This is a genomic window from Streptomyces sp. NBC_00259 (assembly GCF_036181745.1).
Classification (GTDB): domain Bacteria; phylum Actinomycetota; class Actinomycetes; order Streptomycetales; family Streptomycetaceae; genus Streptomyces; species Streptomyces pratisoli.
On record NZ_CP108080.1, the window covers coordinates 969461 to 1025590 of the forward strand.

Annotated in this window: 58 protein-coding genes and 1 riboswitch (2 of these 59 only partly in view); of the genes, 36 read left to right on the forward strand and 22 right to left on the reverse strand. The window is 71.2% G+C overall.

What is annotated here, in order from left to right:
• From OG766_RS04250 to OG766_RS04270, 5 genes are all read left to right on the forward strand, one after another.
• Positions 1-584: the end of a Mur ligase family protein gene (locus OG766_RS04250; protein WP_266376210.1), read on the forward strand. The gene continues 664 nt to the left of window position 1, outside the view; 584 of the gene's 1248 nt are visible here — the last part of the coding sequence; the start codon falls outside the window, past its left edge; its stop codon occupies positions 582-584.
• A gap of 27 nt (positions 585-611) precedes the next feature.
• Entirely contained in the window at positions 612-1340 is a 729-nt protein-coding gene (locus tag OG766_RS04255) for a type 1 glutamine amidotransferase (protein ID WP_266376208.1), read from the forward strand.
• Positions 1341-1508: 168 nt separating this feature from the next.
• Positions 1509-2534: a 6-phosphofructokinase gene (locus OG766_RS04260; RefSeq protein ID WP_266376206.1), complete on the forward strand. Its 1026-nt coding sequence runs from the start codon at positions 1509-1511 to the stop codon at positions 2532-2534.
• A gap of 117 nt (positions 2535-2651) precedes the next feature.
• Positions 2652-3611, forward strand: a complete 960-nt coding sequence (locus OG766_RS04265; RefSeq protein WP_328724600.1) for a cytochrome c oxidase assembly protein — start codon at positions 2652-2654, stop codon at positions 3609-3611.
• Between the two features lie 134 nt (positions 3612-3745).
• The gene (locus OG766_RS04270; protein WP_266376202.1) at positions 3746-3904 is read left to right on the forward strand and encodes a hypothetical protein; all 159 of its coding nucleotides are present in this window, start codon (positions 3746-3748) and stop codon (positions 3902-3904) included.
• A gap of 24 nt (positions 3905-3928) precedes the next feature.
• On the opposite strand, the gene OG766_RS04275 is transcribed toward OG766_RS04270, so the two are convergent.
• Positions 3929-4861 (reverse strand): 2-dehydropantoate 2-reductase, encoded by a 933-nt coding sequence (locus OG766_RS04275; protein WP_328724601.1) that lies wholly within the window; start codon positions 4859-4861, stop codon positions 3929-3931.
• Positions 4862-5097: 236 nt separating this feature from the next.
• On the opposite strand from OG766_RS04275, the gene OG766_RS04280 reads away from it, so the two are divergent.
• Entirely contained in the window at positions 5098-5814 is a 717-nt protein-coding gene (locus tag OG766_RS04280; RefSeq protein WP_266376200.1) for a lysophospholipid acyltransferase family protein, read from the forward strand.
• Positions 5815-5872: 58 nt separating this feature from the next.
• On the opposite strand, the gene OG766_RS04285 is transcribed toward OG766_RS04280, so the two are convergent.
• The 8 genes from OG766_RS04285 to OG766_RS04320 form a co-directional block, all read right to left on the reverse strand.
• A complete protein-coding gene (locus tag OG766_RS04285) occupies positions 5873-7450 on the reverse strand; it encodes an alpha/beta hydrolase (protein WP_328724602.1) in 1578 nt (525 codons plus the stop codon).
• Positions 7451-7728: 278 nt separating this feature from the next.
• Positions 7729-8469, reverse strand: a complete 741-nt coding sequence (locus tag OG766_RS04290) for an urease accessory protein UreD (RefSeq protein WP_328724603.1) — start codon at positions 8467-8469, stop codon at positions 7729-7731.
• Between the two features lie 7 nt (positions 8470-8476).
• Entirely contained in the window at positions 8477-9163 is a 687-nt protein-coding gene (ureG, locus tag OG766_RS04295) for an urease accessory protein UreG (RefSeq protein WP_328724604.1), read from the reverse strand.
• 22 nt (positions 9164-9185) lie between these two features.
• A complete protein-coding gene (locus OG766_RS04300) occupies positions 9186-10031 on the reverse strand; it encodes an urease accessory protein UreF (RefSeq protein WP_443045442.1) in 846 nt (281 codons plus the stop codon).
• A gap of 2 nt (positions 10032-10033) precedes the next feature.
• Positions 10034-11755 carry an urease subunit alpha gene (locus OG766_RS04305; RefSeq protein ID WP_266376196.1) on the reverse strand — a complete coding sequence of 574 codons (1722 nt, stop codon included), beginning with the start codon at positions 11753-11755 and terminating at the stop codon, positions 10034-10036.
• Positions 11748-12059 carry an urease subunit beta gene (locus OG766_RS04310; protein ID WP_266376194.1) on the reverse strand — a complete coding sequence of 104 codons (312 nt, stop codon included), beginning with the start codon at positions 12057-12059 and terminating at the stop codon, positions 11748-11750. Before OG766_RS04310 ends, OG766_RS04305 begins: the two co-directional genes overlap by 8 nt.
• A gap of 16 nt (positions 12060-12075) precedes the next feature.
• Positions 12076-12378 (reverse strand): urease subunit gamma, encoded by a 303-nt coding sequence (locus OG766_RS04315; protein ID WP_266376193.1) that lies wholly within the window; start codon positions 12376-12378, stop codon positions 12076-12078.
• A 259-nt stretch (positions 12379-12637) separates the two neighbouring features.
• Positions 12638-12931 (reverse strand): type II toxin-antitoxin system Phd/YefM family antitoxin, encoded by a 294-nt coding sequence (locus OG766_RS04320; RefSeq protein WP_328724605.1) that lies wholly within the window; start codon positions 12929-12931, stop codon positions 12638-12640.
• A gap of 114 nt (positions 12932-13045) precedes the next feature.
• Here OG766_RS04320 and OG766_RS04325 point away from each other — a divergent pair, with 114 nt between their 5' ends.
• The 3 genes from OG766_RS04325 (at position 13046) to OG766_RS04335 (ending at position 14992) form a co-directional block, all read left to right on the forward strand.
• Complete coding sequence (locus OG766_RS04325) at positions 13046-13681, forward strand: ATP-dependent Clp protease proteolytic subunit (protein ID WP_328724606.1); 636 nt, start codon at positions 13046-13048, stop codon at positions 13679-13681.
• A gap of 7 nt (positions 13682-13688) precedes the next feature.
• Positions 13689-13994: a hypothetical protein gene (locus tag OG766_RS04330; RefSeq protein WP_266376188.1), complete on the forward strand. Its 306-nt coding sequence runs from the start codon at positions 13689-13691 to the stop codon at positions 13992-13994.
• Positions 13995-14339: 345 nt separating this feature from the next.
• Positions 14340-14512: riboswitch (cyclic di-AMP (ydaO/yuaA leader) on the forward strand.
• Between the two features lie 3 nt (positions 14513-14515).
• Complete coding sequence (locus tag OG766_RS04335; protein WP_328724607.1) at positions 14516-14992, forward strand: C40 family peptidase; 477 nt, start codon at positions 14516-14518, stop codon at positions 14990-14992.
• A 129-nt stretch (positions 14993-15121) separates the two neighbouring features.
• Here the strand turns inward: OG766_RS04335 and OG766_RS04340 are convergent, their stop codons facing one another.
• The gene (locus OG766_RS04340; RefSeq protein WP_266376184.1) at positions 15122-15625 is read right to left on the reverse strand and encodes an ATP-binding protein; all 504 of its coding nucleotides are present in this window, start codon (positions 15623-15625) and stop codon (positions 15122-15124) included.
• 293 nt (positions 15626-15918) lie between these two features.
• On the opposite strand from OG766_RS04340, the gene OG766_RS04345 reads away from it, so the two are divergent.
• Together OG766_RS04345 and OG766_RS04350 are read left to right on the forward strand one after the other, a co-directional pair.
• Positions 15919-16776: a helix-turn-helix domain-containing protein gene (locus OG766_RS04345; RefSeq protein ID WP_266376183.1), complete on the forward strand. Its 858-nt coding sequence runs from the start codon at positions 15919-15921 to the stop codon at positions 16774-16776.
• Positions 16777-16791: 15 nt separating this feature from the next.
• Positions 16792-17010, forward strand: coding sequence for a DUF397 domain-containing protein (locus OG766_RS04350; protein WP_266376181.1), 219 nt, complete (start codon positions 16792-16794; stop codon positions 17008-17010).
• A 12-nt stretch (positions 17011-17022) separates the two neighbouring features.
• Here OG766_RS04350 and OG766_RS04355 read toward each other — a convergent pair whose 3' ends face one another.
• Entirely contained in the window at positions 17023-18168 is a 1146-nt protein-coding gene (locus OG766_RS04355) for an 8-amino-7-oxononanoate synthase (protein ID WP_328727426.1), read from the reverse strand.
• A gap of 151 nt (positions 18169-18319) precedes the next feature.
• On the opposite strand from OG766_RS04355, the gene bioB reads away from it, so the two are divergent.
• The 5 genes from bioB (at position 18320) to OG766_RS04380 (ending at position 22830) form a co-directional block, all read left to right on the forward strand.
• Complete coding sequence (bioB, locus tag OG766_RS04360) at positions 18320-19528, forward strand: biotin synthase BioB (RefSeq protein WP_328724608.1); 1209 nt, start codon at positions 18320-18322, stop codon at positions 19526-19528.
• The gene (locus OG766_RS04365) at positions 19521-20822 is read left to right on the forward strand and encodes an adenosylmethionine--8-amino-7-oxononanoate transaminase (RefSeq protein WP_328724609.1); all 1302 of its coding nucleotides are present in this window, start codon (positions 19521-19523) and stop codon (positions 20820-20822) included. Before bioB ends, OG766_RS04365 begins: the two co-directional genes overlap by 8 nt.
• Before the next feature lie 58 nt (positions 20823-20880).
• A complete protein-coding gene (gene bioD / locus OG766_RS04370; RefSeq protein WP_328727427.1) occupies positions 20881-21597 on the forward strand; it encodes a dethiobiotin synthase in 717 nt (238 codons plus the stop codon).
• 5 nt (positions 21598-21602) lie between these two features.
• Positions 21603-21947 carry a VOC family protein gene (locus tag OG766_RS04375; protein ID WP_328724610.1) on the forward strand — a complete coding sequence of 115 codons (345 nt, stop codon included), beginning with the start codon at positions 21603-21605 and terminating at the stop codon, positions 21945-21947.
• A gap of 202 nt (positions 21948-22149) precedes the next feature.
• The gene (locus OG766_RS04380) at positions 22150-22830 is read left to right on the forward strand and encodes a class I SAM-dependent methyltransferase (protein WP_266376173.1); all 681 of its coding nucleotides are present in this window, start codon (positions 22150-22152) and stop codon (positions 22828-22830) included.
• Here OG766_RS04380 and OG766_RS04385 read toward each other — a convergent pair.
• Positions 22824-23195 (reverse strand): fic family toxin-antitoxin system, toxin component, encoded by a 372-nt coding sequence (locus OG766_RS04385; protein ID WP_266376171.1) that lies wholly within the window; start codon positions 23193-23195, stop codon positions 22824-22826. The two genes, OG766_RS04380 and OG766_RS04385, sit on opposite strands and share 7 nt — an antisense overlap.
• Complete coding sequence (locus OG766_RS04390) at positions 23192-23485, reverse strand: toxin-antitoxin system HicB family antitoxin (protein WP_266376169.1); 294 nt, start codon at positions 23483-23485, stop codon at positions 23192-23194. The genes OG766_RS04385 and OG766_RS04390 overlap by 4 nt, the downstream gene beginning before the upstream one ends.
• 182 nt (positions 23486-23667) lie before the next feature.
• On the opposite strand from OG766_RS04390, the gene OG766_RS04395 reads away from it, so the two are divergent.
• The 9 genes from OG766_RS04395 to OG766_RS04435 all read left to right on the forward strand — a co-directional run bounded on the left by OG766_RS04395 (position 23668) and on the right by OG766_RS04435 (position 33680).
• A complete protein-coding gene (locus OG766_RS04395; RefSeq protein WP_266378264.1) occupies positions 23668-24546 on the forward strand; it encodes an LLM class F420-dependent oxidoreductase in 879 nt (292 codons plus the stop codon).
• A gap of 62 nt (positions 24547-24608) precedes the next feature.
• The gene (locus OG766_RS04400; protein ID WP_266378262.1) at positions 24609-25034 is read left to right on the forward strand and encodes a GNAT family N-acetyltransferase; all 426 of its coding nucleotides are present in this window, start codon (positions 24609-24611) and stop codon (positions 25032-25034) included.
• A gap of 210 nt (positions 25035-25244) precedes the next feature.
• Positions 25245-26645, forward strand: coding sequence for a hemolysin family protein (locus tag OG766_RS04405; RefSeq protein ID WP_328724611.1), 1401 nt, complete (start codon positions 25245-25247; stop codon positions 26643-26645).
• Positions 26642-27664, forward strand: a complete 1023-nt coding sequence (locus OG766_RS04410) for a hemolysin family protein (protein WP_266376165.1) — start codon at positions 26642-26644, stop codon at positions 27662-27664. The genes OG766_RS04405 and OG766_RS04410 overlap by 4 nt, the downstream gene beginning before the upstream one ends.
• A 91-nt stretch (positions 27665-27755) precedes the next feature.
• Entirely contained in the window at positions 27756-28571 is an 816-nt protein-coding gene (locus OG766_RS04415) for an SGNH/GDSL hydrolase family protein (RefSeq protein WP_328724612.1), read from the forward strand.
• Positions 28572-28847: 276 nt separating this feature from the next.
• On the forward strand, positions 28848-29483 hold the full coding sequence (locus tag OG766_RS04420; RefSeq protein WP_266376161.1) for an ATP-binding cassette domain-containing protein: 636 nt from the start codon (positions 28848-28850) through the stop codon (positions 29481-29483).
• Positions 29480-30346 (forward strand): metal ABC transporter permease, encoded by an 867-nt coding sequence (locus OG766_RS04425; RefSeq protein ID WP_266376160.1) that lies wholly within the window; start codon positions 29480-29482, stop codon positions 30344-30346. Before OG766_RS04420 ends, OG766_RS04425 begins: the two co-directional genes overlap by 4 nt.
• Positions 30304-31116, forward strand: a complete 813-nt coding sequence (locus tag OG766_RS04430; protein ID WP_328724613.1) for a metal ABC transporter solute-binding protein, Zn/Mn family — start codon at positions 30304-30306, stop codon at positions 31114-31116. Before OG766_RS04425 ends, OG766_RS04430 begins: the two co-directional genes overlap by 43 nt.
• Positions 31117-32183: 1067 nt before the next feature.
• Entirely contained in the window at positions 32184-33680 is a 1497-nt protein-coding gene (locus OG766_RS04435; protein ID WP_328724614.1) for a PepSY-associated TM helix domain-containing protein, read from the forward strand.
• 51 nt (positions 33681-33731) lie between these two features.
• Here OG766_RS04435 and OG766_RS04440 read toward each other — a convergent pair whose 3' ends face one another.
• Both OG766_RS04440 and OG766_RS04445 read right to left on the reverse strand, forming a co-directional pair.
• Positions 33732-35474, reverse strand: a complete 1743-nt coding sequence (locus OG766_RS04440) for a class I adenylate-forming enzyme family protein (RefSeq protein WP_328724615.1) — start codon at positions 35472-35474, stop codon at positions 33732-33734.
• Positions 35471-37258 carry a CoA transferase gene (locus OG766_RS04445; protein WP_328724616.1) on the reverse strand — a complete coding sequence of 596 codons (1788 nt, stop codon included), beginning with the start codon at positions 37256-37258 and terminating at the stop codon, positions 35471-35473. The genes OG766_RS04440 and OG766_RS04445 overlap by 4 nt, the downstream gene beginning before the upstream one ends.
• 142 nt (positions 37259-37400) lie before the next feature.
• Between OG766_RS04445 and OG766_RS04450 the strand changes: the two genes are divergently transcribed.
• A complete protein-coding gene (locus OG766_RS04450) occupies positions 37401-38591 on the forward strand; it encodes an acyl-CoA dehydrogenase family protein (protein WP_328724617.1) in 1191 nt (396 codons plus the stop codon).
• Between the two features lie 16 nt (positions 38592-38607).
• Here the strand turns inward: OG766_RS04450 and OG766_RS04455 are convergent, their stop codons facing one another.
• Both OG766_RS04455 and OG766_RS04460 read right to left on the reverse strand, forming a co-directional pair.
• Complete coding sequence (locus OG766_RS04455; protein ID WP_328724618.1) at positions 38608-39696, reverse strand: sugar ABC transporter permease; 1089 nt, start codon at positions 39694-39696, stop codon at positions 38608-38610.
• Positions 39693-40895, reverse strand: coding sequence for an MFS transporter (locus OG766_RS04460; RefSeq protein ID WP_266376147.1), 1203 nt, complete (start codon positions 40893-40895; stop codon positions 39693-39695). Before OG766_RS04460 ends, OG766_RS04455 begins: the two co-directional genes overlap by 4 nt.
• A gap of 219 nt (positions 40896-41114) precedes the next feature.
• Here OG766_RS04460 and OG766_RS04465 point away from each other — a divergent pair, with 219 nt between their 5' ends.
• The 4 genes from OG766_RS04465 (at position 41115) to mug (ending at position 45233) form a co-directional block, all read left to right on the forward strand.
• Entirely contained in the window at positions 41115-41885 is a 771-nt protein-coding gene (locus tag OG766_RS04465) for a hypothetical protein (protein WP_266376145.1), read from the forward strand.
• A gap of 132 nt (positions 41886-42017) precedes the next feature.
• The gene (locus OG766_RS04470) at positions 42018-42710 is read left to right on the forward strand and encodes a sigma-70 family RNA polymerase sigma factor (protein ID WP_328724619.1); all 693 of its coding nucleotides are present in this window, start codon (positions 42018-42020) and stop codon (positions 42708-42710) included.
• A gap of 520 nt (positions 42711-43230) precedes the next feature.
• Entirely contained in the window at positions 43231-44664 is a 1434-nt protein-coding gene (purB, locus tag OG766_RS04475) for an adenylosuccinate lyase (protein WP_266376141.1), read from the forward strand.
• A gap of 14 nt (positions 44665-44678) precedes the next feature.
• Positions 44679-45233 (forward strand): G/U mismatch-specific DNA glycosylase, encoded by a 555-nt coding sequence (gene mug, locus OG766_RS04480; protein WP_266376139.1) that lies wholly within the window; start codon positions 44679-44681, stop codon positions 45231-45233.
• Here the strand turns inward: mug and OG766_RS04485 are convergent.
• Genes OG766_RS04485 through OG766_RS04495 form a run of 3 tightly spaced genes read right to left on the reverse strand, consistent with a single transcriptional unit; the run spans position 45230 to position 47382 of the window.
• Entirely contained in the window at positions 45230-45667 is a 438-nt protein-coding gene (locus OG766_RS04485; RefSeq protein WP_266376138.1) for a hypothetical protein, read from the reverse strand. The two genes, mug and OG766_RS04485, sit on opposite strands and share 4 nt — an antisense overlap.
• A 40-nt stretch (positions 45668-45707) precedes the next feature.
• Positions 45708-46445, reverse strand: coding sequence for an ABC transporter permease (locus OG766_RS04490; protein ID WP_266376136.1), 738 nt, complete (start codon positions 46443-46445; stop codon positions 45708-45710).
• Between the two features lies 1 nt (position 46446).
• Positions 46447-47382 carry an ATP-binding cassette domain-containing protein gene (locus OG766_RS04495; RefSeq protein ID WP_266376134.1) on the reverse strand — a complete coding sequence of 312 codons (936 nt, stop codon included), beginning with the start codon at positions 47380-47382 and terminating at the stop codon, positions 46447-46449.
• A 107-nt stretch (positions 47383-47489) separates the two neighbouring features.
• Here OG766_RS04495 and OG766_RS04500 point away from each other — a divergent pair, with 107 nt between their 5' ends.
• The 3 genes from OG766_RS04500 (at position 47490) to OG766_RS04510 (ending at position 50570) form a co-directional block, all read left to right on the forward strand.
• Positions 47490-48668: a sensor histidine kinase gene (locus OG766_RS04500; RefSeq protein ID WP_266376132.1), complete on the forward strand. Its 1179-nt coding sequence runs from the start codon at positions 47490-47492 to the stop codon at positions 48666-48668.
• 4 nt (positions 48669-48672) lie between these two features.
• Complete coding sequence (locus OG766_RS04505) at positions 48673-49323, forward strand: response regulator transcription factor (protein WP_266376130.1); 651 nt, start codon at positions 48673-48675, stop codon at positions 49321-49323.
• Positions 49324-49412: 89 nt separating this feature from the next.
• The gene (locus OG766_RS04510; protein WP_266376128.1) at positions 49413-50570 is read left to right on the forward strand and encodes an ROK family transcriptional regulator; all 1158 of its coding nucleotides are present in this window, start codon (positions 49413-49415) and stop codon (positions 50568-50570) included.
• 39 nt (positions 50571-50609) lie between these two features.
• Here the strand turns inward: OG766_RS04510 and OG766_RS04515 are convergent, their stop codons facing one another.
• Positions 50610-51374, reverse strand: a complete 765-nt coding sequence (locus OG766_RS04515) for a GntR family transcriptional regulator (protein WP_266376126.1) — start codon at positions 51372-51374, stop codon at positions 50610-50612.
• Between the two features lie 251 nt (positions 51375-51625).
• Entirely contained in the window at positions 51626-52507 is an 882-nt protein-coding gene (locus OG766_RS04520) for an RNA polymerase sigma-70 factor (protein ID WP_266378259.1), read from the reverse strand.
• A gap of 202 nt (positions 52508-52709) precedes the next feature.
• On the opposite strand from OG766_RS04520, the gene OG766_RS04525 reads away from it, so the two are divergent.
• From OG766_RS04525 to OG766_RS04535, 3 genes are all read left to right on the forward strand, one after another.
• Positions 52710-53540: an alpha/beta fold hydrolase gene (locus OG766_RS04525; RefSeq protein ID WP_266376124.1), complete on the forward strand. Its 831-nt coding sequence runs from the start codon at positions 52710-52712 to the stop codon at positions 53538-53540.
• A gap of 283 nt (positions 53541-53823) precedes the next feature.
• Positions 53824-55383, forward strand: a complete 1560-nt coding sequence (locus OG766_RS04530; protein ID WP_266376122.1) for an alkaline phosphatase D family protein — start codon at positions 53824-53826, stop codon at positions 55381-55383.
• 203 nt (positions 55384-55586) lie between these two features.
• Positions 55587-56130, forward strand: the start of a protein-coding gene (locus OG766_RS04535; protein WP_266376120.1) for a GNAT family N-acetyltransferase. It continues 962 nt past the right edge of the window; 544 of the gene's 1506 nt are visible here — the first part of the coding sequence; its start codon is at positions 55587-55589; its stop codon lies beyond the right edge, outside the window.

A 56130-nucleotide genomic window follows, 5' to 3' on the forward strand; every position in this document is an offset into this window, starting at 1 on the left:
AGTGCGGATTCCGCCGCCCCGCGGTGAGCTGGGCGCTCAGCGGCGACTACGTCCTCGACCCGCACGGCTCCGCGTGGCCGATCCACCTTCAGCTCCCGGGCCGCGCCAACAAGGCCAACGCCGCCACCTCCGCCGCGGTGGCCGCGGTCTTCGGCGTACCGCCGCAGGTCGCGCTCGAGCGCATGTACCAGGTGCAGGCGGTCGCCGGCCGGTACGACGTCGTGTCGTTCCTCGGCCGCGATCTGCGGCTGCTGCTGGCGAAGAACCCGGCCGGCTGGCTGGAGACGTTCTCGCTGATCGACCCGCCGCCGACCCCGGTGATCCTGTCCGTCAACGCCCGTGGCGCCGACGGCACCGACACCTCCTGGCTCTGGGACGTCGACTACACCCGGCTCGCCGGTCACCCGATCCTCGTGATCGGCGACCGCAGGCTGGACCTGGCCGTGCGGCTGGAGGTCGCCGGGCTGGACTTCCGGGTCTGCGACAGCGTCGACGAGGCGGTCCAGTACGCCCCGCCCGGGCGGATCGAGCTGATCGCCAACTACACCGCCTTCCAGGACGTACGCCGCCGCGTCGGCAACTGACCGCACGGACCGCAGAGGATTACGAGCATGAGCGACAGCAGCCTGCGTCTGGTGTGGGTCTACCCGGACCTGCTCAGCACGTACGGAGACCAGGGCAACGCCCTGGTCGTGGAGCGCCGCGCCCGGCAGCGCGGACTGGGCGTCACGCGCGTGGACGTCCGCAGCGACCAGCCGGTGCCGACGTCCGGCGACATCTATCTGATCGGCGGCGGCGAGGACCGGCCTCAGCGGCTCGCGTCCGAGCGGCTGCGCCGCGACGGCGGCCTCTCCAGGGCCGCGTCCAACGGCGCGATCATCTTCTCGGTGTGCGCCGGCTACCAGATCCTCGGCCATGAGTTCATCAACGACCTGGGTGAGCGCGAGCCTGGCCTCGGCCTGCTCGACGTGATCTCCACCCGGGGCGAGGGCGAGCGGTGCGTCGGTGACGTACTGGCCGACATCGACCCGCGGCTGGGCCTGCCGCAGCTGACGGGTTTCGAGAACCACCAGGGCATCACCCACCTCGGACCGACGGCCCGCCCGTTCGCCCGCACCGTCCTCGGCAAGGGCAACGGCACCGGCGACGGTACCGAGGGCGCGTACAACGACACCGTCTTCGGCACCTACATGCACGGCCCGGTGATGGCGCGCAATCCGCAGATCGCGGACCTGCTGCTGAAGCTGGCGCTCGACGTGAACGCGCTGCCGCCCACCGACGACCGCTGGTACGAGGCGCTGCGCGCCGAGCGCATCACGGCGGCGACACAGCCCGCCTGACCGCGGCCCGACAGGCCGCTCGTACGACCACCCGACTCGTACGAACATACGGTGTCCACTGTGCGGACGTCCGGTTCGGTTCCCGCCACCTGGCGCCGGTAGGGTGGCGGGGATCCAACCGGACGACGTGGTCCGGGAGTCGGCCCACGTTGCAAAGGTATTCGGGCTATGCGCATTGGTGTCCTCACCTCCGGCGGCGACTGCCCCGGTCTCAACGCGGTCATCCGCTCAGTCGTGCACCGCGCCGTCGTCGACCACGGCGACGAGGTCATCGGTTTCCACGACGGCTGGAAGGGCCTGCTGGAGTGCGACTACCGCAAGCTCGACCTGGACGCGGTGGCCGGCATCCTCGCCCGAGGTGGCACCATCCTCGGCTCCTCGCGGGTGCAGCCCGCGCATCTCGTCGACGGTGTGGAGCGGGCCAAGGGACACGTCGCCGAGCTGGGGCTCGACGCGATCATCCCGATCGGCGGCGAGGGCACGCTGAAGGCGGCGAACCTCCTCTCGCGGGCCGGCCTGCCGATCGTCGGCGTACCGAAGACCATCGACAACGACATCGCGTCGACCGACGTCACCTTCGGCTTCGACACCGCGGTCGGCGTCGCGACGGAGGCGCTGGACCGGCTCAAGACCACCGCCGAATCGCACCAGCGGGTGCTGATCGTCGAGGTCATGGGCCGGCACACCGGCTGGATCGCGCTGCACTCCGGCATGGCGGCCGGTGCGCACGCCATCGTCGTACCCGAGCGCCCCTTCGACATCGGCGAGCTGACCCGGCGGGTCGGCGCGCGCTTCGAGGCGGGCAAGCGGTTCGCGATCGTCGTGGTGGCCGAGGGCGCCAAGCCGCGTGAGGGCTCGATGGACTTCGACGAGGGCGGCAAGGACGTCTACGGCCACGAGCGGTTCGCCGGTGTCGCCCGGCAGCTCTCCATCGAGCTGGAGGAGCGGCTCGGCAAGGAGGCCCGTCCGGTGATCCTCGGTCATGTCCAGCGCGGCGGTACGCCGACCGCGTACGACCGCGTCCTCGCCACCCGCTTCGGCTGGCACGCGGTGGAGGCCGCCCACCGGGGCGAGTTCGGCATGATGACGGCCCTGCGCGGCACGGACATCACGATGGTCCCGCTGGCGCAGGCCGTGGAGACGCTGAAGACGGTCCCGGCGGAGCGGTACGACGAGGCCGAGACCGTCCTCTGACCTCGGCCGAGGTGGTTGCACACGTGACGAATCGCCCCCGGCGGCAGCGGCCGCCGGGGGCGGTTCTAGTCTTGTCCGGGCAACAAGCGCGAATCAGGACGCTCCGGGAGTACACAGATGGATCACAGCGGGCACGGCGAGCACGGTATGCCGATGGACCTGCCGCCGTTCACGCTCGGCAGGGGGCTGGAGTTCTCCGCGGATCCGTTCTTCCTGATCAGCTGTGTCCTGGGCCTCGGGCTCTACGCCTGGGGCGTGGTGCGGCTGCGCAGGCGCGGTGACGCCTGGCCGGTGGGCCGGACGGCCTTCTTCACCGTGGGCGTGCTGAGCATCGCGCTGGTGATGTGCACCGGGCTCAACGACTACGGCATGGTCATGTTCAGCGTGCACATGGTGCAGCACATGGTGATCAGCATGCTGTCGCCGATCCTGCTGCTGCTCGGCGCCCCGGTGACGCTCGCGCTCCGCGCGCTGCCGCCGGCCGGCCGTGGCCGCAAGGGACCTCGCGAGCTGCTCCTCGCCCTGCTCCACAGCCGCTACATGAAGATCGTCACGCATCCCGCGTTCACGATCCCGATGTTCATCGCGAGCCTCTACGGGCTCTACTTCACGCCGCTCTTCGACTTCCTCATGGGGTCCAAGGCCGGGCATGTCGGGATGATGGTGCACTTCCTCGCCGTCGGTCTGATCTTCTTCTGGCCGATCATGGGCGTGGACCCCGGTCCGCACCGCCCCGGCTATGTGATGCGGATGCTGGAGCTCTTCGCCGGCATGCCGTTCCACGCGTTCTTCGGCATCGCGCTGATGATGGCGTCCGAGCCGATGGTGAAGGCGTACGCGGATCCGTCGGCGTCCCTCGGGATCACCGCGCTGTCGGACCAGAACGCGGCGGGCGGCATCGCCTGGGCGTTCAGCGAGATCCCGTCGGTACTGGTACTGATCGCACTGGTGTTCCAGTGGTATCGCTCCGAGCAGCGCCAGGCCGTCCGTAAGGACCGTGCCGCCGACCGGGACGGTGACAAGGAGCTGGAGGCCTACAACGCCTATCTGGCCTCGCTCCAGGCACGGAGCCGGTAGCGGGGCCGACCACTCGGCAGCCGGGGCCCGCAGGGGGCGCACGGGAGTAGCGGTGGACCCGCCTCAGGGGTGACGATGGCTTCACGGCCCCTGGCCATGGATCCGTCCGCGGCCCGGCCTGGAGGAGGGCGCGCATGTCCAGTTCCGCGAAGACGATGGGTGTGCTCACCGTCGGGACCCTGGTGGTCGTGACGGCCTACACGGTGGCGCTCGGCAGCAACGGCTGGCTGTGGTTCGGCTGGGTCGTGCTCGGGCTGGCCACGCTCGGGATGCTGGCGTCCAAGCCCACCTGAACCGGAAGGCCGGGGCGCGCGCCGTCAGCCGGTGGTCCCGGTGGCGCGCGACTCGCGCAGGCTCAGCACCTCGTAGAGGAAGCTGTTGACAGGGGTCGGCGTCCCGCTCCGCTCGCCGAGCCGTACCACCGCGCCGGTCCATGCCTCGAGTTCGGACGGCCTGCCGGACGCGATGTCACGGTGCATCGAAGAGGTGCCTACGGCGGGCTGCTGGTCGACGAAGGCCAGCGTGGACGGCACGATGCCGTCCGGCAGCCGGATGCCGTGCGCCTGTGCGACGTGCTGGATCTCCGTCATGGCTTCCACCAGCAGCCGCCGCGTACCCGGCCGGGAGCGGAACTCGCCGATGGTCGCGTCGGTGACGGCGCCGAGGCCGCCCAGGGGCACGACGAACAGGAACTTCGCCCAGAGCTCGGTCCAGATGTCGTCGGGCACGACCGCCGTCACCGCCGAGGCGTCGAGGGCGGCCCGCAGCCGCTCCACCCGCGGCGTGACGCTGTTGTCCCATTCCCCGAAGGTCAGCGAGCCCTGGCCACCCACATGACGCACCCGGCCGGGGCCGTCCAGAAAGGCGATGATCTTCGCGATTCCGGGCAGCACCGCGCCGCGGCCCACCGCGTCGGCGACCTCGACGGGGGCCTCGACCCCGTTCTGCAGCGGCAGCACAGCCGTGTCCGGGCCCATCAGCGGAGTCAGCGTCTTGACGACGTCCGGCAGTTGGCGGGTCTTGACGCAGAGGAACACGTAGTCGACCTCGCCGATGTCCCGGGTGTCGTCGGTCACCCGCACCGGCGCGACGGAGAAGTCACCGGCCGGGCTCGCCACGGTCAGGCCCTCGTGGCGGAGCGCGTCGAGCTGCGCGCCTCGCGCGACGAAGTGGACCTCGTGCCCGGCGTCCGCCAGACGGCCGCCGAAGTAGCCGCCGACGCCGCCCGCCCCGATCACCGCTGCCTTCACCGAACCTCCTTCGCCCCGGAGGAACTTCCTCGGACCGGCTCCCCCACGCATGATCACCGTACGGAACGGCCTCCGCGTTTTCCAGACCTGCGGCGTTTTCCGGACCGGCGCCCCGGCGGCGACCGGAGGTGGTTACGGGCGAGGGGACATGCACATACACTGACCGTCTCCGAAACACCCTTTGACCTGGCAGAACGCGACGCCGGAGCCGATCCGGGACGTGGGGAGCGAAGCCTGTGTTCTATTACGTGCTCAAATACGTCATTTTGGGCCCGCTGCTACGTCTGCTGTTCCGGCCCAGGATCGAGGGACTCGAGCACATTCCGGCGGACGGCGCGGCGATCGTCGCCGGCAATCACCTGTCGTTCTCCGACCACTTCCTGATGCCGGCCATCCTCAAACGGCGCATCACCTTCCTCGCCAAGGCCGAGTACTTCACGGGCCCCGGTATCAAGGGCCGACTCACCGCCGCCTTCTTCCGCAGCGCCGGGCAGATCCCGGTGGACCGGTCGGGCAAGGACGCGGGACAGGCCGCGATCCGCGAGGGGCTCGGGGTGCTGAGCAAGGATGAGTTGCTCGGCATCTATCCGGAAGGCACGCGCTCGCACGACGGGCGGCTGTACAAGGGCAAGGTCGGCGTCGCGGTCATGGCGCTGACCGCGCAGGTGCCGGTCGTGCCCTGCGCGATGGTCGGGACGTTCGAGATCCAGCCGCCGGGCCAGGTCCTGCCGAAGATCAAGCGGGTGACGATCCGCTTCGGCGAGCCCCTGGACTTCTCGCGTTACGCGGGGATGGAGAACGAGAAGGCGGCGCTGCGGGCCGTGACCGACGAGATCATGTACGAGATCCTCGCCCTGTCCGGGCAGGAGTACGTGGACGAGTACGCCGTCAAGGCGAAGGCGGCCCAGACCGCTCAAGCGCCGGGCAGGAAGTTCCCGCGGCTGCGGCGGTGACGGGACATCGGGAGGGCGGTCCGCATGCGGACCGCCCCTCCCGTGCTTCCGGCGTGCGTCAGGGCGTCGGTGGGGCGTGCGGCGCGCACACCGTGTCGTGACCGTCGAGCGCGCCGCGGAGCAGATACGCCTCGACCTTTCCGTTGACGCAGGGGTTCACCAGCGTCGTGATGCCGTGCGAGCCGGCGTTCTCCTCGGTGACGAGGCGCGAGCCCTTGAGCCGCTTGCGGAGTTCGAGAGCGCCCTGGTACGGGGTGGCCGCGTCACGCTCGGCCTGCACCAGCAGCACCGGGGGCAGGCCCTTGCCGGTCCTGATCTCCAGCGGCTGCTGGCGCTTCGCCGGCCAGGTGGCGCACGGCAGGTTCAGCCAGGCGTTCGACCACGTGAAGAAGGGGTGCTCCGCGTGCAGCAGGGTGTTGTCCCGGTCCCAGGTCTCCCAGTCCGTCGGCCAGGGGGCGTCCGCGCACTCGACCGCCGTGTAGACGGCGGTGCTGTTCTCGGCCGCGGCGTTGCCTGCGGTGTCCTCGGGGTGCGGGCCGGCGGCGTCGATCAGCGGCTGGGGGTCACCGGCGAGGTAGCTGCTCCAGACCCGGGCGACGGGCGCCCACTGGGTGTCGTAGTACGGGGCGCTCTGGAAGTGGTCGACCAGCTCGGCGGGACCGACGAGCCCGCCGATCGGGCTGCGCTTCGCCTCGGCACGCAGCTTCTCCCACTGCCGGCGGACCTCCGCCTCGGTGTCGCCGATGCCGAAGACGTCGTCGTGGGCGGCGATCCAGGTCATCCAGTCCGTCAGCCGTCTCTCGAAGGCCCCGTTCTGGTCGAGGTTGACTCCGTACCAGATCTTGTCGGTCCTCGGGTTGACGACGGAGTCCATGACCATGCGGCGGACGTGTGCGGGGAAGAGGGTGGCGTACACCGCGCCGAGGTAGGTGCCGTAGGAGACACCGAGGAAGTTGAGCCGCCGCTCGCCGAGCGCGGCACGGATGACGTCCAGGTCGCGAGCCGTGTTGAGCGTGGTCAGATGCGGCAGGAGGTCGCCGCCGCGCTCCGCGCAGCCCGCCGCGTACTCGGCCGCGAGCTTGCGCCCGGCGCGCTTGTCGGCCTCGGAGCCGGGGACCGGATCGGGCTTGGGCGCCGTTCTCGGCGCCTGCGGGTCGACGCAGGACAGGGGCGACGAACGCCCGACGCCGCGCGGATCGAAGCCCACGAAGTCGTACGCCTTGGCGACCCCGGCCCAGAGGGCGTTGCCGGTGACGACCCGGCGCGGGAAGCGCAGGCCGGAGGCGCCGGGGCCGCCCGGGTTGTAGACGAGGGCGCCCTGGCGCTCCTCGGCGGTGCCGGTGTTGCCGATGCGGTCGACGGCGATACGTATCTGCTTGCCGTCGGGCCGGGCGTAGTCGAGCGGGACGCTGACCCAGCCGCACTGGATCGGCTTCTCCAGTCCCCAGTCGGCCGGGCAGTCGGCCCAGTCGATGCCCTGCTTCGCCGCCCGTTGAGCGGCGGTCTTCACTCCGTACGTCTCGGCGCTCCGCCGGTACGGGCCGTCCGCGGTCGCCTGTGGTGCGGCGATCGCGCCTGCGACGAGTGTGCTCGCGAGCAACGTGCCGGCCGAGCCGAGCACTGCGCTGCGTCTCACGTGGGTGCCTCCCCCTGATGATGCGCCGCTCCCCACGGCAGCGCGGGTCATGGTCAGTACGGGGGATCCTTCCGTCCGCGCGACGCCGGGCGAAAGGGCGAACCGGTGTTTCTTTGCCGAAGCAATAGCCGGTGCGCACAGCCCACTTGGGGCGTCGTATCAGCCGTGGCGCCGCGTCGGCCCTGCTGCCGCGTCGGCCCTGCTGCCGCGTCGGCCCTGCTGCCGCGTCGGCCCTGCTGCCGCGTCGGCCCTGGTGCCGTCGCCGCCGTCGCGCCGGGTCAGCCGTCGAGCAGCTCGCACCGGGCCGCGTCGAGCAGCCTGCGCAGCCGCAGCGCGTCCGGGGCGACCGCGGTGACCAGTGCCGCGGGGCCGGCGAGCGGGGTGAGGACCGCGCTCTCGCCGAGCTGTCGCGACTCGACGGGGTTCTTCTCGAAGTCGGGCTCCACGACAAGGAGTTGGCCGACCGCCCGATGTCCGGCGAGTACCGCCCCGCCGTCCCAGCCGCCCGGCGCGCCGGGTCCGAAGGAGAGTTCCTGGTCCAGCAGGGGACGGCCCGCACGGTGCACGGTCAGGCGCGTGGTGAGCGTGCCGGGTTCCTCGCCGTGGCGGCCGAGGATCTGCTCCTCACGCAGCACCAGCCGTGCCGTGGCGGCGAGTTCGACACGGGTACGCATCCGCAGGTCGCTGCCGCGCGCCGAGATCAGCTGCTCGGGCAGCCAGCGCAGTTCCGCGTCCTGGGCCACCGTGAGCGCGACGTCGTACGTGGCGGGTGCCGGGGAGCGGCCGGGCAGGGCCACGGTCGCCGCGGCGGAGTCCAGGTGCAGCTTGGCGCCTTCGTGGACGTCCGCCTCGACAGCCAGCCGGTCACCGCCGAGCGGTGCGCTCATGGCGCCGACGACGGTGACCCGGGTGTACGGTCCGGCGGCCCGGGTGCGGCGCAGCGCGAGCGGCCCCGCGCTCTCCAGCACCGGCAGTCCGTCGCGGGTGGCGACGACGCGGGCGGTGGCCTCGACGCTCATACGGCGCTCACGCGGCGGACCAGGCGCTGAGCCGGGCGCGTACCCAGTCGGCGACCGGCCGGACGCCGTCCTCGCCGGTGAGCGAGGTGAAGGCCACCGGGAGTTCACCGCGCTGCTCCTTGGCGTCGCGGGCCATGCGCTGCAGATCGGAGCCCACGTACGGGGCGAGGTCGGTCTTGTTGACGACGAGGAGGTCCGCCGTGGTGACGCCCGGGCCGCCCTTGCGCGGGATGTCGTCGCCGCCGGCCACGTCGATGACGAAGATCTGCGCGTCGACGAGGCCCTTGGAGAAGGTGGCGGTGAGGTTGTCGCCGCCGGACTCGACGAGGATCAGGTCGAGTGGTCCGACGGTGTCCTCCAGGTCCTCGACGGCTTCGAGGTTCGCGGAGATGTCGTCGCGGATCGCGGTGTGCGGGCAGGCACCGGTCTCGACGGCCTGGATGCGCTCGGGCGGCAGCACGGCGTGCCGCAGCAGGAACTCGGCGTCCTCGCGGGTGTAGATGTCATTGGTGACGACGGCGATGGACAGCTGGTCGCGCAGTTCCCGGCAGAGTGCGGCGACCGTCGCGGTCTTCCCGGAGCCGACGGGGCCGCCGAGGCCGATGCGCAGGGCACGGCGGGTTCCATCGGGGCGGACCGCGTCGGCGCTGACGGCGGCCGGGCCCGGGTGCTCGTGCGTGGGGTCGAGGTGCATGCTGCGGCTCCTTGGGGTGGTGCTACGAGGCGAAGAGTCGTACGGGCCAGGCGGCGTGCTGTTCCGCCGTGATGTCGAGCAGCGGGGCGGAGGCCGCGGGCAGGGCGTCCGTGCCCAGCTCGGCCGCCCGGTGTGCCGCGGTCACGGCGCGGCGGGCGACGTCGTCCATGTCGGGGGCGAGCCGGGCGAGGACGGCGGTGGCCTCGAAGGGGTCCAGGCTCAGCAGCCGTACCGCGGCGGTGGCCGGTCCGCCGATCGTCTCGTACGCGGCACAGTGCGCGGCGTCCTCGGGCCCGAGGCCGGCGGCGCGCGCGAGGAGCCCCAGCACGACGGGCTGGTGCGCCCCTCTGGGGAACGCCCGGGCCAGCGCGTCGAGTCCGGGCGACGGCCAGGTGGCCCGGGCGGCCCGCATGAGCTGTCTGCCGAGTTTCCGCCCCGAGGCGCGCAGGGCGGGCGAGGGGGTCCGGGCGTCGGCGGCCGCGTCCAGTTCGAGCGGGTCGAGCCCGAGCGCGGCGGCGGCTGCGAGCGCCGCCGCGGTCAGCCCCGTGGTGTGCAGCCTGCCCCGGCAGAAGTGCTCCAGCCCGTGGGCGTCCCGGATCCGCCCGGACTTGACCGCCGCCTCGGCGCCGCCGGAGTGCGCGTGCCCGCCGGCGGGGAAGCGTCCGTCGGCGAGAACGAGCAGCGCGGCTCGCGCCGGGGCACCGGACCGTGGTCCGGCCTCCTCCGCCCGGCGCGACCCCGCTGCCGCCCGCCTCGCCTCAGGGATCTCATCGGCCCCGGCGCCCGGAGCCGGGGCGGTGACCGCCGCCGGGCCGTGGGCGGGACCACCACCGGGGGCGGGTGGGCGCGTGTGGATGATGTCGCTCATGGTCAGAACAGGAAGTACCGCTGGGCCATGGGCAGTTCCTCCGCCGGTGCCGGCTCGACCGCCTCGCCGTCGATGGTCACGGTGAAGGTGTCGGCGTCGACCTCGACGCGGGGCAGGGCGTCGTTCTCCCGCATGTCGGCCTTGGTGACGCCCCTGGTGCTGCGGATCGGGACGAAACGCTTCCCGAGCCCGAGGCGTTCGGGCAGACCGTCCTCGATCGCCGCCCCGGCGACGAAATTGAACGAGCCCGCAGCCGGAGCCCTGCCGAGCGCGCCGAACATCCGCCGCGGGAGCACCGGTTGCGGCGTGGGGATGGAGGCGTTGGCGTCGCCCATCTGCGCGTACGCGATCTGGCCCCCCTTGATGACCAGTTGCGGCTTGACGCCGAAGAACGCCGGTTCCCACAGCACCAGATCGGCGAGCTTGCCCGGTTCGACCGAGCCGATCTCGTGGTCGAGGCCCTGGGCGACGGCGGGGTTGATCGTGTATTTGGCGACATAGCGACGAACTCGCAGATTGTCCGCGCGGCCGTCGCCGGGGAGGGTGCCCCTGCGCAGCTTCATGACGTGCGCGGTCTGCCAGGTCCGCAGGACGACCTCGCCCACGCGCCCCATCGCCTGGGAGTCGGACGAGATGATCGAGATGGCGCCGATGTCGTGCAGCACGTCCTCGGCCGCGATCGTGGACGGCCGGATCCTCGACTCGGCGAAGGCGAGATCCTCGGGCACGGCCGGATTGAGGTGGTGGCAGACCATCAGCATGTCGAGGTGTTCCTCGATGGTGTTGATGGTGTGCGGCCGGGTCGGATTCGTGGAACTGGGCAGGACGTAGGGCTCCGAGACCACGGTGATGATGTCCGGTGCGTGCCCGCCGCCCGCGCCCTCCGTGTGGTACGCGTGGATGGTGCGACCCGCGATCGCGGCGAGGGTGTCGCCGACGAACCCGGCCTCGTTCAGCGTGTCCGTGTGCACGGCGAGCTGCGCGCCGGTCTCCTCGCACACGCCCAGGCAGGCGTCGATGACGGCCGGCGTCGCGCCCCAGTCCTCATGGATCTTGAAGCCGAGCGCGCCGCCGCGCAGCTGCGAGTACATGGCCTCGCGGGACGTCGTGTTGCCCTTGCCGAGCAGCCCGATGTTGACGGGGAACGCTTCGAGCGCCTCGAACATCCGGGCGAGGTGCCAGGGGCCGGGAGTGATCGTGGTCGCCTTCGTGCCCTCGGCCGGTCCGGTGCCGCCGCCGACGAGCGTGGTGATGCCCGAGGTCAGCGCCTGGTCGACGATGGTCGGCGAGATGAAGTGGACATGGGCGTCGATCGCCCCGGCGGTGACGATCTTCCCGTTGCCCGCGATCACCTCGGTCTCCGGACCGATGACCAGATCCGGGTGGACGCCGTCCATCGTGTCCGGGTTGCCGGCCTTCCCGATGCCGGTGATGCGGCCGTCACGGATGCCGATGTCGGCCTTGACGACACCCCAGTGGTCGATGATCACCGCGCCGGTGACGACGGTGTCGGGGGCGCCCTCCGCTCGCGTCGTACGCGACTGGCCCATCGACTCGCGGATCACCTTGCCGCCGCCGAACACCGCCTCGTCACCCGCGCGACCGGGCCCGCCCGAGCGGTCCTCCTCGATCTCGACGAGCAGTTCGGTGTCGGCGAGCCGGATCCGGTCACCCGTGGTGGGCCCGAACAGGTCCGCGTACACGGCACGGCTGAGCTCAGCCATCGAGCGCACCTCCGGTCTCCCCGCGCAGGCCCGCGACGACACGGAGGCCGCCGATCGGTACGAGTTCGACGTCGACCGGGATGCCGGGCTCGAACCGGACGGCGGTGCCGGCCGCGATGTTCAGCCGCAACCCGCGCGCGGCGGCACGGTCGAGGTCCAGCCCGGGGTTGGCCTCGGCGAAGTGGTAGTGGGAGCCGACCTGGACGGGCCGGTCGGCGGTGTTCAGCACGGTCAGCCGGGTGGTCTCGCGGCCCTCGTTCAGCCGGACCGGCTCGTCCGCGTACAGGATCTCTCCGGGAATCATGGGCGCCGCTCCCCCGTCAGACGATCGGTTCGTGGACGGTGACGAGCTTGGTGCCGTCGGGGAAGGTCGCCTCGACCTGGACGTCGTGGATCATCTCGGGGATGCCCGCCATGACGTCGTCGCGGGTGAGCACTTTCCGCCCGGAGGCCATGAGTTCGGCGACGGTGCGCCCGTCGCGGGCACCTTCCAGGATGTGCGTGGTGATGAGCGCGACGGCCTCGGGGTGGTTGAGCTTCACCCCGCGGGCTCTGCGCCTCTCCGCGACATCGGCAGCAACATGGATGAGCAGCCGTTCCTGCTCATGCGGCGTCAGTTGCACGATTCCACCTCACGATCGTCCCGCCCGGACGGATCCGGATGCAGCGGACGCTATTTGACGTCAACGATCTGTTGACGTTCTGCAGACGTTCCACTGCCAAGGCTTGAACGTTAGGGCGGAAGTTTTTCCGGCGCGTTAACTGATCTTTGGTACCTGCATGGACATCGGCGCGCGCGCAGCCCGTCCCGGGCCTGCCGGACGATCGGTCCCGCCGCCCTCCCGCTGGAGCGGACGGGGGCGGGCGGTCCTGTCGTACCGCTCAGACGCCCCGGCCGCCCGGGCCCGGAGGGCGATGCTCCGCCGCGATGCCGAAGCGGCCGCGTTCGCCCGGAGCGGACGGCGCGGAGGTGCGCAGCGTCGAGACCGAGGGGAGCACGGCCTCGTCGGCCGGGTGCTCCGCGGCCTCCAGTCGCTCCAGGTCAGCGGCCGAGACGAGCGCCACGAGCGGCTTTCCGTGGCGGGTGACGACCACGCGCTCGCCGCCGTACACGACACGGTTGATCAGCTCGGCGAGCTCTGCCCGTGCTTGCGTCACCGGAATCTCATAGGCCATGCTCCCCATCATAACGGCCTGTACGTCCTGTACATTTTTTACAGACACGCAAGCCGCCAGACGCTGCCCACAGACGCCGCCGCACCGTCGCGGCCGCATGAGGAGTGGTACGCCATGAACCACCCGTCCGCCCGCCATGTCCTGCCGGAGTTCACGGAGCGCACCAGCGCAGGGCTCCGCACCCTCGATCCGTACGCGAAGCTCCTCGCCGAGCGGATCGTGTTCCTCGGCGCACCGGTCGACGACACCTCGGCCAACGACGTCATCGCGCAGCTCCTGCACCTCGAGTACGCCGCCCCGGACCAGGACATCGCGCTCTACATCAACTCCCCCGGCGGTTCCCTCAGCGCGATGACCGCCATTTACGACACGATGCAGGTGGTGACCTGCGACATCGCCACGACCTGTCTGGGCCGGGCCGCCTCGACGGCCGCGGTGCTGCTGGCGGCAGGCGCCCCCGGCAAGCGGATCGCCCTGCCCGGTGCCCGGATCGTCGTCCAGCAGCCTTCCCTGGCGGAGCCGGTGCAGGGACAGCCGACCGATCTCGATCTCCAGGCTCAGGAGTTGCTGCGGCTGCGGGAGCTGATGGCCGCCGTGCTCGTACGCCACACCGGTCGGAGCGCCGAGCGCATCGCCGAGGACATCGAGCGTGACAAGGTCTTCGACGCCCCGGGCGCCAAGGAATACGGGCTGATCGATCACATCGTCAAGAACCGGAAGACGTCCGCGACTTCCCTCCACGGCCGGTGAACCGGCCGTGGTGCCCGAACTGCCGCCGCTCCCCGCACTGACGCGTGCCGAAAGTGAGTTCATCGACAGCTATCTCGAAGTCGTCGATCAGCTGGGAAGGATCAACCCGGCGCGTGGCACGCACACCTACGGCGCGCTTCGTGCCGCCCAGGCGCTCGTCGTACGGGCCACGGCGCTCCGGGACGCGCTGACGGTCATGCACATGCGCGGTGAGAGCGAGCTGCACGCACCGACATTGGCCCGTGCGCTGCGGGTGTTGGACGGGGAGCGCAGGGCGTCGAGAATCACCGTACCTCCGGAGTCGCCGAGTTGACGGTCCGCCGCCCGACGGCCACCGCGCACCTCGCGGCACGCCGGAGGCGTACGAGTGGGTGTCGCCCATCCGGACCAGTCGCGGCTGCACGATATGCACCGGGCAAGTTGCGCCGTGGGCTGAGCCGACTGGCGCAACGGCCCGTTCCGACGCTGGTACAGCGCTCGTCACCGGGCGACGCACTGTCCGCCAAACGGCTCTGTCCACTCGAATAGGTCATTGGTGAGGAGCCTCACAAAACGCCGTTTCTAAGAGGAAATCCGGCAGTTCGTGGGTCAAGATCCCTGGGACGACAAGCCCCCGCCACCGCGGCGGGGCGGTCCGGGCGGACGCCGAGTCCTGCCGCCGCACCGGATGCCTGGTCGACATGAGGGCTTCGGCAGGAGTGGAGGACCCGAGCAGTACGGGCCGGCCGCACATCATGGCCGGTCCTTGGGGTGAAGCCGCGTACGCGGCCGGGCGTCTTCGCCGGTCCGAACCCGACAGGTCATCCTTCACAGGCGGCTGACGAAGGGTTGCGCATGTCTGCGCAGACACATCTCCCGTCCCTGTTGTCCCGGACGGGTGCCGTCTCGGCACTCACGATCGCGGCCGTCGGCGGCTCGCTGGTCCTGCCGGGCGGCGCGCCCGAGGCCCATGCCACCGCGGCACACGCGACGAAGGCACTCAACGTGGCCGCGTCGAAGAAGGGCTCTCCGTACCGCTACGGGGCCACGGGGCCGCATCGCTTCGACTGTTCGGGACTGACGCTCTACGCGTACAAGAAGGCCGGCAAGAAGCTGCCGCGCACGGCCCAGCAGCAGTACAACCGGACCCGTCATATCCGCGCTTCCCAACGGCAGCGCGGTGACCTGGTCTTCTTCCAGGCCCGCGGATACGTGTACCACGTCGGCATCTACGCGGGAGGCGGCAGGATCTGGCACTCGCCGAAGACCGGTTCCGTGGTGAAGCTGAGCAAGATCTGGTCCAAGAGCGTGCGCTACGGGCGCGTGCGCTGAGTTGTCCGGGCCCCGGCACCGTCCGGGGCCCCGAGGGACGAGAGGAGCGGTCACGGCCCTCCACGGCGCGGCCGGTACGCGTCCGCAGGCGTCCGTACGCGTACGCAACGGCGGGATGCCGTGGAGGGCTCAGGGCCGGTGCCCCTGTGGAGCGGGGTCGCCGGGGAGCCCGCCCGACGGGACCGCCCCGCGCTCGGTGCGGACGACGGCCGGCGCGGGGCTCCAGGGCATGGCGATCCAGACGGTCTTGCCGCCTTCCGGGGTAGGGCTGACGTGCAGCCTGCCCCCGCACTCGGCGGCGAGCCAGCGGATGATCACCATGCCGCGGCCGTTGTCCTGCTGCACCGCCGCGGGCAGCCGCTGCGGCCAGCGCGGATGGCTGTCGGTCACACCGACGCACAGCTGTTCGTCGCGCTCGAGACGGACGTCGACCGTGAAGGTGGGTGACTGTCCGAAGGTGTGCTGAACGGCGTTGGTGGCCAGTTCGGAGACGATGAGACGGACCGTGTCGGCCGCGTCGTCCTCCCTCGGCAGCCCCCACTCGGTGAGGACCTCGGAGACGTATCTCCGCGCGGCGGGGACCGAGGCGGGATCGCTCGGCAGGGTGATGGAGGCTTCCTGATGGTCGGCCATGGCGAGCTGTCCCTTTCCCACCGGGGCTGCGGGAGCGCGGCACGCAGCGGATGCGGTGCCGGAACAGCCTCGGACTGCGCTGTGCGCCAGAGTGTGCGCTAGCCGTCAGAGTGCCACTGTGCCGCCCCTGTTGGTGCCGATCCACCTTGATATGCATATATCTGTCGCTCAAAGCGGTGAACTCTGCGACGCGAGAACGTATTTGGGCGCAGACTTGCGCTGCGCCGGCCGCTCACGCGCCGGTCGTACGCCGGTCACTCGACGACCGAAGGAGGAACGGAGGAGGGGACGGAATGCGGCACGGTCCCGCGGTGCGCCGCCGCAAGCTCGGTGAGGAACTGCGCGGCCTGCGGCTGGACGCGGGCCTCACCAGCCGGGAGGCGGCACGCCTGGCGGGTTGGCACCAGTCGAAGGTGAGCCGCATCGAGACCGGTGCGAGCGGGGTGAAGCCCGCCGATGTGGCCCGGTTGCTCGACGCCTACGGGGTGGCCGATCCGCGGCTGCGGGAGCTGCTGGGGACGCTGGCGGGCACGGCGGACGGCGGGGGCACGGGCTGGTGGCACGCCTACCGCGGGGTGATCCCTCCCCAGTACCGGGACTTCATCAGCCTGGAGTCCCAGGCGAGTACGGCGCGGACGCTGGAGACCTCGGTGGTGCCCGGACTGCTGCAGACCGCCGACTACGCACGGGCGGTGACCCTTTCCGCGCTCGAAGGAGCGCCGACGGCCACGGTGGACTCGCTGGTGGAGGTGCGCATCGCCCGTCAGCAAGTGCTCCGTGCGGAGCGGCCGCTGAGCTTCAGCGCGGTGCTGGACGAGGCGGTGCTGCGGCGGCAGGTGGGCGGCCGCCGGGTGATGCGCGGGCAGTTGCGCCGAGTGATGGAGATGGCCCAACTCCCGCATGTGCGCCTGCAGGTGCTCCCCTTCTCGACCGGTGGTTATGTGGGACTGACCGGACCTTTCGTTATCTTCTCATTCCCGAACACTTCTGATCTGGACGTGGTTGTTCTTGACCATCTGACGAGTAGTCTCTACCTCGAACGGAAGGAAGACCTCGAGGCGTACGGCGCCGCTTTCCGCACCATGCAGGCGCATGCGCTCTCGCTCCAGGACTCGTTGGATCTCATCGCCGGAATCGACGACAGCGCGTAGGGAAGGCACCCCCCAATGTCTGCTCACGACGCACATGTACGCCCTCGGCTGCGCACTCCGTGGCAGCGCAGCAGCCGCAGTGTCGGAATGAACAACTGCGTGGAGACCGCACGGTGCGCCGACGGCGCCCTGGCCGTGCGCGACTCGAAGAACACCCACCTCCGCTTCCTCGTGTTCTCGCCCGCCGCCTGGACCGGCTTCGTGCGCGGGCTGCGCGAGGGCGCGGGCGGCTGACCCGAGGGACGGTCAGCCCGCGGGCGCCGTCGCCAGGATCGTGGAGAGCGCCGTCCCGATCTGCCGATCGGTGAGATCGGCGCGCGCGGTGAGCCTGATCCGCGAGATCCCGTCCGGAACCGACGGCGGCCGGAAGCAGCCGACGGCCAGTCCCGCCGCCCGGCAGTCCGCCGCCCAGCGCACGGCCGACTCCGGTGACGGCGCCTGGACGGACACGACGGCCGCGTCCGGGCGTACGGCGGTCTGCCCGGCGCCGGCCAGCCGCTCGTACAGCGTGGTGGCCACGGCCCGGGCCCGGTCCGCGAGCCCGGGCTCGCGGCGCAGCAGCCGCAGGCTCGCGAGGGCCGCGCCCGCCGCGGCCGGCGCGAGGCCGGTGTCGAAGATGAACGTACGCGCGGCGTTGACGAGATGGTCGATGACCCGTGCCGGACCGAGCACCGCTCCGCCCTGGCTGCCCAGGGACTTGGACAGGGTGAGCGTGGCGACGACGCCCGTGTCGCCCGCGAGGCCCGCCGCGTTCAGGGCTCCCCTGCCCCCCTCGCCCAGGACTCCGAGACCGTGTGCGTCGTCGACGACCAGGGCCGCGCCGTGCGAACGGCACACCTCGGCGAACTCGCGCAGCGGGGCGGCGTCGCCGTCGACCGAGAAGACCGAGTCGGACACGACCAGGGCGCGCCGCCCCGGGTGGGCGTCGAGGGTCTTGCGTACGGCCTCCGGATCGGCGTGTGCCACGACGGCGGTCTCGGCGCGGGACAGCCGGCAGCCGTCGACGATCGAGGCGTGGTTGCCGGCGTCCGACACGATCAGCGACCCGTGCGCGCCGAGCGCCGTCAGCGCCGCAAGGTTCGCCGCGTACCCCGAGGAGAACACGAGCGCCGCCTCGAACCCGCAGAACTCGGCCAGCTCACGTTCCAGTTCCGCGTGCAGCTCGGTGCTGCCGGTCACGAGCCGGGAGCCGGTCGCGCCGGCGCCCCACCGCCGTGCGGCCTCGGCGGCCGCCTGGGTGATCTCCGGCCGCCGGGTCAGGCCGAGGTAGTCGTTGCTCGCCAGATCGAGCAGCGCGGAGGTGGCGGGACGCGGCCGGAGTGTACGGACGAGACCGGCGTCCGCGCGGTGGCGCGCCGCGTCGTCGGTCCAGTCGAAAGGATCCTGAGGCACCTGGGGCATGTTCCGGTCCTTTTGTAGGCAGCGCACAGACCCTAGCCGGGGACGGTAGAGGTCAGAGTGTGGCCATACACACACCTCAATCGGCGGGTGTTGTCGAGTTCCTCCTTGGCCGCGGGGTGTCCGGTAGGCGAGGATCTGCGCCATGGACCTCCTGAACACGCTGGTGGACAAGGGCCTGCGGCGTGAGCTGCCGACCCGCGAAGAAGCGCTCGCCGTACTGGCGACCTCCGACGACGATCTGCTCGAAGTGGTGGCCGCGGCCGGAAGGGTGCGCCGTCAGTGGTTCGGGCGGCGGGTGAAGCTGAACTATCTGGTCAACCTCAAGTCCGGTCTGTGTCCCGAGGACTGTTCGTACTGTTCCCAGCGGCTCGGTTCCAAGGCGGAGATCCTCAAGTACACCTGGCTGAAGCCGGACGAGGCGTCGAAGGCGGCGGCCGCGGGGGTCGCGGGCGGCGCCAAGCGGGTCTGTCTGGTCGCCAGCGGCCGCGGGCCGACCGACCGTGACGTGGCCCGGGTCTCGCAGACCATCGAGGCCATCAAGGAGCAGAACGAGGGCGTCGAGGTGTGTGCCTGTCTCGGTCTGCTCTCCGACGGCCAGGCGGAGCGGCTGCGGGACGCGGGCGCCGACGCGTACAACCACAACCTCAACACGTCCGAGGGGACGTACGGGGACATCACGACCACCCACACGTACGCGGACCGCGTGGACACCGTCCAGAAGGCGCACGCCGCCGGTCTGTCGGCCTGTTCGGGTCTGATCGCGGGCATGGGCGAGCGCGACGAGGACCTGGTCGACGTGGTGTTCTCGCTGCGTGAGCTGGACCCGGACTCGGTGCCGGTGAACTTCCTGATCCCGTTCGAGGGCACGCCGCTCGCCAAGGAGTGGAATCTGACGCCGCAGCGGGCGCTGCGGATCCTCGCCATGGTCCGGTTCGTCTGCCCGGACGTGGAGGTACGGCTCGCGGGTGGCCGTGAGGTCCATCTGCGGACGCTGCAGCCGCTGGCGCTGCACCTCGCCAACTCGATCTTCCTCGGTGACTATCTGACCAGCGAGGGCCAGGCGGGCAAGGCGGACCTCGACATGATCGCGGACGCGGGCTTCGAGGTGGAGGGCACGGACACGACGACGCTGCCCGAGCACCGTGCGGACGCCGTCGCGGGCGGCTGCGGTTCGGGAGGCGGCGGTGGCTGCGCGCCCTGCGGCGACACCGGGACCGAGACCGGGACCGACACCGGCACCGGCACTGCTGTGAAGACCGCTCCCGAGACCGAGAGCGTCTCCGCTGCGCGCCCCGACCTGGTGGCCGTGCGGCGCCGCGGCGCCGGAACGGACATCGCGCCCAATGCGTAGCTCCGCCGCGCGCGAGCTCGTCGCCCTGGACCGGGCTCATGTCTGGCACCCGTACGGCCCGATGCCGGGCCGCACGGACCCGCTGGTCGTGGAGTCCGCGTCCGGCGTACGGCTCCGGCTCGCCGAACCGGCACACGGGCGCTCCGAGTTGGTGGACGGCATGTCCTCGTGGTGGTCGGCGATCCACGGCTACAACCACCCCGTGCTCAACGAGGCCGCGCGCGGGCAGCTGGACCGTATGAGCCATGTGATGTTCGGCGGCCTCACCCACGAGCCCGCCGTCCGCCTCGCGACACGGCTCGTGGAGATCACCCCGGAACCGCTCCGGCACGTCTTCCTCTGCGACTCGGGCTCGGTGTCCGTCGAGGTCGCGGTGAAGATGTGCCTGCAGTACTGGCGTTCTGTGGGCCGGCCGGGCAAGCAGCGGCTGCTGACCTGGCGCGGCGGGTACCACGGGGACACCTGGCAGCCGATGTCGGTGTGCGACCCCGAGGGCGGGATGCACGACCTGTGGTCGGGTGTCCTGCCACGTCAGATCTTCGCGGACGCCCCGCCGGCCGGGTACGAACGACCGTACGACGCCGCGTACGCGGAGCATCTGCGTGAGCAGATCGGGCGCCACGCGGACGAGCTGGCCGCGGTGATCGTGGAGCCGGTGGTGCAGGGGGCCGGAGGGATGCGGTTCCACTCCCCCGACTGGCTGCGGGTGCTGCGGGAGGCCTGCGACGAGCACGATGTGCTGCTCGTCTTCGACGAGATCGCGACCGGATTCGGGCGCACGGGCAGGCTCTTCGCGGCGGAACACGCGGGTGTCTCGCCCGATGTGATGTGTCTCGGCAAGGCGCTGACCGGCGGATATCTGACCATGGCGGCGACGCTGTGCACGGGCAGGGTGGCGGACGGGATCTCCCAGGGCGACGTCCCCGTGCTGGCCCACGGTCCGACCTTCATGGGCAATCCGCTGGCGGCGGCGGTCGCGTGCGCGTCGATCGATCTGCTCCTGGCTCAGGATTGGGAGCAGGAGGTCAAGCGTCTGGAGGCAGGACTCCGCGAGGGACTGGCGGACGCCGCCGCGCTCGAGGGGGTCCTGGACGTCCGCGTCCTGGGCGGGATCGGCGTCGTCCAGCTCGACCACCCGGTGGACATGGCGGCGGCGACGGAGTCGGCCGTGCGCGAGGGCGTGTGGCTGCGTCCGTTCCGCGATCTGATCTACACGATGCCGCCGTATGTGACCGGCAACGAGGATCTCTCGCGCATCACACGAGCGGTGTGCGCGGCCGCGGCCGCGGGTTGATCCGGGGTCTCGTCCCCGGACCTCCGGCATGAGCAGGGTGCAGCAGCAAGGGAGCAGCATGGGCGTCATCGTCGTCAGCGGGACCGGGACCGAGATCGGGAAGACCGTGGTCACCGCGGCCCTCGCCGCTGCCGCCGCCGCACAGGGACGGACCGTGGCGGTGCTGAAGCCCGCACAGACCGGGCTCGCGCACGGCGATTCCGGTGACGCCCAGGAGGCCGCACGGCTCGCGGGTTCCGGGGTGACGGGGGTCGAACTCGCCCGGTTCCCCGAGCCGCTGGCCCCGGCGACGGCCGCGCGGCGGGCGGGAATGGCCCCGATCGGCCCGCGCGACGTCGCCGACGCCGCGGCGAAACTGGCCACCGAGCACGATCTGGTGCTGGTCGAAGGCGCGGGCGGACTGCTCGTACGGTTCGACGACCGGGGCGGCACCCTCGCCGACGCGGCCCGGCTGCTCGGCGCGCCGGTGCTGGTCGTGGCACACGCCGGACTCGGCACGCTCAACGCGACGGCACTCACCACCGAGGCCCTGCGCGCCCGCTCGCTGGAACCGCTGGGCGTCGTCGTGGGCAGCTGGCCCGAGGTGCCGGACCTCGCGGCACGCTGCAATGTGGCCGACCTCCCGGACTCGGCGGGAGCGGCGCTGCTCGGGGCCGTGCCCGAGGGGTCCGGCTCACTGCCGCCCGAGGCGTTCCGCGCCAGGGCCGCGCGCTGGCTGGCTCCTGCGCTGGGCGGTGTGTGGGACGTGGACGCCTTCGCCGCAGCCGTACGCTGAGCGCCATGCGAGCACGGGTTCAGGAGATCGTTTTCGACTGCGCGGAGCCGGCGGCACTCGCCCGGTTCTGGTCCGCGCTGCTCGGCGGCGAGGCGGTGGAGCGGAGCGCGGACTGGGCCTATGTCGATCCGCCCGGTTTCGTACGCGTCGCCTTCCAGCGCGTGCCCGAGGGGAAGACGGTGAAGAACCGGCTGCACCTGGACGTGGACGCGGGTGATGTCAATGCGGCCGCGGCCGAGGCCCTAGGTCTCGGCGCCACCCTGGTGGGAGCCGTGGTCACCGACGACCACGGCCGGTTCCAGGTGCTGCGGGACCCGGAGGGCAACGAGTTCTGTTTCGTCGGCGACTGACGGAACGCTTCTGTCGCTGTCGGATGAACGGGGCTGACTGAGCCGGGGCGTCCGGGGGGAGAATCACCGTATCCGTGCGTTCGCCCGGGTTCGGACGGTGGTGGACGACGGGCGGCGGGCAGCGGGCAGCGGCCAGTCGCAACGTCGCACGCCACAGGCCGTACGCCGCACGCCGCACATCGCCCAGCCGGAGGAGGCCCCCATGCCGTTGCGCAGTGCCAGAGTGCCCCGGGACGCCGTGCACCATCCGGTCTTCGCGCGCTTCTACGCCCGGTTCAGTGTGTCCGCCGATCTCAGGGGCGGTATCGCCGCATACCGCGAAGAGCTGCTGGCCGGGCTGTCCGGACGGGTCATCGAGATCGGTGCGGGCAACGGGCTGAACTTCGCCCACTACCCGGCGGCGGTGTCCGAGGTGGTCGCGCTGGAACCGGAGCGCACGCTGAGGAAGTTGGCGGTGACCGCCGCACTGCACGCGGACGTCCCGGTCGATGTGGTCCCGGGTGCGGCGGAGGCCCTGCCGGTGAAGAGCGAGGCCTTCGACGGGGCGGTGGTGTCACTCGTGCTGTGCAGCGTACGTGACCTGTCGCGTGCGCTGTCCGAGGTGAGGCGGGTGCTGCGCCCCGGAGGCGAGCTGCGGTTCTTCGAGCACGGTGTGGCACCGGGCGGGGCGATGGCCACCGTGCAGCGGGGCCTGGACCGTACGGTGTGGCCACGGCTCTTCGGAGGCTGTCACACGTCCCGCGACCCGCTGGCGGCGATCGAGGCGGCCGGCTTCGAGCTGGGGACGTACCGGAGGCTCCGGGTGCCGGAAAAGGGTCCCCGACTACCCACGTCCTGCTGTGTGCTGGGCGTGGCGCGCCGACCGCACGAGGACACTCACTGAATCCACTGCCGCAGTTCGCGGGCGATGCCCAGGACCCCGGTCTTGCCCTCCTTCACCAGCCGGGCCAGGTCGCGGACCCGTTCCGGTGAGGTGGACACCCTCAGTCCGCTCGCGACGAGATAGCCGTACGCGACGGCCGTGGCGAACATCGCGTTGGAGTGCTCCAGCGCCGGTACGTGCAGGAGGACTTGCATCAGGGCCGCCGCGCGCGTGAACGGATCGTCGTACACGGCGGTGCCGAAGATCTCCGCCTCATGGCGGCTGACGGCGGCGATGAGCGCGCCCCAGTCGGTGACCTGCGGATCGCCGGGCATCTTGTGCTCGGCGACCATGAGGAGCCAGGCGAGGTCGATGGAAAGGTTCAACGCTCGCCTTGCTTCACGGGCTTGTCGTGCTTGGCGGAACGGACCTCGGCCCCTGTCGTCGGCCCGGAACCGGCCGTGCCGGTCGCGCCGAACTCCTCGGCGAACACCGACTCGTACTGCTTCATGAAGTCGGCCGCCGCCTCGACGAATGTGCGACCCACCTCGCCCGCGTCCTGCTTGACGAGCTCCTCGATGTAGCGGTTCACACTCACCCCGCGCTGTTGAGCCCGCCGGCGCGCCGCCTCGGCGGTACTTTCGTCCACACGCACGTTCAACTGTGTCTTGGCCACACCGCGACGCTAGCGCCGTTGCGCTAGCGCCGGCAAGGGGAGAGAGGCGACGGAGTGGGCATCGCGCCGTCGAGTTCTCGGCATCACCTATGACAACACCCCGTCCGGCAGCGCTCGGACCGGCAACGCTTGGTCCGGCAAGGCACAAGCCCGTCAGGCACATCCGGCTCGGGAAGGGGTAGCTGATGCGACAGTTCCGGTTCGGGGTCAGCATGACGACACCCGCGGAGGGCGAGGAGTGGCGCAAGCGGTGCCGGCGCGCCGAGGAGCTCGGCTACGACGTCATCCTGGTGCCCGACCACCTGGGCATGGTCGCGCCGTTCCCCGCGATGATCGCCGCCGCGGATGCGACGGAGCGGCCGAAGGTGGGCACGTTCGTCCTCAACACGGCGTTCTGGAACCCCGCTCTGCTCGCCCGCGAGATCGCCACCACCGACGCCCTCACCGGCGGAAGGCTGGAGATCGGGCTGGGCACGGGCTATGTGCCGGAGGAACACGAGCGGGCGGGCCTGGAGTTCCTGCCGCCGGGCCGGCGGGTGGACCACCTGCGGCACACGCTGGACGAGATCGAGCGACTGCTCTCGGACGAGGAGCACGTACCGCGCGGAGTGCAGCGTCCGAGGCCGCCGCTGCTGCTCGGCGGGAACGGTGACCGGATGCTGCGAATGGCGGCAGAACGCGCCGACATCGCGGCCTTCACCGGCGCCCGTACGGCGGGTGGGGCGCTCACCGTGCTCACCTCGGACGAACTCGACGGACGGGTGGCGGCGTACGGGAGGTACGCGGCAGGACGCCCCCGGCCCGCCGAGCTGAATCTGCTGCTTCAGGTCGTCACCGTGACCGACGACCGCCGGGCCGCGGTCAGGGAGCTGCTCCCGCGGGTCCCGTATCTCAGCGAGGAGCAGGCTCTGGATCTGCCGCTGCTCGCGGTCGGGACCGTAGGGCAGATCGCCGACCAGCTGCGCGCGCAGCGTGAGCGGTACGGCTTCTCGTACCTCACGGTGCTCGACCCGTCCATGGAGGCGTTCGGCCGAGTGATCGAGGAGCTGCGCGGCACGTGATGCCGGACCGCGCGCCGGAAACGCTTCGACTGCGCGGCCCCGTGGGTGATGGGATGGCGGCCATGGATGATCTGCGGATTCGGGCCGCGCTGCCGGCCGATCTCGACGCCGTACTCGCCTTCTGGAAGCTCGCCGCGGAGGGCACGAGCATCAGTGACGACCGGGAGGGCGTCGAGCGGCTGGTCGCCCGCGACCCGGAGGCACTGATCCTCGCCGAGCGGAGCGGGGAACTGGCGGGCACGGTGATCGCGGGGTTCGACGGGTGGCGCTGTCATCTCTACCGGCTCGCGGTGCACCCCGACCACCGGCGGCGCGGCATCGGCAGGGCGCTCCTGGCGGCGGCAGAGGACCGTTTCGTGCGACTCGGCGGGCGGCGGGGCGACGCGATGGTGCTCGACCGGAACGACCAGGCCCACCCTGCCTGGCGGGCGGCCGGCTACGCGCCCCAGCCGCAGTGGAGCCGCTGGGTGAAGCCGCTCACGGACTGACCGGAACGCGACCTCTCGCGTCGACCTGTTGCGGATGCCGGAGAGGCGGTCACCGCCCCATGGCCACGGGGCGCTTTACCCGTGCTTTACCATGGATGCTCCATCCACAGTGAACGAAAGGTGTGAGCGTCCGCCCATGGGCGAGCCTCCCAGTAGCAGACATCGCGCAATCCTCCTCCCCCTGGCCGATCATGGGACGGAGGTGAACCGATGACCGAAGTGCTCCTGCTTCTCGTGGCAGTGCTCCTCGCCCTCGCCTGCGGGGGATTCGTCGCGGCGGAGTTCTCCCTCACGACGGTCGAGCGCTCCGACCTCGAACGCGCGGTCGAACGGGGCGAGCGCGGCGCGGCAAGCGCGCTGAAGGCCGTCCGCGGACTCACCTTCCAGCTCTCCGGTGCCCAGCTCGGCATCACCGTCACCAATCTCGTCGTCGGCATGCTCGCCGAGCCGTCGATCGCCAAGCTGCTCAGCGGGCCGATCGAGGCGCTCGGCGCTTCACCGGCCGTCGCTTCGTCGACGGCCCTCGTCATCGGTACGGGCCTGTCGACGATCGTCCTGATGGTGGTGGGTGAGCTCGTCCCCAAGAACTGGGCGATCTCGTCCCCGCTCGCCGTCTCCAAGGTCGTCGCCACCCCGCAGCGCATCTTCTCGGCGGCCTTCCGTCCCCTGATCGGTCATCTCAACAACACGGCCAACCGCATACTGCGCCGGCTCGGCCTGGAGCCGACCGAGGAGCTGGCTTCCGCGCGCAGCCCGCAGGAGCTCGTCGCGCTGGCCCGGCACTCCGCGAAGGAGGGTGCGCTGGAGGCCGACACCGCCGAACTGTTCGTCCGCACCCTCAGGCTTGCCGAGCTGACGGCGGAGAACGTGATGACCCCCCGCGTCCAGGTCACGGCCCTCGATCTGCAGGCGACCGCGGAGGACGTGGCCAACGCCACGCGCGCCACCGGACTGTCACGCTTCCCCGTCTACCGGGGCGGCCTGGACACCGTCGTCGGGATCGTGCACATCAAGGACGTCCTGGCCGTACCGGCCGAGGAACGGTCGCGCCGTCCGGTGACCGGCTTGCTCCGCGACCCCCTGCTGGTACCCGAGACCCTCACGGTCGACCGGCTGCTGGACCGGCTGTCCGAGAAGCGGACCATGGCCGTCGTCATCGACGAGTACGGGGGCACCGCCGGCGTCGTGACGCTGGAGGACATCGTCGAGGAGGTCGTCGGCGAGGTCCGCGACGAGCACGATCCGCATGAGACCCCGGACCTCGCCAGGGCCGGAGAGGACGCGGACGGGCGGGCCCTGTGGTCGGCCGACGGTGCGGCGCGTACGGATCAGCTGGAGGCCATCGGGCTGCGGGTCCCGGAAGGACCGTACGAGACCCTCGCCGGGCTGATCGCCACGGAGATCGGCCGTATCCCGGCCGTCGGCGACAGCATCGAGCTGTCCGGCTGGCGGCTGGACGTCGTGGACGCCTCCGGGCGGCGGGCGGCGCGCGTGCTGATCCACGTCCCGCTGGAGTCGGAGGGGGCGGACGGGAGCGACCGGTCCGACACGGGTGGGCCCGACGGGAGCGGCGGGTCTGCCGGCTCGCGCAGGGGGAGGTTCTCGCGATGACCACGATTCAGCTGCTCGTCGGCTTTCTGACGCTGGTCGTCAACGCCTTCTTCGTCGGGGCGGAGTTCGCCCTGATCTCCGTGCGGCGCAGCCAGATCGAACCGCTGGCGGAGGCCGGGGACCGGCGCGCCCGCAGCGTCATCTGGGGTCTGGAACACGTCTCGGCGCTGCTCGCCGCGGCCCAGCTCGGCATCACGCTGTGCACGCTGGTGCTCGGTGTGGTCGCGGAACCGGCCATCGCGCATCTGCTGGAGCCCGTCTTCAACGCCGTCGGAGTGCCCCACGGGCTGATCCACCCGATCTCGTTCGTGATCGCCCTCGGCGTCGCCACGTACCTGCACATGCTGCTGGGCGAGATGGTGCCGAAGAACATCGCGCTGGCCGAACCGACGCGGACCGCTCTGCTGCTCGGTCCGCCGCTGGTGGCACTGGCCCGGACGCTGCGCCCGGTCATCTTCACGATCAACGCCTTTGCGAACGCCCTGCTGAAGCTGCTGCGGGTGGAGACCAAGGACGAGGTCGCCGCGACCTTCTCGGACGACGAACTGGCCCGGATGGTCAGGGACTCCGGAGCCGCCGGGCTGCTCGACGACCGGGCGGCCGAGCGACTGCACGACGCCCTGGAACTGGGGCGCCGCCCGGTCGCCGATGTGGTGATGCCGGTGGAGCGGGTGGTGTACGCGCAGGTCGGCACCACGCCCGAGGAACTGGAGCGGCTCTCGGCCGAGTCCGGATTCTCCCGTTTCCCGGTGGTCGACAGCACGCGCAAGATCCTGGGCTATCTCCATGTGAAGGACGCCCTGGACGAGGCTCCGCGCGACATGCCGTTCCCGGTGACGGCGATGCGGCCGATCGCCCGGGTGCGTGCCGTGACCCCGCTGGACGACGTCCTGACCGCGATGCGACGCAGCCGCACCCACCTCGCGGCGGTCCTGGACGAGGACGGCACGCTGGCCGGCCTGGTCACGATGGAGGACGTGCTGCGGGAACTGGTCGGGCCGCCGGGCCAGGCCCTCTGACGGCACCGGGCCCAGGGGTCGCCCTCCCCTGGGCCGTCGGTACCGGGCCCGGGGCAGAGGAGCACCTACCGCGCGGTAGGATCGCTCCGCCATGGAGATAAATGCCTCATACACCAGCTTTGTCGCGGTCGGTGACTCGTTCACCGAGGGCATGTCGGACCTGCTGCCCGACGGCTCGTACCGGGGCTGGGCCGACCTCCTCGCCGCCCGGCTCGCGGCCCGCACCGAGGGCTTCCGGTACGCGAACCTCGCCGTCCGCGGCAAGCTCATCGGCCAGATCGTCGAGGAGCAGGTGGGACCCGCCGCCGCGATGCAGGCGGATGTGGTGACGCTGGTCGGCGGGCTCAACGACACCCTGCGCCCGAAGTGCGACATGGGCCGGGTGCGAGACCTTCTGGAGGAGGCCGTGGAACGGCTGGCTCCGGCATGCCGACAGCTGGTGCTGATGCGCAGCCCGGGCCGCCAGGGTCCCGTGATGCAGCGCTTCCGGCCCCGCATGGAGGAGCTGTTCGACCACATCGACTCCCTGGCGGCGCGGCACGGCGCGCTCGTGGTGGACCTGTACGGAACCGAGGTTCTCGGCGACCAGCGCCTGTGGGACGTCGACCGGCTCCATCTCACCGCGGAGGGGCACCGGAGGGTGGCCGAGGCCGGATGGCAGGCCCTCGGCCTCGCTTCGGAGGACGACTGGCGCTCGCCCCTGCCCCCGCAGGCGCGCCCGGGCTGGACGGCCCGGCGCACGGCCGATGTCCGCTTCGCGCGCGAACATCTGGTGCCGTGGATCGGGCGGCGGCTCACCGGACGCTCCTCGGGCGACGGCCGCCCGGCGAAGCGCCCCGAGCTCCTGCCGTACACGGCCCCGGACGGCAGCCCGCGGACGGCCCGGCACGAGAGCGACCTCTCCTAGCAACGCACACATCGCCCTGAGACCCTCCCCCCGCCGGTGTCCCTTGAAGGGACACCGGCGGTCTTCGTATCGGGCCCCCCACACGACCCATCAGGCCGCGGCCGGTCGTAGCGCCGTCACCGACCGCAGGACCGGTGCACGACCTGATCGGGGCCGATACGGGAAGAAGCCGCCGCGCCGCGGGAACCTCACGAACTCCTCAGCCGACTACTGCCCCGTGGGCGTGGCAGCGGCTCCGCCACACCGATGCGACTGCGGACGAGGGAAAGGCATGTGATGGGCGGGCTGGATGTGCGGATGCGGGAGGTCGCCTGCCGCCACGGCCGGGTCGAGGCGGTGTCGAACGTGGATCTGGAGATCGCCGCGGGAGAGCGCGTCGCCTTGACCGGGACCAACGGTTCCGGAAAGTCGACCCTGCTCCGCGCCGTACTGGGCCTGCACCGCCAGGTCGTGGGCCGGATCCTCGTCGGCGGCCGGGACGCCCGTTCACCGGCGGAGTGGGCCTGGCGGCGGCGGGCCTGCGCCTGGGTCCCGCAGAAGCCGGCCGCAGGCCGGTTCCCCCTCCTGGGCGACGAGTTGCTGGCCAGTAGTGGCGCGGCGGCGGACGCCGCCGAAGCGGCGGACCGGCTCGGTGTCGGACCGCTGACGACGCGGCCCCTGCACACTCTGTCCGGGGGCCAGTTGCAGCGTATGTACCTCGCCCGTGCGATCGGCTGCGTGGCCGCCGGGGCCCAGGTGCTGCTCGCCGACGAGCCCACCGCCGCCCTGGACTTCTCCGGCCAGGAGGAAGCGGCGGAGGTCCTCACCGGACTACCGGTCACTCTGGTCGTCGTCACCCACGACCGGGCGCTGGCCGAACGCTGTGACCGGGTACTGGAGATGGCCGCCGGACATCTGCGGGAGGTCCGGTGACCCTCGCCACCGCCGACATCGGCGCGCTCCTCGAACTGGTCCCCGTGCAGCGGGCCGGGCTCGCACTGCTGCTGGCCGCTGTCGGGCTACCGGTCATCGGCGTGGTCATCGTCGGACTCGACATCATGCCGGTGCGCTTCGCGATGATGCACGTCGCCCTGCTCGGCATCGCGCTCGGCCTTCTGACCGGCATCGACCCGATGCTGTGCGCGCTCGTGGCGTGCGCCCTGGCCGGGGCGGGCGTCGCACCGCTCGCCCGGACACCGGACGGCCTGTCGGGGGCGATGGGCCTGCTCATGAGCCTGGCCATCGCGGCCGCGCTGCTGGTGCTCGCCGTCTCCGGCGTCAACGCCTCCGGCGCGTTCGCGCTGCTGTGGGGGTCGATCCTGTCCGTGGGCACGACGGACCTGATCGTCCTCGGTGGACTCGCGCTCGCCGTACCCGGGCTCTTCTGGTGGCGGCGCCGGGATGTGGCCCTGCTGCTGTACGACCGGGAACTCGCACAGTGCTCAGGTGTCCCGGTCCGCATGCTCACTCTGGTGTTGCTGGTTCTGGTCGCGGTGTCGGTCGCCGGCGCGATCAGGCTCACCGGCGCCCTGCTCGTCGACGCCCTGACCCTGCTGCCCGCACTCGCGGCGCGCCGCCTGGGCAGCTCACTGAAGTCGATCACTCTCTGGGCGGTCGGCATCGGGATCGCCGTGAACCTGACCGGCTTCCTCATCGCCCTCTGGCTCGACTGGCCTCCCGGGCCGGTCCTCGTCCTGACCGCGGGGGCAGTCGTCCTCGCGGTTCATCTCGTACCCGAACGGAGAATCAGCTCATGGCGCGCACCCGCGGCCGTATCACTTCCCTCCTCGCACTGAGCGCAGCGCTGGCGGCGCTGGTCACGGGCTGCGGCAGTGGCACCGACAGCGACACGTCGTCCAAGGCCGGCGCCGACGGCACGAAGGGGAAGCCGGTCGTGGTCGTCACCACCACCTGGGAAGGCGCCTTCGCGAAGGCCGCGGGCGCCGAGGACGTCACAGTCATCGTGCCCCAGTCCGTGCACCACGCACCCGACTACGACCCGAAGCCGTCGGACCTCGCGGCGGTCGCCAAGGCCGACTTCGTGCTCTACGCGCCCTTCGAACCGTACGCCGAGAAGATCAAGGAAGCCGCGGGCTCCAAGGCCGAACTGGTCGAGGTGAACCTCGACAACGACGCCGACAAGGTGAACGCCGAAGTGGCGCGGCTGGGCAAGCTGTTCGGCACCGAGGACGCCGCGGCGACGTGGAAGACCACGTTCGCCACGGAGTACGCGAAGCTGTCCAAGGATCTGAAGGCCGCCTGGCCGGGCGGGAAGAGCCCCGACGTGGTCAGTCAGGTCTTCACCGCGTGGGCGGCGAAGCTGGCGGGTGCGACGACGGTGGGCACCTACGGGCCGGAGGCCGTGACTCCGGCGCAGCTGGCCGAGCTGTCGCGGAAGAAGCCGCTCCTGGTCCTGGACAACGCACACATGTCGACGGGGACGGTCCTGCCCGACTCCGGTGCCGAGCAGGTGAAGATCGTCAACTATCCGGGAGATGACTTGGACCTGCTGCCCGTGTACCGCAATGCGGCAGCCGAGCTGGCGAAGGCCATGTCGGGGTCCTAGACCGACGGCGAGGGCGAGACGGAAGCCGTCCTCGGGCCGGGGACTCCGCACGGGCTCCCCGGCCATTGGCCCCCTCCGGCACCCCGCGTGATCACGCTCACAGAGAAGCCGGGGCGTGCCACGCACGCGGCCGCGTACGCACGTCCTCACCACTCAACGACCGCCCCCGGTCGCAGTGGTGGCACCTCCACGGGGGGGCCGCCGTCTCCGTCCGACGGTTCGATGCACCGTGCAGACATAGCTCACCGCCGTGTACATGCTGGATAGGTTGTGCCCATGCGCGGACCGGGACGATGGGCCGGGCGGACCGGAAGAGGTCTGCTCTGCGCTTCGGCATGCCTGCTTCTGGGCGCGGGGAGCCATGTCTCGGCCGGTGGACGGCTCCCGGGCGCAGGTCCGCTGGCGCTCGTCCTCGCCGCGCTGACCGTCCTGGGCGCTGTGCTCTTCGGAAGCCGACGGCGCCGCTTCGATGTCACGATGCTGGCACTGGGCGGGACGCAGTTCTCTCTCCACCTCGGATTCCACCAACTGTCGACGCCCGAAGCGGGCCATGCGTCACATCACATGGCAGGCAGGCAGATGGACGCGGCCTCGGCCATGGCTGCGGCGGACATGGCGGGTGCCGGTGTCGGGCACTCCCTCTCTCCTGCCATGACGTCGGCCCACGCGGTCGCGTTGTTCGGGACCGCGCTGTGCGTGATCTACGGAGAACGTGTCCTGCGAGGGCTGGCTGCTCTGGTCGTGCCGGCATTCTGCTTCCGCGACCGCCTGGTCCTCCCCGTCGTCCCACGCCGTCGGCCGCCGACCCTGTCATCGGTGCATCCCCGGTTCGGGGTGCTGCTCGCCCGTTCCCGGACCCGGCGGGGTCCTCCCTCAGTGGCCCCGGCCTGACGGCCCCCTCTCCGCGTTCTCCCGCGCCGGCTGTTCACCGGCGCCGGTGAGGCATGCGTACGGGCGGAGCCGGGCCGGGGTGATCACGTCCCACCGCCACACCGGCGGAAACGTCCTTCATCGGCTTCGCTGCGTCCCCGGCTCATCCGGCGGACGCGTCCCACTGAGGAGCACGCATGTCTTCCAGAACCGAAGAACCACCACAGAACGACGACGGTCGTACCGACGCCTCTGGTGTCGCGCCGGCAGCGGTCGCCATCGCCGAGCCCGCCCCGGTCCCTGCGTCCGACCCCGGGAGCGGCCGGTCCTGGCAGGGCGTACGGGCCCTGCTCGTACGGCTCCACTTCTATGCCGGCGTGTTCGTCGCGCCCTTCCTGATGGTGGCCGCCCTGACCGGGCTGGCCTACACCTTCACGCCGCAGCTGGACCAGTTGGTCTACGGCGACCAGCTGCGCGTCGAGAAGGTGGGCGAGGCGCCGCGTCCGCTGGCGGCGCAGATAGCCGCCGCCCGGTCCGCCCACCCGGAGGGCACCCTGGCCTCCGTCATCACCCCGCCCGGGCCGGAGGACACCACGCGGGTGGTGCTGTCGCTGCCGGAGCTCGGTGACAAGCAGCGCACCGTGTTCGTCGACCCGTACACCGCCGAGGTACAGGGCGAGCTGACCACCTGGTACGGCTCGACGCCGCTCACCACATGGCTCGACGACCTCCACCGCAATCTGCACCTGGGCGAGACCGGCCGCCTCTACTCGGAGGTCGCCGCGAGCTGGCTCTGGGTGATCGTCGCGGGCGGTCTCGTGCTCTGGCTCGGACGCAGTCGTGGACAGCGGGCCAAGTCCGCGCGGGGCGTTCTGCTTCCCGACCGCTCCGCCCGGGGTGTGCGCCGCACCCGCAGCCGGCACGCGGCCACGGGCGTGTGGCTGGCACTCGGTCTGTTCTTCCTGAGCGCCACCGGTCTGACCTGGTCGCACTATGCGGGCGAGCGGTTCGGGCAGTTGCTGGACGCGGCCGAGGGCCACGCGCCCGCGCTGGACACGACGCTTCCCGGCGCGGAGCCTCCCGCGGAGGGTGAGGGTGGGGAGCACGCCGGGCACGGCGCCGCCCATGAGCCCGCTTCCGCAGATCCGGCCGATTTCGACGCGGCCCTGGCCGTGGCCCGGGACGCCGGTCTCGGCGGAACGGTGGAGGTGACGCCTCCCGCCGACGACGCGAGTACGTGGGTCGTGGCACAGGGCGACAACGTCTGGCCGGTGCACTACGACCAGGTCGCCGTGGACACCGCCAAGGGCGAGATCACCTCCCACAGCCGGTGGGCGGACTACCCGCTCATGGCCAAGCTCAGCAAGCTCGGTGTGCAGGGGCACATGGGGATCCTCTTCGGGATCGTCAACCAGATCGTCCTGGCCGTGATCGCGATCGGCCTCATCGCCGTGACCGTCTGGGGCTACCGCATGTGGTGGCAGCGTCGCCCGATCCGCGACGACCGCACGGCAGTGGTCGGCAAGGCACCGGCCCGTGGAACCTGGCGGAGGCTACCGCTGCCCGTGCTCGTCCTGGGCATTCCGGCGGTCGCCGCTCTCGGTTGGGCGCTGCCGGTCTTCGGCGTGACGCTGGCTGCCTTCTTCGTCGTGGATGTGGTGGCCGGTCTGGTCCGGCGAGGCCGGGCCGCATAACGAGCAGTGAGGTCCGGAGGGCGGGGCGGACCCTGCCCTCCGGGCCTCGCGTCAGCTTGCCTCGGCCAGTGCAGATGCCGTCTGCCGGCTTTCGGGCGGCGCGGAGTCGACTGTCAGCCGCAGGCGCAGTCCTGCCCGGTCGGGTTTGCCCGCCGGGGTCAGTGGCAGTTCCGCGATCACCAGAAGGCGCTCCGGGTGCTTGCGCTGCTCGAGTCCCCGCTCCGCCAGGTGCGCGCACAGTGACTCGAGCGTCAGCGCGTCGGCGGTGCGCGGTACGACGCAGGCCGCGAGGCGCTCGCCCATCACCTCGTCCGGTACGCCGACGCAGACCACGTCGCGTACGAGGGGATGGGTGACCAGTTCCCGCTCGACCTCCGCGGGACTGATGTTGGCGCCGCCTCGGATGACGACGTCCTTGAGGCGCCCCACGATGTGCAGTGTGCCGTCGCCGTCGAGGTATCCGAGGTCGCCGGTGCGTACCCAGCCATCGGGGGTCCTGTAGCGGGCGTCGAGGTCCGGGGTAGCGACGTAGCACAACGGTGTCATCGGGCCGAGCGCGATGATCTCCCCGATCGCTCCGTCCGGCAGCTGTTCGTGGGTGGCGGGGTGGGCGATGCGGATGTCGGCGACGCGCGGGTCCGGGCGTCCCGCGACGACACCATGGCCGTCGGCCGCCGGGGTGTCGCTGTCCAGCCCGGTGTGGCAGTTGACGCCGTCGGCCGATCCGTAGAGGTTGACGACCGGGCAGCCGAACGCGCGGGTGGCCTGTTCGGCCGTGGCCTCGTCGAGGGCGGAGCCGCCGAGGACCAGCGCCGTGGGTACGGGCAGTCCCCCACCGGAGCCGTCGGATCGGGAGTCGTCGAGCCGGGAGGCGTCGGGTCCGGAGGCGTCGAACTCGCCGTCGAGCCGGTCGAGCATCATGCGCACCATCGTGGGCACGCCCAGGATGTGCGTGGGCTCGTGCTCCCGCATCGCGGCGAGTGCGGCCTCGGGGGTGAAGTGGTCGAGGAGCACGAGTGTTCCACCGTGCCGGGCGAGGGTGACGGCGGTGCCGTTCGAGCCGAAGGCCGAGGCGAGCGGCACCAGGAACAGGCAGCGCGGCGGGGTCCTGTCGGGCATGAGCGAGGCGAGGAAGTTGCCCCGGCCACCGGCCAGGGCGTTGTGGGAGTAGGCGACCATCTTCGGCTCGGCCTCGGATCCGGAGGAGACGAGGATGCGGGCCGCGGCGTCCGGGTCGGGGCGTGCCGGGACGAAGGCGCTCGCGTCCGAGCGCAGCAACCGGGAGAGAGGAACCGTTCCTTCTGGGACGCTGCCGGGCCCTGCCGCGATGACGTGGCGGAGGGCGGGCAGGGCGGAAGCCAGGGCGAGGAGGTCGGCGGCATGGTGGTTGCCGCGGTGCTCGACGGAAGCGATGACGGCGACGGCCTCTGCCCGGCGCAGCAGGCATTCGGCTTCCAGGATGCCGCGGCCGACGGGGAAAGGCAGCGCCACGGCGCCGAGTGCGGCAAGGGCGAGGTCGGCGATGACGGCGTTGCGGTTGTTGGGGAGTTGGACGCCGACCACATTGCCCGGGCCTATGCCGAGGTCTCTGAGGCCGGTGGCCAGACATCGCACCTTCCGGTCGAGCGCGGTGTAACAGAGCTTCCCTTTGGCGTCGAGGACGGCGGTGCGGTGCAGGTCCGCGATCTGCCGGGCGCGAAAGAGGCTGTAGAGGTCGAGGTCGGGGCAGGTGCCGTCGATCGCCCAGGAGCGGCGGAGGTCGGCGGGCAGGAGGTCGTGCAGGGCGACGGTCACGTGAAGCTCCAGGGGTCGGGAACGGCGAAGGCACCGTGCGCGTCTCGGCTGATCGAGCCGGCGAAGCGCGGATCGTGCTGAAGGTCGGCCAGGTCCGTGGTCACGGCGGTGGCAGAGAGGCCGTGTTCGCGTAGCAGCGTGAGCGCCTCGCCGGTGGACATCTGGCGGAGGTCGTACGCACGGGCCGCGACCGCGCAGGGGTCGGTGGGGGCGATCCAGCCGTCCGCCGTGCGCAGGGGGCGGCGGAATCCGGCCGGTCGCCGCGCGTTGCCGCCCGTGGCAACGCGGTGCAGTGCGGGTGCGGTGAGGAGATCGGCCGCACCCAGCAGGGAGGAGTCGACGCGGACGCCCTGGCCGGTGCGCTCGCGCAGCAGCAGTCCCGCGAGGACGGCCTCGGCGCCGAGGAGGCCGCCCAGGACGTCGAGCAGCGTCATCAGGGACGGGGCGGGAGTCTCGTCGGCCGGCCGGACGGCTGCGCCGACTCCGGTGCGGGCCTGCACCATGAAGTCCGTCCCCATCGGCGCCCCGGGGAGCCGACCGGCCCAGCCGCTGGTGTAGGCGTAGACGAGCGCGGGGTTGACGGCGGCCAGGTCGTCCGCGTCGAGGCCGAGTTGGGCGGCCTTGCCCGGGGCCCAGTTGTGCAGGAACACATCGGCATGTGCCGCCATCTCCCTCAGCCGACGCCGGTCGGACTCCGCCTTGATGTCCACCTCGACCGCCTTCTTGCCGCGGTTCAGAGCGAGCCAGCGGGCGGAGACGCCTGAACAGGCGGGTGGCATCCCGCGCAGCGGATCACCGCCGGGCGGCTCGATCCTGATCACCTCGGCACCCAGCAGCCCCAGCAGATGGGCGGCGAGCGGTGCCTGGATACGACGGCCCGCCTCCAGCACGGTCAATCCGGACAGCGGCCCGGTCGCGGCAGGGGCGAGTGCTGGGCGACGGTGCCCCGTTCCCCAGGGGGTGAGCGACCAGAGGGCGGCTCCGTCGTGCTCGGCGGCGCGTGCGGCCAGGGGGTGCAGCGGGCACACCTGCGCACCGGATTCCGACGCCGCCCGGAGTATCCGCGACCACGTGTGGGCGAGCGTGATGACGTGCAGCGTCTGCGGGAAGGGGGCGCAGGCTGTGGCGTACCGGAACTGGAAGGGGCGCCACCCGGCCCGTATGGCGTCGGCCGGCGCGTCAAGGGCGCGCCAGAAGGCGGCCCAGGCTCCGGGGTCCAGCGTCTCCAGCTCGAAGAGGGTGCCGTCGCAGGCGGTGAACGGCGGTCCGCCGGACGCGAGTTCGACAGCCTCGCCTTCATCGGCTCCGCTCGCGGCGAGGTACTGGGAGACCGTCAGCAGTCCGGCCCGGTCCGCGCTCGTGGCCACGCGTGCCGCCGGGCCTCCGCGGGCCTGGCCCAGCAGCCCGGCGAGGAGGCCCTGGACGGTGAGAACGGCTGTCGCGGTGGCGGCGTAGTCGGCGGCGAGGCCGCCCGGTTCACCGTCGCGCCGACCGTGCACGGCCATGATGCCGGTGGCGGCCTGCGCGGTGGCCTCGTCGGTGATCCCGCTGAGGGCGTCGTCCGCCCAGGCCACTCGCGCTTCAGCATCGGAGAAGTCTCCTCCGCTCAGCGTGATGCGGGCGGCGCCGCCTTGCTCCGACGGGCCTGGATCCAGGTCCTCGCCGACCGCTCCCAGAAGCCGCAGATGCTGAGCCACGAGCCCGGCCGGCTCCGGCGGTCCGGAAGTGTCGAGCCGAAGTCCGTCGAGCGGCCGGACCGTCTGCGTGGTGGCTGGTGACGCCATGCCTCTCCTCTCCTTGCGCGGCGGTGGCCGAGCGGGGAATGCGCGGAACGCGGGAACCCGGAGGAGCGTGCGCCCGACCAGTTCCACGGAAAGACAGTCGGACTGTCGTTCGTACGGGTTCCCGGCAGAGCGGAGAAGAGCGATGGAGAGTCGAGGCGACGTGACGTCCGCTCCCGATGAACGCATGGACGACATCGCGGAGTTGAAGACTCGGGTGGCGGCCTTCGTACGGGAGCGGGTCATGCCGTGCGAGCCCGTACTGGACGAAGGCGGCCCCGCCGCGGCAGCCGTCCTGCGCGATCTGCAGGACCAGGCCCGGAGGGCGGGGCTGTGGGCCATGCCGCTGCCCGTCGAACTGGGTGGCCAGGGGATTCCTCTGCTTCCGTACTCCCGGTTGGCGGAGGCCGAGGGCGCGAGCGACCACGGTCCGGCCGCCCTGGGCTCCGCTCCCCTGCTGGACGTCCTCATGCTGAAACGCCATGGCAGCGCCCGCGTACGCGAGCAGTACCTCAAGGCGCTGACCGCAGGTGGGCTCCGCACCTGCTATGCGATGACCGAGCCGGACGTCCCCGGCACGGACCCGTGCATGACCGGCACCCGTGCCGTGCGGTCGGCGGACGGGAACTGGACCGTCACCGGCCGCAAATGGTTCACCTCCGGGGCCGGGGAGGCCGACCTGGTGACCGTCCTCGCCCGCACCGACGGAGACGCATCCGACCGCGCAGGACTCTCCCTCTTCCTCGTCCCCACCGACCGTCCCGGCTTTCGCGTGGTCCGAGAACTGCCCGTGCTCGGCGCGGGCGGACAGTGGGAGATCGAGCTGGACCACGTCACCGTCCCGGGCGACCATCTGCTCGGCGAGCGCGGTACGGCCCTCGCCATCGCCGGCGAGCGGCTTCAACTCGGCCGCACCTTGCGCTGTCTGCGCTGGCTCGGCCAGGCACAACGGGCCTTCGACCTCATGTGTGAACGCGCCAACGTCCGTACCGGATCCCGTGGTCCGCTGGCCGGCCGGCAACTGGTCCAGCAGCACGTCTTCGAGTCGCTGCTCGCCATCCGCACCACGCGCCCCCTCGTGCACGAAGCCGTGGAACGGATCGCGGCCGGACTGGATGCCCCTGTCGAAGTGGGCCTGGCCAAGGTCGCCGCGGCCCGCATGCTGCACCACGTGGTGGACGCGGCCGTCCAGGTCCACGGCGCCGCCGGGCTCGGCCCGGACACGCCGCTGCCGGCGCTCCTGCGTACCGGGCGGGCCGCCCGGATTCTCGACGGCCCGGACGAGCTGCACATCACGTCCGTCGCCCGACGGGTCCTGCGCGGCCATAACGCATAGAGGTACGGCGCCGTTGCTACACGCACCGGATGTCGACGAGGCCCGTGTGCGCGGCGAGCGCGAGCGCGAGGAAGAAGTCGCCCCACACCAGCTCGTGGCAGGGGGCGGTGCCTCGTGCCGCGTCGTAGCAGCCGTCCAGCAGCATCCCGGCCGGACGCTTCTCACCGGGCCCGGTGAGGTGCGCGGTGACGAGAAGCTCCAGAATCGCGTGGGCGCGACGGGAGTACTCTGCCGCTCGCGGCCCGGGGCTGCGGGCGAGCTTCATGAGCGCGACTGACGTGATCGCGGCGGCCGACGTGTCCGGCGGGCCGTCGGGCCGCGTCGCATCGGCCAGGGGTACAAGGCGTCCGGACGGTTCTTCCTGAACGCAGGCCAGCCGTGCCGCTGCGGACTCCAGGCGGGTCGTGTTCCACGCCACGACGCCGGAACGGAGCAGCGCATCGGCCACTGCCAGCAGCAGCCACGCACGTCCGCGACTCCAGCCGGAGGGCGGATCGTCGCACGCGTGCCAGCCGGTGTCCGTATCGAAGCGCCACGACGGGACGAGAGCGCCGTCACCGAGGCAGAGTTCGAGATGGCGATGCAGGTGCGCGGCGGCGGCCGTCGCACCGTCCGGGCCCGCTTCGGTGAGGAGCGGCACCATGCCGGGTACGCCGTCCACCCGGGCCAGCAGCCGCTCGCCTCCGAACGCCGACCCCCAGGGCACCAGGCCGAGTTCGGGCTCCACTGCGGACAGACAGGCGCGGGCTGCCTCGTTGCGGAGCGCGGCGGCCTCCGCGGCCTCGCCATCTCCGTACGCGAGTGCGGTTCCGTACCAGAGGATCAGCCCGCGGGTGGCGGTGTCGGCGTCCACCCACTCCGCCAGCCGGCCCGTGCACGCCGAAGCCACGGCACGGTCCGCCGCATGGCCGGTGTGGTGGGCCCTCAGCCACAGCAACCCGGCCCAGAACCCGCCGGTCCACGTACCGCGCCGGGTCGTCGTCCAGCGGCCGCTGTCCGGATCGGCGAACAGCGGGAAGCGCTCCCCGACTTCCGACGCGGTGACCGCCACCCGGTCCATCACGTCCGCAAGCGCACGATCGGCCCACTCTCGCGCGGCGGTCATGCCGGAACCGTGCTCTTCCGCCGCTCGCGCCGGGCCCATGCGTACGCCACGATGCCGGCGGCCGCGAACTCCGCAGCGACGAGCAGCCAGCCGGGCCCGTAACGGCCCGCCTCAGCGAGCAACCCGAAGATGGGCGGCCCCATGGCGAACCCGGCGAAGAATCCGGCCGAAACAAGTGCCGAGTCCTGCCCCGCCCGTCCAGGGGCGGCGCGCTGCATCACCAGCACCATCGAGACCGCGTTCCCGGACACGGCGAACACTCCCACCGCCACAGCGGCCACCCAGGCCAGCTGATGCACAAGCAACGCACCCGCCAGCAGCAACGCCGCCAGGACAGCCCCTGCGGCCAGCCGGCTCGGCAGCCACTCGGCCCGACCCGGCGTGGCGGCCTTCGACCAGCCCACCCGACCTGCGATCCCCGCGACACCCAGCACCGCGACCAGTGCACCAGCGGCCGTGGGCCCCATCGCCAGTTCCCGGACCCCGAACAAGGCCAGGTAGGTGTTGACCGAGGCGATTCCACACCCCAGCAGCAGAGAGAACGCCGCGAGCCACGCAATGGCGCCACGCGGAACCAGGGTCGTGCGCGGTGCCGTGCCCTTCGCGGGAGGGTCGGGCGGCAGCACGCGGAGCGCCCAGAGAGCAGCCACGACTGCCGCGCCCGCGGCCGTCCATACCGCCCCGCGCCACCCGGCCCAGGCGGCCAGCGCCACGAGGGGCAGCCCTGCCGCGAAAGCGCCCAGCTGCACACCCGACTGCTTCGTCCCGGTCACCGAGCCCCGCCCGGCCGGCGCAACAGTGGCAAGAATCGCCTTGTTCGTCGCCGGATTGGCCAGCGCCTGCGGCAGTCCGCCCACGGCGACCGCAGCGAGGAGGATCCCGGCGCCCGGCGCCGCGCCGATGAGCCCCAACGCGACGGCGGAGACGAGCAAGAGCGTGACGAGCGCACGCCTCGGGCCGACCCGGTCCACGATCCGGCCGCTCGAGGGAGACAGAACAGCCGCCGTACCGAACCCGATCGTGGTCGTCAGCCCCAGCACCGTGGCGGAGATGTCCAGGTCGTCCACCAGGCGAGGGCCGAGGGCGCCGAGCAGGAAGAGTTGCAGCATCGAGAAGGCCATGGCACACGTGAGCAGCGCCGTCAGCCCTCCTCTCGAGCCCACTGCCGGTGCCTTCTCCGTCACCCTGTCCTCGCTCAACCATCACTCCGTTCCGCCCAGTTGAGAATCTCCGAGTCACGCCAGGAGTCGGCCGAGCCGGCTCTGGAGTTCCCCACAACTTCTGTGCCGTGCGCCACATAGGAGTTGTTGAGATGGGGCATCGAATCCCTGCGTACCCACCTTTGTCGGCCACGAGAGGGATGCGAGGATGTGCCCGCCATGACTCCAGGCCGATGTTGCCGCGCGGTACGGGCTGCGATGTTCGCAGCCACCTGCGTGCTGCTCGCATCCCTCGGCCACCTGCTCATGTCGGACAGAGGCGTCCCCTGGTGGGCCATGGCGGTGGCATTCGGCGCCACGACCGCGCTCGCATGGGGCTTAGCCGCCCGGGAACGCGGCGTCCTCGTCGTCACCTCAGCGGCCGTCGCGGCCCAGGCGGTCATCCACTCGGGCTTCTCACTCGCCCAGGCGGCAGCGCACCCCTCCGTGTCCGACCATGGTTCGCTCGCCCGCCAGTGGGTCCAGTACCTGTTGTCCGGAGCCATTGAGTCGGAGCCTCCGCCCGAGTCCGGGTCCGTACTGCCGAGCGTGGCCGGAACGGTCCACAGCGGGCACCTGCACCAGGTGCCGGACGGCTCGTCGACGGTGGCCTTCGCGGTCGGACCGGAGCATGCACACCACGCCATGCAGGGCATGACGGACAACGCGGTGAACGCCGTCAGCTCGGTGATGCCCGCCGCCCACGACATGGGCGGAATGTCCCCGGCCGGGATGCTGTCCGCCCACCTCCTCGCCGCGCTCTTGTGCGGCTTCTGGCTCGCGCACGGAGAGCAGGCCGCCTTCCGCGTGCTGCGCTCATTCGCGGCCTGGCTGATCGCACCGCTGCGTCTTCTCTTCCGCCTCGCACCGCCACCGCACCGGCCCCGCATCCGCGCCCGCCGGGCCCGACGGGCCTGCGCCCTGCGACGCCTGCTACTCGTACACGCCATCACCATGCGAGGTCCGCCACCCGGGACAGCTGTCATCTGACAGCCGGCTCCCCGACCGCGCGCACAGTCTCGCGCGCCTCGGGCATCGGCCCTCTCTTCGAGAGGCCGTACCACCGCACACCGGCCGCTGCCGACGCGCGCCCGGATCCCGGATTCAGAAGGACATCAGGCGATGACTCCTGCCCTGCCCCCACACCCCACGCACGCCGACGCAACCCCGCCACCCCGCACGCACGGCGCCGATGACACGGTCACCGAACTGGCACTCGCCGCACGTGACGGAGACCCCGGCACCGTCGATCGTTTCGTCCGTGCCATACACCGCGACGTCTGGCGCTACGTCGCCTACCTCAGCGCCGATCCCCAAGCCGCGGACGACCTCACCCAGGAAACGTTCCTGCGCGCACTCGGCAGCCTCCACCGGTTCGAAGGCCGCTCCTCCGCCCGCACATGGCTGCTCTCCATCGCCCGACGCACCGTCGTGGACAACCTCCGCCACACCGCGGCCCGCCCCAGGGTGTCGGACCTGGAGGACTGGCAGTCCGCCGCCGAACGCACACAACCCCGGGGCCTGCCCGGCTTCGAGGACGGGATCGCGCTCGCCGAACTCCTCGCCCTGATCCCCTCCGAACGCCGCGAAGCCTTCGTGCTCACCCAACTTCTGGGCCTGCCCTACGCCGAAGCAGCCGCCGCCATCAACTGCCCTATCGGCACCGTCCGCTCCCGGGTGGCCCGCGCCCGGACCTCCCTGGTCGAGCTGCTGAGGGAAGCGGAAGCTCCCGCTGCTCGTAGCGGGCCACCCCTGCCAGTCGAAAGCCGTGCTCTTGTCTGCCTGACGCCGGCCCTCAGCGCCGCAATGACCTGACCCGCACGGACGTCCGCCGAGGGGTGCTGACACGTCGAGTATCAGCACCCCTGGCAGCCCTCGCGGCGACTCGACCTGGACGGGGAAAGGAGACCGCCCGTGTCTTGAACCTGCCGGCAGTCCGAGGTGCGCATAGCCCCTGACCGGGTGTGCCCGTCGAGGATGGGCGGGTAGGCGGCGCGGCGAGCAGCGCGCCTTCGGCGCCCGCGGGGGGCCTCGCCGCTGTCGTGCATGCCTTCGGCGAGCCAGTCGCTGGGCGAGCTGGACGATCAGGAGGCGGCTTTCCGCGCTCAGCCCCACACGGACGTCCATGATCGGGACTCCTTGATCGAATGGGTTCCGATCAAGGCCCGGAGCCGGTTGCATCCCACCGGCTCCGGGCCGCCGCCCGTCACACCGCGTCTCACATCCGTCTCACGGATTCGATGCGATCGAATGGGCGGGGAGCCCCTGACCTGGTGCTCTATGGACTGTGTGGACGTTCACGAGCCGCTGTGGACGGCGGGTAAACTCCGTACACGTGACTGCAAAGCCTCGCATCCCCAACGTCCTGGCCGGCCGCTACGCCTCCGCGGAGCTCGCCGTCCTGTGGTCCCCCGAGCAGAAGGTGAAGCTGGAGCGTCAGCTCTGGCTGGCCGTGCTGCGCGCGCAGAAGGACCTCGGGATCGAGGTGCCGGACGCCGCCGTCGCCGACTACGAGCGGGTGCTGGACCAGGTCGACCTGGCCTCCGTCGCGGAGCGCGAGAAGGTCACCCGGCACGATGTGAAGGCGCGTATCGAGGAGTTCAACGCGCTCGCCGGTCATGAGCACGTGCACAAGGGCATGACCTCCCGTGACCTCACCGAGAACGTCGAGCAGCTGCAGATCCGGCTCTCGCTGGAGCTGATGCGTGACCGCACGGTCGCCGTGCTGGCGCGGCTCGGGAAGCTGTCCGGGGAGTACGCGGAGCTGGTGATGGCTGGCCGCTCCCACAACGTCGCGGCGCAGGCCACGACGCTCGGCAAGCGGTTCGCGACCACCGCGGACGAGCTGCTGGTCGCGTACGGCCGGCTGGAGGAGCTGCTCGGCCGCTACCCGCTGCGGGGCATCAAGGGTCCGGTGGGCACCGCCCAGGACATGCTGGACCTGCTGGGCGGGGACGCGTCGAAGCTCGCGGAACTGGAGCAGCGCATCGCGGGCCACCTGGGCTTCTCTCACGCCTTCACCTCCGTCGGTCAGGTCTATCCGCGCTCGCTGGACTACGACGTCGTCACGGCGCTGGTCCAGCTCGCCGCCGCGCCGTCCTCGATGGCGAAGACGATCCGGCTGATGGCCGGCCACGAGCTGGTCACCGAGGGCTTCAAGCCCGGCCAGGTCGGCTCGTCCGCCATGCCGCACAAGATGAACACCCGCTCCTGCGAGCGCGTCAACGGCCTCATGGTGATCCTTCGCGGCTACGCCTCCATGACCGGCGAGCTGGCGGGCGACCAGTGGAATGAGGGTGATGTCTCCTGCTCGGTCGTGCGCCGGGTCGCCCTCCCGGACGCGTTCTTCGCCTTCGACGGTCTGCTGGAGACCTTCCTGACCGTGCTCGACGAGTTCGGCGCGTTCCCCGCGGTCGTGGCCCGTGAGCTGGACCGGTACCTCCCGTTCCTGGCCACCACCAAGGTCCTGATGGGTGCCGTGCGCGCCGGCGTCGGCCGTGAGCTCGCCCACGAGGCGATCAAGGAGAACGCGGTCGCCTCGGCCCTCGCCATGCGCGAGCAGGGTGCGGAGCGCAACGAGCTTCTCGACAAGCTCGCCGCCGACGACCGCATTCCGCTGGACCGCGACCAGCTCGACGCGCTGATGGCGGACAAGCTGTCGTTCACCGGCGCGGCGGGCGACCAGGTCGCCTCGGTGGTCTCCCGCATCGAGGAGATCGTCAAGCAGCACCCGGAGGCCGCCGCGTACACGCCGGGGTCGATCCTCTGACGCGGTCTGCTCGTATGCCCCGGATCACTCCCGCCGAGCTGGAGGCCGCCCGCGATCGCCTGGTCCCCGATGTGATCGCGGACGGTCTCTCCGTCCTGTTCTGCGGCATCAATCCCGGCCTGATGACGGCTGCGACGGGCCATCACTTCGCCCGTCCCGGTAACCGCTTCTGGCCGGTCCTGCATCTGTCGGGCTTCACCGCACGGCAGTTGAAGCCGTCGGAGCAGGAGGAGCTGCTTGCCTGCGGGCTCGGCATCACCAATGTCGCAGTCCGGGCGACCGCACGGGCGGATGAGCTGAGCGACGAGGAGTTCCGCGAAGGCGGCCGGCTCCTCACCGAGAAGGTGGAGCGCTTCAGGCCCCGCTGGCTGGCGGTTGCCGGGGTGACGGCGTACCGGACGGCTTTCGGTGACCGCAAGGCGCGCATCGGTCCGCAGGACCGGATGATCGGCGACACCCGGATCTGGGCTCTGCCCAACCCCAGCGGGCTGAATGCCCACTGGACGCTCCCGGCCATGGCGGAGGAGTTCCGCCGGCTACGGTCGGCGGCCGCTGCCCAGGGTTCCTAGGGCGGATCGATCTCGGTGACGACGGCCAGCAGCTGATACGGCAGCTCGGTGTCCCACTTCGACACGCCGAGCACGACCCACTGGTCGTCCACGCGCCACAGATGTACGTCGGGTACCGATGCGCTGAGCATGTCCCAGGGCTCCGGTATTCGCTCTTCTCCTTCGACCGACCTCGCCAGCACCGAGCCCATGCTGAAGACCTGAGGTTGGCCCCACCGTTGGCCCAGCAGCACGGAGAGCGCCTCACGCTCCGCCTCGTACTGCTCGCCGACGATCTCCATGTCCGAGCGGTCCTCCCAGAACTCCTCGCTCATGCTCAGCTCGGCCGTGTGGTAACCAGGGGCACTGATTCCCACGTCCGACCGGACCGACTCCGAGGGGAAGGGCCGGGAGCGCAGCAGATCGATGGTCGCCAGATGCCGTGCGATGGTCATGGATTCAGTAAACCCTCCCCCACTGACATATGGCGGCCTGTCAGGCGTCCCGGCGTCGTATGCACCACCAGCCGGCCACAAGACCTCCGGCTGCCCATACTGCCGTGACCATGAGGCCGGTCCAGGGTCCAATGGCACCGTCGGGGTACTGGTGGAGCACCAGTTGCCCGGCCCTGTCCGGCAGGAAGTCCGCAATGCTTCCCATGGTGTCACCCACGACGAAGGAGACGACGAGAACGAAGGGTATGAGGACGCCGAGGACGGCGGTTCCACTGCGCAGGACGGCGGTCAGACCGGCCGCCAGGAGCGCCAGCAAGGCCAGGTATATGCCTCCGCCGAACGTTGCGCGCAAGGCACCCGGCTCTCCCAGTCCTATCGCATAGGGCCCCATGAACAACTGCCCCGACAGAAACGCGGCGAACGAGGTCAGCGTTCCCACGCAGAGTGCGAGAGCCCCCACGACCGCTGTCTTGACCGTGTAGAAGAGTGTTCGGTCGGGCACTGCGGCGAGGGATATGCGCAGAGCTCCTTGGTGGTACTCGGAAGACATGGCCGTCGTTCCGAAGCAGATGGCTGCGATCTGTCCGAAGTTCAGGGCGTAGAAGGCACCGAATACGGGATCGTTGCCAGGGTTGTCCGCTTCGGCTTGGCCGACGGTGGCGCTGACGAGCACAGTGATGGCGACAGTGACGGCGAACACGGCGATCAGGGATCCGGCGGATGCACGCAGGGACTTGATTTTGATCCACTCCGAGTGGAGCACGGCAGTGGGTGTCACGTCAGCCCTCCAGAGACTTCGACGCGGAGATGCTCACAAATTCCGTCGCCTCTGCGGTGAGATCGAGATAGGCCTGTTCCAACGTCGGCTGTTCGTCGGCCAGTTCCAGGACGGGGACGCCATGCTGCGCGGCGATGGCACCTACTTTCTCTGCCTTGAGCCCGTCGATCCTGATCAGGCCGTCGTCGTCCTGCACGGTCGCGTATCCCCGGTGGACCAGCGCGTCGAGCAGTCGGGCCGGCTGCGTCGTACGGATGCGGACGCGGGCCGCCCCGCGGTCGTTGAGGAACGTCTGCATAGGGGTGTCGGCCAGCAGTCGCCCGCGGCCGAGGACGATGAGATGGTCGGCAAAGGTGGACGTCTCACTCATGAGATGGCTGGAGACCAGGACGGTCCGGCCGTCTCGCGCGAGCCGCCGTATCAGCTCGCGGATCCAGATGATGCCTTCTGGATCGAGCCCGTTGGACGGCTCGTCCAACATCACCACCTCGGGGTCACCGAGCAGGGCTGCGGCGACGCCGAGGCGCTGCTTCATCCCCAGCGAGAAGGTCTTGATCCGACGGCCCGCGACGGACGCGAGCCCCACTTCACCGAGCACCTCCTCCACCCGGCCGGCCGGGATGCGGTTGGCGGCGGCGAGGGAGCCGAGATGATCGCAGGCCGTACGCGAGCCGTGGGCCGCATTCGCGTCGAGCAGGGCACCGACGTGGCGCAGGGGCGTGCGGAACGACGCATAGCCCCGGCCCTCGATGGTCGCGGTGCCCGACGTCGGCCGGTCGAGGCCCAGCACGAGTCGCATGGTGGTCGACTTGCCGGCGCCGTTCGGACCGAGGAATCCGGTGACCCGGCCGGGGTGGACGGTGAAGCTGAGTCCGTCGACGGCGCACACGCCGGCGCCGTAGGTCTTGGTCAGTTGCTGGACGATGATCCGTTTCATGCCTACAGCGTGGCCGTCGGGCCCGGTGACAGGCCTCCCCCGGAAGGGGAGTTCACTTCCCCCGTGCGGGGGAGCCAAGCCGATCACGCCGCTGGCACGATGGCGTCATGTCCCGATTCCTCCGGCTGCTCTTCCGGCCGGTCACCTACACACGCTGGCTGCACCTGTGCATCCCTGTGCTGCTCTACGCCGTGTGGCTGTTCGTGTTCCAGTCGGTCCCGATGGTCCTCGTGCCCGCGCTGTTCCCGTTGTTGCTCGGGCTCGTCCCGTCCGTTCGCATGGCCGAGGGGATCCAGGCGCAGTTGATGCTGACGCCGAAAGAGCGCCGGTCACCGCACCCGACGATCGCCGCCGGGCCGGCCACGACCTGCATCGACCGGTGGCGGACGGTGCTCTGGCTGGAGATACGGCTGGTGCTTGCCGCCGTGACCGCTCTCGTCACCGTGCGGCTCCCGATGCTCGGCGTGGAGCTGATCGACGCGGCGACCGGCTCACCCGCGAGCGATGAGGCGGTGTTGTCGATCGCCGAACCACACTGGATATACGGGGTGCTCGCACCGCTCCCGCTGCTGGCGCTTCCGGTGGCGATCGTCGTGCTCGGCCGTCTGGTCACGGCCGTCGCACGTCGACTGCTCGGTCCCTCCGCGGCCGAGCGGCTGACCGCGCTGGAAGCCCGTACCGAACTGCTGCTGGAGCACAACCGGATCGCCCGGGAACTGCATGATTCGATCGGGCATGCGCTGACGGTCGCCGTGGTCCAGGCGGGCGCGGCGCGTGCCGCCAACGATCAGGCTTTCACCGCCCGGGCGCTGGCGGCCATCGAGGAAACGGGTCGGGCCGCGATGGACGACCTCGAACGAGTGCTTCTGGTGTTGCGTGCATCCGGTGACCGGGTCGCGCCCCGCCCGACCCTTGTCGAGGCCGATCGGCTGCTGGAATCCGCACGGATGTCGGGGGCGAAGGTGGACGCCGAGCTGACCGGTCCCCTGGACTCGGTGCCCGGCCCGGTGTCCCGGGAGGGCTACCGCATCCTCCAGGAAGCGCTGACGAACGTCCTGCGCCACTGCGGGCCCGTGCCGGTCCGGGTGTGCGTGGCCGCCCTGGAGCGGCAGCTCGAGATGGAGGTGACCAATCCGCTGCCTCCGGCCGCGCCGAGTGCTCAGACCGGCAGTGGACTTCGTGGCATACGTGAGCGGGCGGCACTCCTCGGCGGTGAGGCGAAATGCGGCCCGCACGAGGGGGATTGGAGGGTGCAGGTCCGGCTGCCGCTGGACGGCATACGCTGACGTGATGCCTGTGAGCGTTCTTCTGGTCGATGACGAACCGCTGGTGCGCGCCGGACTGCGTGCGGTCCTCGAAGCACAGCCCGACATCACTGTGGTGGGTGAGGCGGCCGATGGCGCAGCCGTACTCCCGATGGTGCGGAGCTTGCGTCCGGACGTGGTGGCCATGGATGTCCGGATGCCGCTGCTCGACGGTATCGAAGCCACCCGGGTGGTGCTCCGGAGCGTCGCGGAGCCGCCGAAGATCCTGGTCGTCACGACCTTCGAGAACGACGAGTACGTATATCGGGCGCTGCGGGCAGGGGCGGACGGGTTTCTGCTCAAGCGCGCCCGGCCCACGGAGATCGTCAACGCGGTGCGGCTGATCGCCGAAGGCGAGTCGCTCCTGTTCCCGTCGGCGGTGCGCTCGCTGGCGGCCGAATACGGAAACAACGCGGCTCGTGCAGCCATGGAGCGCGCGTCGCTCACAGAACGGGAGGAGGTGGTGCTGCGGCTGATGGCGCGGGGCCTGTCCAACGCCGAGATCGCCGCCGAACTGATCGTCGGGACGGAGACCGTGAAGACCCACGTCAGCGCGGTGCTCGCCAAGCTGAGTGCTCGCGACCGCACTCAAGCGGTGATCGCCGCGTACGAGTCCGGTTTCGTGGCTCCGGCCTGAGTGCGGACCCGGGCCCTACGGCGCTCGCCGCGCCCCGCCACCATTGAGTACGATCCGCCAGACATGCGTACGAGCTGGGAGGACACACGGTGGGGCAGCTGACCGGCGGTGACCCGTCGCTGCTGCGGCGGATCAATTCCGCGGTGGTACTCCATGCGCTGCGGGGCGCCGACTCCCCCACGCTCACCGATCTGACCCGGATCACGGGACTGTCCCGGCCCACCGTCGAGGGCGTACTCGAAGGGCTCATCGCGTCCGGGCTCGTGGTGGAGACCGGTCCCGAGGAGGGCGAGGCCCGGCGGCAGGGGCGGCCGGCGCGCCGGTTCCGGTTCCGTGCCGAGGCCGGACACCTTCTGGGTGTGGAGATCGGCCCGCACCGGGTCGCCGCGCTGCTTTCGGGGCTCGACGGCCGGATCATCGGCGCGGGATCCCGGGAAGTGGCCGAGACGGCGTCCGCCGATGAGCGGCTGGAGCGGGTCCGTACGGTCGTGGCCGATGTGCTGCGGCGGACCGGTGTGGCCCGCAGCTCACTGCGCGCGGTGGGCGTCGGCAGTCCGGGCATCGTCGAGGCGGACGGGACCGTACGGCTGGGCACGGCACTGCCGGACTGGACGGGGCTGGCCCTGGGTGAGCGGCTGAGACGGTCCTTCCGCTGCCCGGTGCTCGTGGAGAACGACGCCAATGCCGCGGCGGTGGCCGAGCACTGGAAGGGCGCCGCGACGGACTCCGACGACATCGTGTTCGTGCTGGCGGGGCTGAGTCCTGGTGCGGGCTCGCTCATCGGCGGGCGTCTGCACCGGGGCTACGGCGGTGCCGCCGGCGAGATCGGCGCGCTGCATCTGCTGGGCAGGGAGGCCACGCCGGAGACGCTGCTGTCGACGACGGGCGAGCCGCTGCATCCCCTGGACGAGCAGGCAGTGGCCGAGGTGTTCGCCCATGCCCGGCAGGGGGACGAGCGGGCGCTGGCGGCGGTCGACCGGTTCATCCAGCGGCTGGTGCACGACGTCGCGGCGCTGGTGCTGGCGCTCGATCCCGAGCTGGTGGTGATCGGCGGCTGGGCGGCCGGCCTGGACGGAGTGCTCGATCCGCTGCGTGACGAACTGTCCCGTTACTGCCTTCGGCCGCCTCGTGTGGCGCTCTCGCTGCTCGGTGAGGCGGCGGTGGCGACGGGGGCGCTGCGGTTGGCCCTGGACCATGTGGAGAAGCAGCTGTTCGCCGTCGAGGGAACGGTGACGGCCCGCCCCTGAGCGCGACGGGCCGTTGCAGGGAGGCGGGAAGCCACGTGGTCAGGAGGCGCGTCGCTCCTGGCCGTGGTGGCGGATCTCCAGGTCGCCCGTGTCGCCGAAGGTCAGCCGGCAGGTGTCGGCCCGGTACGTCGCCACGGACACGACGGCCGTACGGCCCTCGGAGAAGTAGCGGGTGGTGACGACGAGAACGGGCGCGCCGGGGAGGCGGTCCAGTTCCTTGGCGTCATCGGCGCGGGCCGAGCCGAGTTCCACCGCGCGGTCCTGCCCCTCCAGGGTCAGACGCTGCAACTCGCGCAGCACACCGCGGGCGCGGGTCGCGCCGGAGGGGGCGTCGATCGCGGAGAGCTCGGGCACGGATCCGGCCGGAACGTACAGCAGTTCGGCGGCGACCGGCTGGCCGTGCGTGGCCAGCATCCTGCGCACCGCGTGCACCGTCTCGTCGCTTTCCGTGTCCAGCATGCGCGCGACGGCGGCGGGCGGCACGGCGTTGGTGCAGTCGACCGGCTGCCAGGCGTCCCGGGGAGCGCCGGGCCAGTAGTGCGTGGACGTGGAGACGTCGACGCCCATACGGGGAGGTGCGACCGTCGTGCCGACGCCGCGGCGGCGCTGCAGCCTGCCTTCCAGCTCCAGCTGTTCGAGCGCCTGACGCAGCGTGGCGCGTGCGACGCCGAAGCGAGCGGCGAGATCACGCTCGTTGGGCAGGATCTCGCCGACCGCGAAGTCGGAGTCGAGCGCCTCGCCGATCACGGTCTTGAGGTGCCAGTACTTCGGCTCCGGCACCGTTTCCAGCTGCGTGGTCCCCACCCTGTCCTCCGCAATCACCGTGGCCCCGGCGGCTTTCCGTGCCCTTGTTTATTAAAGGTTCCTGCACTAACTCTGCGACCATAGGACGGCCCTTCTCGTTGGTCAAGACCAATCCTGCGGCTGTTACGCAGGGGAGCGGGCCTCTGCCACAGAGCGTTCACACGACGTTCCGGCCGCGGTGAACACGGCGCAGCACAAAGCCCCGCATCCAGGTCGGACATGGGGCTCCGGACGGCGACGTCACGACGCCGCTATGCCGTGAGTGCGGTGAGCTTGTCCGGGTTGCGGACGATGTAGACGCACTGGATACGGCCGTTCCTGGCCTCGATCTGGACGACGGTGTCGGGCTTGCCGCCGGAGAGCACCAGCAGGCCGGGCGCTCCGTTGATGTCGAGGAGACGGATCTCGGATCCGGGAATCGGCTCCTTGGCCACGGCGTACAGGAAGCGCCCCACCTTGTCCGCGCTCTCCATGACGCGCAGCGGCGCCTTCGCCTTTCCGCCGCTGTCGCCGACGAGCCGTACGTCGGGGGCGAGCAGGCTGAGCAGGGCGTCCAGGTCGCCGCCGGATGCCGCGGCGAGGAACCGCTCGGTCAGGTCACGGCGTTCGGCCGGGTCCACGTCGTACCGGGGTCTGCGCTCGTCGACATGGCGGCGGGCACGTCCGGCGAGCTGCCGCACGGCCGCTTCGCTGCGGTCGAGGGTGGTGGCGATCTCGCCGTACGGGAAGCCGAAGGCCTCTCTCAGCACGAACACCGCGCGCTCCAGCGGGGAGAGGGATTCGAGCACGACGAGGACGGCGAGTGACACGGACTCCATGAGCTCGGACCGCTCGGCGGCGTCGGGGACCGTGTGACCCGATCGGGTCGCGATGGGCTCGGGCAGCCAGGGCCCGACATAGGCCTCGCGGCGCGACTGCACGTGCCTCAGCCTGTCGATGGCGAGCCGGGTGGTGATCCGTACGAGATAGCCGCGCGGTTCGCGCACCTCGCCGCGGTCCTCGGCCGACCAGCGCAGCCATGCCTCCTGCACCACGTCCTCGGCGTCGGAGAACCGCCCGAGCATGCGGTACGCCACGCCCGTCAGCACGGAGCGGTGGGCTTCAAAGACTTCCGTCACGCTATCGCCGGCCACGTCTCCATCCCAGCCGACGACACCCGCGATGTCCAGCTCGCATCCGGCCGGGGCGTTCGGGGCGTGGTCCACGGGCACCCCGGTACGGACTCCCCCTTGAACTGCGGCCTACTCATGGGTAATTGTTGCTGACAACGCGTCTCTGAAGCGCGCATGCGGAGCCGTTCGGCGAAGTCCACGGTCACGGTCAGGGAGCAGCAGCATGGTCTCGAAGGTCTCGTTCACGGTCGATTCCCCTGCCGGGCGCCAGGCACTGTCCGTGTCGTACGAGCGTCTCGGCGCGGGAGAGCCGCTCCTACTGCTCCACGGCATCGGTCATCACTGGCAGGCATGGGAGCCCGTCCTGCCGGTCCTCGCCCAGGAGCGCGACGTCATCGCCGTCGATCTCCCCGGCTTCGGCACGTCCCCCGCCCTGCCGCAGGGCATGTCGTACGACCTCTCCGCCGTCGTCCCCGTGCTGGGCGCGCTCTGTGGGGCGCTCGGCGTCGAGCGGCCCCATGTCGCGGGCAACTCCCTCGGCGGGCTGCTCGCCCTCGAACTGGGCCGGGAGAAGCTCGTCCGGTCCGTCACGGCACTGTCCCCCGCCGGGTTCTGGACGGAGAGCGAGCGCCGATACGCCTTCGGGACGCTGCTCGCCATGCGCCGGGGCGCCAGGATGATGCCTCTGCCCCTCATCGACCGGCTGTCGCGTACGCCGGCCGGCCGGGCGGCACTGACCAGCACCATCTACGCGCGGCCCGGGCGCCGTTCACCGCAGGCGGTCGTGGCCGAGACCGTGGCACTGCGCGAGGCCACCGGCTTCCGTCGGACGCTCGATGCCGGACGCGGGGTTCTGTTCACCTCCGATGTGCCCGGTCTGCCGGTGACGGTCGCGTGGGGCTCCCGGGACCGTCTGCTGCTGCGCCGTCAGGGCGTCCGCGCCAAGCACGCCATTCCGGGTGCCAGGCTCGTGCGGCTGCCCGGCTGCGGTCATGTGCCCATGAACGACGACCCGGCTCTCGTCGCCCGCGTCATCCTCGACGGCAGCCGCTGACGCCCTGCCGCCGTCCGGCGCGGCGCCGCCGCCTCGGAGCCGAGCGCCACTCAAGTGCCGAGGCGCGCACTGCCCGCTGCCCACGGCGCTCCACGGACACGTCCCGGGCACCGAGGTCAGCCACGACGCCGCCGGGCTGATCATCATCATTCCCCACGGCCCGGGAGACCGAACTGCGGTGCACGGACGGGGTGTTCATGTGCGGTTCGCGTTCCGGTCTCCGTCACGCAGTAGGCATGGGCACGGCACGCGGTCCCCCACTCGCCCTCCAGGAGGCGCACCGATGTCCTACCACCGCCGTACCGTTCTCCGCGGTTCGCTCGCCGCCTCCGCGGCCCTCTCTCTCGGGGCGGCAGCCCCGGCGCAGGCGCTGCGCGGCAGGCCGAACTCCGCCTGGGGCGTCCAGGTGGGCGATGTCACGTCGTCGTCCGGGCTGGTGTGGGTTCGCTCCGACCGGCCGGCCAGGATGATCGTCGAGACGTCGGCGACCGAGTCGTTCCGCCGGACGCACCGATGGCACGGCCCGCTGCTCGGCCCGGGAACCGACTTCACCGGGACGACCGCGCTGCGCGGGCTGCCGGCCGGTGAGCAGATCCACTATCGGGTCACGACGGCCGACCCCGACGACCCGCGGCGCACCGGGGAGCCGGTGTACGGGACGTTCCGCACGGCTCCCGCACGGCGCGGGCCGGGGGTCCGCTTCCTGTGGTCGGGCGACATCGCCGGGCAGGGCTGGGGCATCAACCCGGACATCGGCGGCTTCCGCGCGTTCGACGAGATGCGCCGCCTCGACCCGGACTTCTTCCTCTCCAGCGGGGACACGGTGTACGCGGACGGGCCCCTCGTCCCGAGCGTGACGCTGCCGGACGGGCGGGTGTGGCGCAATGTCATGACCGAGGAGAAGGCGAAGGTCGCGGAGACGCTCGCCGAGTACCGCGGCAACTTCCGCTACAACCTGCTGGACGACAACGTCCGCCGGTTCAACGCGCAGGTCCCGACGGTGGCGCAGTGGGACGATCACGAGGTGCGCAACAACTGGTACCCGGGCCAGCTCCTCGACGACGCGCGCTACACCGAGAAGGACGTGGACGTGCTCGCCGCACGGGCGATGAGGGCGTTCGGCGAGTACTTCCCCGTCTCCACGCTGAGTCCTCGTGGCAGCGAGGGGCGGATGCACCGCGTGGTGCGGTACGGGCCGCTGCTGGACGTCTTCGTGCTCGACATGCGTTCGCACCGGAACGCCAACTCTCCCGGCCGGCAGGCCGACGACACGACCGGGATCCTCGGTTCGGAGCAGCTGTCCTGGCTGAAGCGCGAGCTGTCGCGCTCGCGCGCCGTATGGAAGGTGATCGCCTCGGACATGCCGCTGGGGCTCGTCGTCCCGGACGGCGCCGTGAACTTCGAGGCGGTCGCGCAGGGCGACCCCGGCGCCCCTCTCGGGCGTGAGCTGCAGATCGCGGAACTGCTGCGGTTCATCAAGCACCGGCGGATCACCGGCACGCTGTGGCTGACCGCCGATGTGCACTACACCTCGGCGCAGCACTACGCTCCGGAGCGGGCCGCGTTCAAGGACTTCGCCCCCTTCTGGGAGTTCGTCTCGGGGCCGCTCGCGGCAGGGGGCTTCCCGGCCAACGCGCTGGACGGCACGTTCGGTCCCGATCGGGTCTTCGTACGGGCGCCGGAGCGGGCGAACGTGTCCCCGATGGAGTCGCCCCAGTACTTCGGCGAGGTCGACATCGAAGGCGGCAGCGGCGAGTTGACCGTCCGGCTGCGGGCCGAGGGCGGAACGGTCCTGTTCAGCAAGGTTCTTCAGCCCGGGCGGGTCGGCCAGGACCGCGGCTGATCCCGGCGTCTCCCGTCTTCTCCGGCCGGGGCCTTCACAGGTCGTCGCGATGCCCGGCAGGCTGCTGACCGTGATGCGGCACCGCCGCGAACCCTCAGCGACATTTTCGGGAGAAAGTAGTCCATAACATGCAAGAACCCGCCTTAACCCATCAGTCACAAAGTGTTCGTGATCAGGCAACACCACTCGGTCACAGTGGTGGCATGACTGATGTGACTTCCGTGAAGGGCGCCCGGCGCCACCACTGGCGCCGGGACCTCGTCGAGCTGGCCGCCCTGTTCACCGCCGTCGCCGTGGCCGACGCCATAGCCAACATGATCGCGCACGGCCCCAACGGCCCGTACCTGCTCGTCGCCTCCGCCGTCGCACTCGTCGCCACGGCCGCGTTCCACACATGGTGGGCACGCCGCCACAGCCATGCGCCCCCGGCCGCCGATACCGGCGGTCCCGGGGCCCTGAGCTCCGGGACCGCCGGCATGTCCGGTACCTCCACTACATCCGGCCCGGCCGCCACCGGTAGCAACGGCACCGGCCAGAGCGGTCCCGGCGATTCCGGCGGTCCTGGCGGTTCCGGTGCACGCGAGACGGCGCTGTGGCGGATGCGTACGACCGTACGGGACGAGCCGGGCAGCCTTGCCGCGCTGTGCACGGTCCTGGCCGGCCACCACGTGGACATCCTGACGCTGCAGACGCACCCTCTGGCGCAGGGCACCGTCGACGAGTTCCTGCTGCGGGCGCCGGCCGGGC

Coding starts and splice junctions, on each gene's coding strand:
- bioD (WP_328727427.1), top strand. CDS start 20,881: ATGGGCGTCATCGTCGTCAGCGGGACCGGGACCGAGATCGGGAAGACC.
- OG766_RS04435 (WP_328724614.1), top strand. CDS start 32,184: ATGTCTTCCAGAACCGAAGAACCACCACAGAACGACGACGGTCGTACC.
- OG766_RS04500 (WP_266376132.1), top strand. CDS start 47,490: ATGTCCCGATTCCTCCGGCTGCTCTTCCGGCCGGTCACCTACACACGC.
- OG766_RS04255 (WP_266376208.1), top strand. CDS start 612: ATGAGCGACAGCAGCCTGCGTCTGGTGTGGGTCTACCCGGACCTGCTC.
- OG766_RS04455 (WP_328724618.1), bottom strand. CDS start 39,696: ATGACCGCCGCGCGAGAGTGGGCCGATCGTGCGCTTGCGGACGTGATG.
- OG766_RS04335 (WP_328724607.1), top strand. CDS start 14,516: ATGTCTGCGCAGACACATCTCCCGTCCCTGTTGTCCCGGACGGGTGCC.
- OG766_RS04260 (WP_266376206.1), top strand. CDS start 1,509: ATGCGCATTGGTGTCCTCACCTCCGGCGGCGACTGCCCCGGTCTCAAC.
- OG766_RS04345 (WP_266376183.1), top strand. CDS start 15,919: ATGCGGCACGGTCCCGCGGTGCGCCGCCGCAAGCTCGGTGAGGAACTG.
- OG766_RS04405 (WP_328724611.1), top strand. CDS start 25,245: ATGACCGAAGTGCTCCTGCTTCTCGTGGCAGTGCTCCTCGCCCTCGCC.
- OG766_RS04410 (WP_266376165.1), top strand. CDS start 26,642: ATGACCACGATTCAGCTGCTCGTCGGCTTTCTGACGCTGGTCGTCAAC.
- ureG (WP_328724604.1), bottom strand. CDS start 9,163: ATGCACCTCGACCCCACGCACGAGCACCCGGGCCCGGCCGCCGTCAGC.
- OG766_RS04485 (WP_266376138.1), bottom strand. CDS start 45,667: ATGACCATCGCACGGCATCTGGCGACCATCGATCTGCTGCGCTCCCGG.
- OG766_RS04380 (WP_266376173.1), top strand. CDS start 22,150: ATGCCGTTGCGCAGTGCCAGAGTGCCCCGGGACGCCGTGCACCATCCG.
- OG766_RS04525 (WP_266376124.1), top strand. CDS start 52,710: ATGGTCTCGAAGGTCTCGTTCACGGTCGATTCCCCTGCCGGGCGCCAG.
- OG766_RS04470 (WP_328724619.1), top strand. CDS start 42,018: ATGACTCCTGCCCTGCCCCCACACCCCACGCACGCCGACGCAACCCCG.
- OG766_RS04270 (WP_266376202.1), top strand. CDS start 3,746: ATGTCCAGTTCCGCGAAGACGATGGGTGTGCTCACCGTCGGGACCCTG.
- OG766_RS04300 (WP_443045442.1), bottom strand. CDS start 10,031: ATGAGCGACATCATCCACACGCGCCCACCCGCCCCCGGTGGTGGTCCC.
- OG766_RS04415 (WP_328724612.1), top strand. CDS start 27,756: ATGGAGATAAATGCCTCATACACCAGCTTTGTCGCGGTCGGTGACTCG.
- OG766_RS04310 (WP_266376194.1), bottom strand. CDS start 12,059: ATGATTCCCGGAGAGATCCTGTACGCGGACGAGCCGGTCCGGCTGAAC.
- bioB (WP_328724608.1), top strand. CDS start 18,320: ATGGACCTCCTGAACACGCTGGTGGACAAGGGCCTGCGGCGTGAGCTG.
- OG766_RS04305 (WP_266376196.1), bottom strand. CDS start 11,755: ATGGCTGAGCTCAGCCGTGCCGTGTACGCGGACCTGTTCGGGCCCACC.
- OG766_RS04495 (WP_266376134.1), bottom strand. CDS start 47,382: ATGAAACGGATCATCGTCCAGCAACTGACCAAGACCTACGGCGCCGGC.
- OG766_RS04265 (WP_328724600.1), top strand. CDS start 2,652: ATGGATCACAGCGGGCACGGCGAGCACGGTATGCCGATGGACCTGCCG.
- OG766_RS04320 (WP_328724605.1), bottom strand. CDS start 12,931: ATGGCCTATGAGATTCCGGTGACGCAAGCACGGGCAGAGCTCGCCGAG.
- OG766_RS04400 (WP_266378262.1), top strand. CDS start 24,609: ATGGATGATCTGCGGATTCGGGCCGCGCTGCCGGCCGATCTCGACGCC.
- OG766_RS04350 (WP_266376181.1), top strand. CDS start 16,792: ATGTCTGCTCACGACGCACATGTACGCCCTCGGCTGCGCACTCCGTGG.
- OG766_RS04430 (WP_328724613.1), top strand. CDS start 30,304: ATGGCGCGCACCCGCGGCCGTATCACTTCCCTCCTCGCACTGAGCGCA.
- OG766_RS04325 (WP_328724606.1), top strand. CDS start 13,046: ATGAACCACCCGTCCGCCCGCCATGTCCTGCCGGAGTTCACGGAGCGC.
- OG766_RS04445 (WP_328724616.1), bottom strand. CDS start 37,258: ATGGCGTCACCAGCCACCACGCAGACGGTCCGGCCGCTCGACGGACTT.
- OG766_RS04375 (WP_328724610.1), top strand. CDS start 21,603: ATGCGAGCACGGGTTCAGGAGATCGTTTTCGACTGCGCGGAGCCGGCG.
- OG766_RS04420 (WP_266376161.1), top strand. CDS start 28,848: ATGGGCGGGCTGGATGTGCGGATGCGGGAGGTCGCCTGCCGCCACGGC.
- OG766_RS04505 (WP_266376130.1), top strand. CDS start 48,673: ATGCCTGTGAGCGTTCTTCTGGTCGATGACGAACCGCTGGTGCGCGCC.
- OG766_RS04340 (WP_266376184.1), bottom strand. CDS start 15,625: ATGGCCGACCATCAGGAAGCCTCCATCACCCTGCCGAGCGATCCCGCC.
- OG766_RS04290 (WP_328724603.1), bottom strand. CDS start 8,469: ATGAGCGTCGAGGCCACCGCCCGCGTCGTCGCCACCCGCGACGGACTG.
- OG766_RS04365 (WP_328724609.1), top strand. CDS start 19,521: ATGCGTAGCTCCGCCGCGCGCGAGCTCGTCGCCCTGGACCGGGCTCAT.
- OG766_RS04530 (WP_266376122.1), top strand. CDS start 53,824: ATGTCCTACCACCGCCGTACCGTTCTCCGCGGTTCGCTCGCCGCCTCC.
- mug (WP_266376139.1), top strand. CDS start 44,679: ATGCCCCGGATCACTCCCGCCGAGCTGGAGGCCGCCCGCGATCGCCTG.
- OG766_RS04465 (WP_266376145.1), top strand. CDS start 41,115: ATGTTCGCAGCCACCTGCGTGCTGCTCGCATCCCTCGGCCACCTGCTC.
- OG766_RS04450 (WP_328724617.1), top strand. CDS start 37,401: ATGGAGAGTCGAGGCGACGTGACGTCCGCTCCCGATGAACGCATGGAC.